52 protein-coding genes and 1 tRNA gene (2 of these 53 running past the window's edge) are annotated in these 56,967 nt (G+C 55.4%); 36 read left to right on the top strand and 17 right to left on the bottom strand.

Annotated elements, in window-relative coordinates:
* From ACP7IZ_RS01090 to ACP7IZ_RS01080, 3 genes are all read right to left on the bottom strand, one after another.
* Positions 1-966, bottom strand: partial view of a PhoH family protein gene (locus ACP7IZ_RS01090; RefSeq protein ID WP_426847514.1) — the 5' portion only. The gene continues 132 nt to the left of window position 1, outside the view; the window shows 966 of its 1,098 coding nt (coding positions 1-966); it begins with the start codon at positions 964-966; its stop codon lies beyond the left edge, outside the window.
* Positions 951-2,369: a tRNA (N6-isopentenyl adenosine(37)-C2)-methylthiotransferase MiaB gene (miaB, locus tag ACP7IZ_RS01085; RefSeq protein ID WP_426847513.1), complete on the bottom strand. Its 1,419-nt coding sequence runs from the start codon at positions 2,367-2,369 to the stop codon at positions 951-953. Before miaB ends, ACP7IZ_RS01090 begins: the two co-directional genes overlap by 16 nt.
* 171 nt (positions 2,370-2,540) lie before the next feature.
* Positions 2,541-3,632, bottom strand: a complete 1,092-nt coding sequence (locus ACP7IZ_RS01080; RefSeq protein ID WP_426847512.1) for a lysophospholipid acyltransferase family protein — start codon at positions 3,630-3,632, stop codon at positions 2,541-2,543.
* Between the two features lie 254 nt (positions 3,633-3,886).
* Here ACP7IZ_RS01080 and ACP7IZ_RS01075 point away from each other — a divergent pair, with 254 nt between their 5' ends.
* Positions 3,887-5,815 (top strand): autotransporter assembly complex protein TamA, encoded by a 1,929-nt coding sequence (locus tag ACP7IZ_RS01075; RefSeq protein WP_426847511.1) that lies wholly within the window; start codon positions 3,887-3,889, stop codon positions 5,813-5,815.
* Entirely contained in the window at positions 5,815-10,044 is a 4,230-nt protein-coding gene (locus ACP7IZ_RS01070; RefSeq protein ID WP_426847510.1) for a translocation/assembly module TamB domain-containing protein, read from the top strand. The genes ACP7IZ_RS01075 and ACP7IZ_RS01070 overlap by 1 nt, the downstream gene beginning before the upstream one ends.
* A gap of 54 nt (positions 10,045-10,098) precedes the next feature.
* Here ACP7IZ_RS01070 and ACP7IZ_RS01065 read toward each other — a convergent pair whose 3' ends face one another.
* A complete protein-coding gene (locus ACP7IZ_RS01065) occupies positions 10,099-10,911 on the bottom strand; it encodes an exodeoxyribonuclease III (protein WP_426847509.1) in 813 nt (270 codons plus the stop codon).
* Between the two features lie 105 nt (positions 10,912-11,016).
* On the opposite strand from ACP7IZ_RS01065, the gene ACP7IZ_RS01060 reads away from it, so the two are divergent.
* The 6 genes from ACP7IZ_RS01060 (at position 11,017) to ACP7IZ_RS01035 (ending at position 16,437) form a co-directional block, all read left to right on the top strand.
* Positions 11,017-12,078 (top strand): dipeptidase, encoded by a 1,062-nt coding sequence (locus ACP7IZ_RS01060; RefSeq protein WP_426847507.1) that lies wholly within the window; start codon positions 11,017-11,019, stop codon positions 12,076-12,078.
* Positions 12,079-12,335: 257 nt separating this feature from the next.
* Positions 12,336-14,249: an excinuclease ABC subunit UvrC gene (gene uvrC / locus ACP7IZ_RS01055; protein ID WP_426847506.1), complete on the top strand. Its 1,914-nt coding sequence runs from the start codon at positions 12,336-12,338 to the stop codon at positions 14,247-14,249.
* 102 nt (positions 14,250-14,351) lie between these two features.
* Complete coding sequence (gene pgsA / locus ACP7IZ_RS01050) at positions 14,352-14,921, top strand: CDP-diacylglycerol--glycerol-3-phosphate 3-phosphatidyltransferase (protein WP_003623001.1); 570 nt, start codon at positions 14,352-14,354, stop codon at positions 14,919-14,921.
* A gap of 185 nt (positions 14,922-15,106) precedes the next feature.
* Complete coding sequence (locus ACP7IZ_RS01045) at positions 15,107-15,634, top strand: hypothetical protein (protein WP_426847503.1); 528 nt, start codon at positions 15,107-15,109, stop codon at positions 15,632-15,634.
* A gap of 63 nt (positions 15,635-15,697) precedes the next feature.
* Complete coding sequence (gene moaD, locus ACP7IZ_RS01040; protein WP_426847502.1) at positions 15,698-15,961, top strand: molybdopterin converting factor subunit 1; 264 nt, start codon at positions 15,698-15,700, stop codon at positions 15,959-15,961.
* Between the two features lie 5 nt (positions 15,962-15,966).
* On the top strand, positions 15,967-16,437 hold the full coding sequence (locus ACP7IZ_RS01035; RefSeq protein ID WP_426847501.1) for a molybdenum cofactor biosynthesis protein MoaE: 471 nt from the start codon (positions 15,967-15,969) through the stop codon (positions 16,435-16,437).
* Positions 16,438-16,449: 12 nt separating this feature from the next.
* On the opposite strand, the gene ACP7IZ_RS01030 is transcribed toward ACP7IZ_RS01035, so the two are convergent.
* Positions 16,450-17,748: an adenosylmethionine--8-amino-7-oxononanoate transaminase gene (locus tag ACP7IZ_RS01030; protein ID WP_426847500.1), complete on the bottom strand. Its 1,299-nt coding sequence runs from the start codon at positions 17,746-17,748 to the stop codon at positions 16,450-16,452.
* Between the two features lie 42 nt (positions 17,749-17,790).
* Here ACP7IZ_RS01030 and ACP7IZ_RS01025 point away from each other — a divergent pair, with 42 nt between their 5' ends.
* From ACP7IZ_RS01025 to bioD, 3 genes are read left to right on the top strand one after another with little or no spacing between them, the layout of a single operon-like run.
* Entirely contained in the window at positions 17,791-18,972 is a 1,182-nt protein-coding gene (locus tag ACP7IZ_RS01025) for an aminotransferase class I/II-fold pyridoxal phosphate-dependent enzyme (RefSeq protein WP_426847499.1), read from the top strand.
* Entirely contained in the window at positions 18,972-19,664 is a 693-nt protein-coding gene (locus tag ACP7IZ_RS01020) for an alpha/beta fold hydrolase (RefSeq protein ID WP_426847498.1), read from the top strand. Before ACP7IZ_RS01025 ends, ACP7IZ_RS01020 begins: the two co-directional genes overlap by 1 nt.
* Complete coding sequence (gene bioD / locus ACP7IZ_RS01015) at positions 19,661-21,058, top strand: dethiobiotin synthase (RefSeq protein WP_426847497.1); 1,398 nt, start codon at positions 19,661-19,663, stop codon at positions 21,056-21,058. Before ACP7IZ_RS01020 ends, bioD begins: the two co-directional genes overlap by 4 nt.
* A gap of 48 nt (positions 21,059-21,106) precedes the next feature.
* On the opposite strand, the gene lexA is transcribed toward bioD, so the two are convergent.
* Both lexA and glp read right to left on the bottom strand, forming a co-directional pair.
* Positions 21,107-21,757 (bottom strand): transcriptional repressor LexA, encoded by a 651-nt coding sequence (gene lexA / locus ACP7IZ_RS01010; protein WP_426847496.1) that lies wholly within the window; start codon positions 21,755-21,757, stop codon positions 21,107-21,109.
* 85 nt (positions 21,758-21,842) lie between these two features.
* Positions 21,843-23,117, bottom strand: coding sequence for a gephyrin-like molybdotransferase Glp (glp, locus tag ACP7IZ_RS01005; RefSeq protein WP_426847495.1), 1,275 nt, complete (start codon positions 23,115-23,117; stop codon positions 21,843-21,845).
* Between the two features lie 69 nt (positions 23,118-23,186).
* Here glp and rpmG point away from each other — a divergent pair, with 69 nt between their 5' ends.
* On the top strand, positions 23,187-23,354 hold the full coding sequence (rpmG, locus tag ACP7IZ_RS01000) for a 50S ribosomal protein L33 (RefSeq protein WP_003623017.1): 168 nt from the start codon (positions 23,187-23,189) through the stop codon (positions 23,352-23,354).
* Between the two features lie 112 nt (positions 23,355-23,466).
* Here the strand turns inward: rpmG and ACP7IZ_RS00995 are convergent, their stop codons facing one another.
* Complete coding sequence (locus ACP7IZ_RS00995; RefSeq protein ID WP_006115173.1) at positions 23,467-23,796, bottom strand: FtsB family cell division protein; 330 nt, start codon at positions 23,794-23,796, stop codon at positions 23,467-23,469.
* A 170-nt stretch (positions 23,797-23,966) separates the two neighbouring features.
* Positions 23,967-25,247 carry a phosphopyruvate hydratase gene (gene eno, locus ACP7IZ_RS00990; RefSeq protein WP_426847494.1) on the bottom strand — a complete coding sequence of 427 codons (1,281 nt, stop codon included), beginning with the start codon at positions 25,245-25,247 and terminating at the stop codon, positions 23,967-23,969.
* Positions 25,248-25,430: 183 nt separating this feature from the next.
* Here eno and ACP7IZ_RS00985 point away from each other — a divergent pair, with 183 nt between their 5' ends.
* The 5 genes from ACP7IZ_RS00985 to ACP7IZ_RS00965 all read left to right on the top strand — a co-directional run bounded on the left by ACP7IZ_RS00985 (position 25,431) and on the right by ACP7IZ_RS00965 (position 28,574).
* The gene (locus ACP7IZ_RS00985; protein WP_426847493.1) at positions 25,431-25,907 is read left to right on the top strand and encodes a DUF3429 domain-containing protein; all 477 of its coding nucleotides are present in this window, start codon (positions 25,431-25,433) and stop codon (positions 25,905-25,907) included.
* 101 nt (positions 25,908-26,008) lie between these two features.
* Complete coding sequence (thiO, locus tag ACP7IZ_RS00980; protein WP_426847492.1) at positions 26,009-26,980, top strand: glycine oxidase ThiO; 972 nt, start codon at positions 26,009-26,011, stop codon at positions 26,978-26,980.
* 13 nt (positions 26,981-26,993) lie between these two features.
* On the top strand, positions 26,994-27,191 hold the full coding sequence (gene thiS, locus ACP7IZ_RS00975) for a sulfur carrier protein ThiS (protein ID WP_035351465.1): 198 nt from the start codon (positions 26,994-26,996) through the stop codon (positions 27,189-27,191).
* 4 nt (positions 27,192-27,195) lie between these two features.
* Positions 27,196-27,972 (top strand): thiazole synthase, encoded by a 777-nt coding sequence (locus ACP7IZ_RS00970; protein ID WP_426847491.1) that lies wholly within the window; start codon positions 27,196-27,198, stop codon positions 27,970-27,972.
* Entirely contained in the window at positions 27,969-28,574 is a 606-nt protein-coding gene (locus ACP7IZ_RS00965; RefSeq protein WP_426847490.1) for a thiamine phosphate synthase, read from the top strand. Before ACP7IZ_RS00970 ends, ACP7IZ_RS00965 begins: the two co-directional genes overlap by 4 nt.
* A 12-nt stretch (positions 28,575-28,586) precedes the next feature.
* Here the strand turns inward: ACP7IZ_RS00965 and recG are convergent, their stop codons facing one another.
* On the bottom strand, positions 28,587-30,734 hold the full coding sequence (recG, locus tag ACP7IZ_RS00960; RefSeq protein ID WP_426847488.1) for an ATP-dependent DNA helicase RecG: 2,148 nt from the start codon (positions 30,732-30,734) through the stop codon (positions 28,587-28,589).
* 69 nt (positions 30,735-30,803) lie between these two features.
* On the opposite strand from recG, the gene ACP7IZ_RS00955 reads away from it, so the two are divergent.
* The gene (locus ACP7IZ_RS00955) at positions 30,804-31,130 is read left to right on the top strand and encodes a succinate dehydrogenase assembly factor 2 (protein ID WP_063353941.1); all 327 of its coding nucleotides are present in this window, start codon (positions 30,804-30,806) and stop codon (positions 31,128-31,130) included.
* Positions 31,131-31,211: 81 nt separating this feature from the next.
* Entirely contained in the window at positions 31,212-34,688 is a 3,477-nt protein-coding gene (gene mfd, locus ACP7IZ_RS00950; RefSeq protein ID WP_426847486.1) for a transcription-repair coupling factor, read from the top strand.
* Positions 34,689-34,740: 52 nt separating this feature from the next.
* Here mfd and ACP7IZ_RS00945 read toward each other — a convergent pair whose 3' ends face one another.
* Positions 34,741-35,691 carry a DUF945 family protein gene (locus ACP7IZ_RS00945; RefSeq protein WP_063353943.1) on the bottom strand — a complete coding sequence of 317 codons (951 nt, stop codon included), beginning with the start codon at positions 35,689-35,691 and terminating at the stop codon, positions 34,741-34,743.
* 47 nt (positions 35,692-35,738) lie between these two features.
* On the opposite strand from ACP7IZ_RS00945, the gene ACP7IZ_RS00940 reads away from it, so the two are divergent.
* Both ACP7IZ_RS00940 and ACP7IZ_RS00935 read left to right on the top strand, forming a co-directional pair.
* The gene (locus ACP7IZ_RS00940; protein ID WP_426847485.1) at positions 35,739-36,734 is read left to right on the top strand and encodes a bile acid:sodium symporter family protein; all 996 of its coding nucleotides are present in this window, start codon (positions 35,739-35,741) and stop codon (positions 36,732-36,734) included.
* A 24-nt stretch (positions 36,735-36,758) separates the two neighbouring features.
* Positions 36,759-38,204, top strand: a complete 1,446-nt coding sequence (locus tag ACP7IZ_RS00935) for a pyridoxal phosphate-dependent decarboxylase family protein (RefSeq protein WP_426847648.1) — start codon at positions 36,759-36,761, stop codon at positions 38,202-38,204.
* A 30-nt stretch (positions 38,205-38,234) separates the two neighbouring features.
* Here ACP7IZ_RS00935 and cobT read toward each other — a convergent pair whose 3' ends face one another.
* From cobT to ACP7IZ_RS00920, 3 genes are all read right to left on the bottom strand, one after another.
* Positions 38,235-40,151 (bottom strand): cobaltochelatase subunit CobT, encoded by a 1,917-nt coding sequence (cobT, locus tag ACP7IZ_RS00930; RefSeq protein WP_426847484.1) that lies wholly within the window; start codon positions 40,149-40,151, stop codon positions 38,235-38,237.
* A gap of 13 nt (positions 40,152-40,164) precedes the next feature.
* The gene (gene cobS / locus ACP7IZ_RS00925; protein WP_063353944.1) at positions 40,165-41,172 is read right to left on the bottom strand and encodes a cobaltochelatase subunit CobS; all 1,008 of its coding nucleotides are present in this window, start codon (positions 41,170-41,172) and stop codon (positions 40,165-40,167) included.
* An 89-nt stretch (positions 41,173-41,261) separates the two neighbouring features.
* Positions 41,262-41,882 carry a J domain-containing protein gene (locus ACP7IZ_RS00920; RefSeq protein ID WP_006115188.1) on the bottom strand — a complete coding sequence of 207 codons (621 nt, stop codon included), beginning with the start codon at positions 41,880-41,882 and terminating at the stop codon, positions 41,262-41,264.
* Positions 41,883-41,933: 51 nt separating this feature from the next.
* Here ACP7IZ_RS00920 and ACP7IZ_RS00915 point away from each other — a divergent pair, with 51 nt between their 5' ends.
* Together ACP7IZ_RS00915 and ACP7IZ_RS00910 are read left to right on the top strand one after the other, a co-directional pair.
* Positions 41,934-42,272 (top strand): BolA family protein, encoded by a 339-nt coding sequence (locus tag ACP7IZ_RS00915; RefSeq protein WP_426847483.1) that lies wholly within the window; start codon positions 41,934-41,936, stop codon positions 42,270-42,272.
* Entirely contained in the window at positions 42,272-42,844 is a 573-nt protein-coding gene (locus ACP7IZ_RS00910; RefSeq protein WP_426847482.1) for a LolA family protein, read from the top strand. Before ACP7IZ_RS00915 ends, ACP7IZ_RS00910 begins: the two co-directional genes overlap by 1 nt.
* On the opposite strand, the gene lipB is transcribed toward ACP7IZ_RS00910, so the two are convergent.
* Entirely contained in the window at positions 42,825-43,526 is a 702-nt protein-coding gene (gene lipB / locus ACP7IZ_RS00905) for a lipoyl(octanoyl) transferase LipB (RefSeq protein WP_426847481.1), read from the bottom strand. The genes ACP7IZ_RS00910 and lipB overlap by 20 nt on opposite strands.
* Positions 43,527-43,598: 72 nt before the next feature.
* Here lipB and ACP7IZ_RS00900 point away from each other — a divergent pair.
* The 4 genes from ACP7IZ_RS00900 (at position 43,599) to moaA (ending at position 47,475) form a co-directional block, all read left to right on the top strand.
* A tRNA-Leu gene (locus tag ACP7IZ_RS00900) sits at positions 43,599-43,685 on the top strand.
* 335 nt (positions 43,686-44,020) lie between these two features.
* On the top strand, positions 44,021-44,911 hold the full coding sequence (gene galU, locus ACP7IZ_RS00895; RefSeq protein ID WP_006115192.1) for a UTP--glucose-1-phosphate uridylyltransferase GalU: 891 nt from the start codon (positions 44,021-44,023) through the stop codon (positions 44,909-44,911).
* Positions 44,911-46,320, top strand: a complete 1,410-nt coding sequence (gene pgmG, locus ACP7IZ_RS00890; protein ID WP_426847480.1) for a phosphoglucomutase/phosphomannomutase PgmG — start codon at positions 44,911-44,913, stop codon at positions 46,318-46,320. Before galU ends, pgmG begins: the two co-directional genes overlap by 1 nt.
* Positions 46,321-46,458: 138 nt before the next feature.
* Positions 46,459-47,475, top strand: a complete 1,017-nt coding sequence (moaA, locus tag ACP7IZ_RS00885) for a GTP 3',8-cyclase MoaA (protein ID WP_426847479.1) — start codon at positions 46,459-46,461, stop codon at positions 47,473-47,475.
* 12 nt (positions 47,476-47,487) lie between these two features.
* Here moaA and ACP7IZ_RS00880 read toward each other — a convergent pair whose 3' ends face one another.
* Positions 47,488-48,363, bottom strand: coding sequence for a methyltransferase domain-containing protein (locus ACP7IZ_RS00880; protein ID WP_426847478.1), 876 nt, complete (start codon positions 48,361-48,363; stop codon positions 47,488-47,490).
* A gap of 72 nt (positions 48,364-48,435) precedes the next feature.
* On the opposite strand from ACP7IZ_RS00880, the gene ACP7IZ_RS00875 reads away from it, so the two are divergent.
* From ACP7IZ_RS00875 to ACP7IZ_RS00855, 5 genes are all read left to right on the top strand, one after another.
* Positions 48,436-49,203, top strand: a complete 768-nt coding sequence (locus ACP7IZ_RS00875) for a double zinc ribbon domain-containing protein (RefSeq protein WP_426847477.1) — start codon at positions 48,436-48,438, stop codon at positions 49,201-49,203.
* A 49-nt stretch (positions 49,204-49,252) separates the two neighbouring features.
* Complete coding sequence (grxC, locus tag ACP7IZ_RS00870) at positions 49,253-49,519, top strand: glutaredoxin 3 (protein WP_426847476.1); 267 nt, start codon at positions 49,253-49,255, stop codon at positions 49,517-49,519.
* Between the two features lie 20 nt (positions 49,520-49,539).
* The gene (locus ACP7IZ_RS00865) at positions 49,540-50,025 is read left to right on the top strand and encodes a DUF1178 family protein (RefSeq protein ID WP_426847475.1); all 486 of its coding nucleotides are present in this window, start codon (positions 49,540-49,542) and stop codon (positions 50,023-50,025) included.
* Positions 50,026-50,156: 131 nt separating this feature from the next.
* The gene (locus ACP7IZ_RS00860) at positions 50,157-50,669 is read left to right on the top strand and encodes a DUF2147 domain-containing protein (RefSeq protein WP_426847474.1); all 513 of its coding nucleotides are present in this window, start codon (positions 50,157-50,159) and stop codon (positions 50,667-50,669) included.
* Positions 50,670-50,700: 31 nt separating this feature from the next.
* Complete coding sequence (locus ACP7IZ_RS00855) at positions 50,701-51,963, top strand: lactonase family protein (protein ID WP_426847473.1); 1,263 nt, start codon at positions 50,701-50,703, stop codon at positions 51,961-51,963.
* Positions 51,964-52,017: 54 nt separating this feature from the next.
* On the opposite strand, the gene ubiG is transcribed toward ACP7IZ_RS00855, so the two are convergent.
* Positions 52,018-52,758: a bifunctional 2-polyprenyl-6-hydroxyphenol methylase/3-demethylubiquinol 3-O-methyltransferase UbiG gene (gene ubiG, locus ACP7IZ_RS00850; protein WP_426847472.1), complete on the bottom strand. Its 741-nt coding sequence runs from the start codon at positions 52,756-52,758 to the stop codon at positions 52,018-52,020.
* 172 nt (positions 52,759-52,930) lie between these two features.
* Here ubiG and ACP7IZ_RS00845 point away from each other — a divergent pair, with 172 nt between their 5' ends.
* The 4 genes from ACP7IZ_RS00845 to ispG form a co-directional block, all read left to right on the top strand.
* Complete coding sequence (locus ACP7IZ_RS00845) at positions 52,931-54,184, top strand: aspartate kinase (protein WP_426847471.1); 1,254 nt, start codon at positions 52,931-52,933, stop codon at positions 54,182-54,184.
* Entirely contained in the window at positions 54,177-55,259 is a 1,083-nt protein-coding gene (locus ACP7IZ_RS00840; protein ID WP_170315280.1) for an NAD(P)H-dependent flavin oxidoreductase, read from the top strand. Before ACP7IZ_RS00845 ends, ACP7IZ_RS00840 begins: the two co-directional genes overlap by 8 nt.
* Positions 55,252-56,526: a RodZ domain-containing protein gene (locus ACP7IZ_RS00835; protein ID WP_426847470.1), complete on the top strand. Its 1,275-nt coding sequence runs from the start codon at positions 55,252-55,254 to the stop codon at positions 56,524-56,526. The genes ACP7IZ_RS00840 and ACP7IZ_RS00835 overlap by 8 nt, the downstream gene beginning before the upstream one ends.
* 136 nt (positions 56,527-56,662) lie before the next feature.
* Positions 56,663-56,967, top strand: partial view of a flavodoxin-dependent (E)-4-hydroxy-3-methylbut-2-enyl-diphosphate synthase gene (ispG, locus tag ACP7IZ_RS00830; protein ID WP_003623480.1) — the beginning only. The gene runs 856 nt beyond the window's last position; 305 of the gene's 1,161 nt are visible here — the first part of the coding sequence; its start codon is at positions 56,663-56,665; its stop codon lies off the right edge, out of view.

Here is a 56,967-nt window from a genome sequence, read left to right as displayed (position 1 = left end):
GCGGGAAATAGTAATTCCTTTTACGTTTTCAAGCGTTTCCACGGCATCACGTAGGCCGGAGGTGGTGCCTGCTGGCAGATCAATCTGCGTAAGATCGCCCGTAACCACCATGCGAGAGCCGGGGCCAAGGCGTGTAAGAAACATCTTCATCTGTGCGATGGTGGTGTTCTGGGCTTCGTCCAGAATAACAAAGGCATGTGAAAGCGTACGCCCGCGCATAAAGGCCAGCGGAGCCACCTCAATATCCCCCGAAGCCATACGGCGCACGACCTGATCCCCTGGCAGCATATCGTAAAGGGCATCATACAGCGGGCGCAGGTAGGGGTCGATTTTGTCTTTCATATCTCCGGGCAGAAAACCCAGCCGCTCACCAGCTTCCACAGCCGGGCGGGAAAGAATGATCCGATCAATGGAACCAGCCTGCAACATGGCCACCGCCTGCGCCACGGCCAGATAGGTTTTGCCCGTGCCTGCTGGGCCAATGCCAAACACCAGTTCCTTTTTGGCCAGCGCTTTCATATATGCGGCCTGACCGGGGGAGCGGGGTTCAATATTGCCATGCCGCATACGGATAAGGGGCAGATCCCCTTCCAATTCCGGGGCGGTCTGTGGCGCGTTGGGGAGAATGCTGGTGGTATTTTGGGGCGGGCGGGACATGCGTATGGCGGCCTCTATGCTGCTGATATCCACGTTTTCGCCTGCTGCCAGTTTTTGGTACAGCACGCCAAGCACCGCACGCGTGCGGGCTGTTTGTTCGGGCACACCTTGAATGGAAATGCGGTTGCCACGCCGGGCAACCTCCACTTCCAAACCTTCTTCCAAGCAGCGCAGGTGTTTATCGTGGTCTCCCACAAGGCGCGCCAGAAGGGTGTTATCTTCAAACTGTAGGGTAGCAGAGGCATGGGGCATTTCTGCTGCCATGCGGGGTGAGGCGGAAATACGCGTGCTACTCAAGCGGACACACACTCCTCTTCTAAAACGCCGGACAGGGAGTTGGTCAGGCGTTCAACAATACGCACGGGCAGTTCCTTGCCAATCAGATGCTTGGGCCCAGAAACATGCACAGGCTGCAACCACGGAGAACGTCCGGCTATCTGGCCCGGTTTCCGTCCTTCTGAGGTAAACAGAACAGGAATGGTTTTGCCCACAAGTGTTGCATTAAAGGCATCCTGCTGTTCACGCAGCAGGGCCTGCAAAGCTTGCAAGCGGGCATCCTTCACATCCTCTGGCACCTGCATGCCAGCGCCTGCGGCAGGGGTGCCGGGGCGTGGGGAGTATTTGAAGGAATAAGCCAGCGCAAAGCCAACATCACGCACAAGCTGCATGGTGGCTTCAAAATCCTCATCCGTTTCACCGGGATGGCCCACAATGAAATCGGATGAAAGAGCCAGATCGGGCCGTGCTTCACGCAGGCGGCGCACGATATCCCGATACTCATCTGCCGTGTGGCCACGGTTCATGGCACGCAGAATACGGTCAGACCCAGCCTGAACCGGCAGATGCAGGAATGGCATCAACTCCGGCAGATCACGGTGGGCGGCTATCAGCGCATCATCCATGTCTCGCGGGTGGGATGTCATGTAACGGATGCGGGAAAGGCCGGGCAGCTTGGCCAGTTCATATGCCAGTTGCGGCAAGCCCCATGTAGAGCCATCCGGGCCTTCACCATGATAGGCATTTACGTTCTGCCCTAGCAGGCAGATATCCTTCACGCCGCTTTCCACCATACGGCGCGCTTCTGCCAGCACGGAAAGCACGGAGCGGCTGCTTTCTGCCCCGCGTGTGTAAGGCACCACACAGAAGGAGCAGAATTTATCGCATCCTTCCTGAATGGTAAGGAAAGCCGTGTAATTGCCTGCGGTCTGCGGGGCTTCGGCTTCTGGCAGAAAATCGAATTTCTGCTCTGCGGGAAAATCCGTTTCAATAACCGCGCCACCGGCACGGGCCGCACGGGCCACCATTTCTGGTAGGCGGTGATAGGTTTGCGGGCCCAGAACAATATCTACATACGGCGCGCGGGCCAGAATTTCCTGCCCCTCTGCCTGCGCTACGCATCCGGCTACGGCAATAATGGTCTGCTGCCCGGCGGTTTCCCGCGCTTCCTTGATCTTGCGCAGGCGACCGAGTTCTGAAAACACTTTTTCTGCCGCTCTATCTCGAATGTGGCAGGTGTTCAGGATAATCATGTCCGCTGCATCTGGCGTGGCAACAGGCTGATAGCCAAGTGGCCGCAGAACATCCCCCATACGTGCACTATCATACACATTCATCTGGCAACCCCACGTAATAACGTGCAGGCCACGAGCAGGGGATGTGTTGGCTGGGGTTCCGGTCATGATGGCAGGCGCTCCGCTATGCCGCAGGCCCATTCCATGCGGCAGGTGGAGGAAATCGGGCCAGAGCGCGTGCAGGTCAAGCCTCTTTTCTCACCAAGGCGAGAATAGTGGAAAGGTAAGAACGGCCAAAAAGTATTCTGGCGGTTAACAGACCGAATGTTCCTTATGGGTTTGGTGGCTTGCAACAGCCACCTAGTTTGCTGCCTAAAGTCTTATACGTATTGAAGCAAAAAAGCAGGCGGTTCTGTCAAGTATCCTTTTGGCTTTCTTGACAGAAGGCGGCAGAAAATTGGCAGGCAGAGTGGCTGGGTTAAACCGGCCTTTGATAACCGTAGGTTTACGGTTCTGGCGCAGTTCTGCCGCCCCCATGGATACGGCTTTCCATGCTGCCTGTGCCAAAGCCTTGCGGCTGGGGAACATATCTGGGTCCAGCGGTTCGTGCAGCAACACGGTTGCGCGGGAACGCTTCCATTTCAGCAAGGCCCATACATGGGGGCCAAGGTCCATATCCCCGTACCATGAAAACACGGGGCGGCGGAGGCGGGAAATGGGCAGGTCTTCCAGCCGGTCATATACAAGGGATACGGGCTGGATAAGGGGTGTCATGCCTGGTTCAAACGTTATGGGCAGCAGGCTTTTATCCATGCCTTCCTTCAGGCGTGGCAATTTTGCGATGGCAAAAAAGGCGGACATAAACGGCAACACGCGGGAGCCATCGGATGATGTGCCTTCAGGGAACAATACCAGATTATCCCCCTCCACCATGCGGCGGATCATTTCATCACGCTCACGGCCTGTGGTGCTGCGCTGGCGGCTGACAAAAATGGTGCGCCCGATTTGTGAGACCAACCCCATGATGGGCCATTTTTCAATATCGCCCTTGGCCACAAATACGGAGGGAAGGATGGTGCCCAGCACAGGCACATCCAACCAAGACATGTGGTTGCAAATATAGATAACGGGGCGTTCCCCCCGCTGGCGGGCTTTTAGGCCACCCACTGTGCCCACACGTTGCCCCACAACATGGATCTGCAACCCGATAATACGGCACAGCACGCCCCAGATAACCCGCGTCCAGCGGATTTTTGGCGTGCCGGGCACAAGCAGCAGGCACGCTTCAAAACCAACAGATAGCGGCACCCACACAACCAGCGCACCAAGGCGCAGGGCTGCCCTTAAATCTGCCGTGCGGCGGAAATAAGCTTCCACCCATGCAGGTAAGGGGGAAAGGCCATCGGGCTTCTTTTTGGGGGAAGCATAAGGGGGATGGGTTTGATCAGACGGGCGTGGTGTCATCGTTTCATTTCTGCCAGACACAGCTCTGTCGGACAAACGCGCCCGGCAGCGGCGCAGATGGAATGAAAAAGCATGCGCTCTCTTACCGCGATTTTAGCCGGCGGGACAATCCATCTCCCAATTTATGCGCAACAGAAGCTGTTTTCGGCTTCGGCACCGTATTTTTGTCATGGTATGTGCATAAAAGGGTTTGTAAGCAGAACTTCCGCAAATAGGTGGCAGGCAGATTATTGGTGAGGACACGCAAGAATAACATGCTGAACAGGCTTGCTCTCACCGCGAATCGTGTTTTGGCTGGCGCCGCCCTGTGGGGGGCATCATCCTGCCTGTCTTGGTCTTGGGCGGCAGATCCACAGCCGTACACCACCAAACTGGTGCCTACCGGAGAGGCGGATTTGGATACGGCTATTAAAAGTTCATCCGATCTGCAGTCTCTCCAGTCCACACATGCGGTGGGGCCATTTGCGTTGGCCGGGCGTGTGCGGAATGAATATGACCGCCTACGCACGGCGCTAGAAAGCTGTGGTTATTACGCTGGCACAGTGCATATCACCCTCAGCCGGAATGGCGGCAAGGATTCCGTGAAGATGGATGGGATGTCTCCCGCCCTTTCTCAATGGATCGAATCCGTGCCGACGGGTGAAAAAATTCAGGCTGAGGTGAAGGTAGATAAAGGCCCACTGTTTCATCTGGGTACCGTTACGCTGGTGGATGATAAAACCGGCAAGCCACCTGTTTTAACAGATGCCCAGAAAAAAGCCTTTGGCCTTGCATCGGGCCAGCCAGCCGTTGCCAAAAGCGTGCTGGATGGCGGCAGCAACCTGATGGATGCCCTGCGGGAAGATGGGCACGCACTGGCAACAGTGGAAAAGCCTAAGGCTTTTCTGGAGCCCACTACGCACACACTGAATATTACCTACCCGGTAACGCCGGGCCCGGTGCTGAATATTGGCAAGATAGACACAACCGGCCTGAAACAGGTGCACGAAAAATTCGTGCGCCGCCGTATGACAGTGCAGGAAGGCCAGCTTTATCAGCCTTCTAAAATTGAAAACGCACGGCAGGACCTGGCCTCCGTTGGGGTGTTTTCGAACGTAACAGTGCAGGATGCCTCCACCTATGCAGTAGATGGCACCATGCCGCTGGACTTCAGCTTTAAGGAAGCCAAGCGCCATTCCGTGGGGGCAGAGGGCGGATATTCCACAGATTTGGGTGCGCGTGCTGGTGGATCATGGACACATTATAACCTGCTGGGCAATGCAGAGCGTTTGCGGCTGACAGCGCTTATTACCGGGCTTGGTGGCTCGGCCCAGCAAGGCTTGGGGTATGATGTGTATGCAGATTTCTTCAAGCCCGATTTTCTGGAACGCAATCAGAATCTAAGCGCGCGTATTGAAGGGCTGCGGCAGTTGTTCTGGTCTTACCGGCAGACGGCGTTTTTGATCCGTGGCGGCATTACACGCCCGTTGGCTAAAAACTGGAACGGTAGCTTTGGGTTGATGGCAGAGCAGGAAAAGATCGAGCAGTTTGATGTCACGCGGGATTACACCATTATTTCTGCGCCGCTTTCCGTCATGTTTGACAACACAGGCGTTGGAAACCCCATCGAGCCCGCAACACACGGCGTACGCGCCAGCATGAGCATTACGCCATCCGTTTCCTTGGGGAATAAGGGCAGTGGCACCTCGTTTTTTGCCATCCTGAACGGCACGGCTTCTACATACTTTGATCTGCACCATCTGGGCATCAGCAAGCCCGGCAATAGTGTTCTGGCGTTTCGTGGCATGGTTGGCAGTATTCAGGGCGCCAGCACGTGGGATATTCCGCCAGATCAACGCCTGTATGCAGGGGGTAGTTCTACTGTAAGAGGCTTCCGCTGGCAGGGTGTGGGGCCGCAGTATAAAAATACGCGCTATGCTATTGGCGGAACCTCGCTAGATGCGGGAAGTGCAGAATTCCGCCAAAGAATTATCGGCAATGTAGGCATGGCTGGTTTTATAGATGCCGGTCAGGTTGGTAGCAGCAGTTTGCCCTTTACGGGCAAGCTGCGCGTGGGTGCTGGTGGGGGTGTGCGTTATTATACGCCTATTGGCCCCATCCGGCTGGATGTTGCCGTACCTCTTAACCGCGCCCCACGTGGTGATAAGTGGGATCTGTATATCGGCCTTGGGGAGACATTCTAATGGCCGATATGCCAGAACCCATTTTGCCACGCACACCAGATAAACCTGCACGCCCACTGTGGCGGCGTGTAGGGCGTGTTGCCCTTATAACCGGTGGCTCTCTACTTGGCATAACGGGCCTTGCCGTAGCTGTTTTGCTGGTGGGAGCCAATACCGGGCCGGGCCGCAAAATGCTTATGCACCAGACATCCTCCCTTACGGGCGGGATGATCGGGCTTTCGGGCATGTCTGGGCGCTTCCCCGATAACTTCCGGCTGGATACGCTGGAAATTCATGATAAGCAGGGTGCTTGGCTTACGCTGCATAACGTGGCGCTTAACTGGTCACCTCTGGCAATAATTGGGCGCACAGCGCGTATTTACGCCGTTACGGCAGATGAGCTGGATATTCCGCGCCTGCCTGTGTCTGATCCGGCCAAGCCAGCCACGCCTTCCAAAAGTTCGCCTTCTGCGCTCCACCTGGGGGTGGATATCCGCAAACTTGCAGTGGGGCGTATTAACGTGGGGGCTGCGCTTGCGGGTTCTCCGGCCAGTTTTTCCTTGGCTGGGCGCGGTCAGTTATCCAATATTGATCCGGTTATCAACGGGTTAAGCCTGCCTTCTTTGCCGGGTGCGGATATTGCGCTGCATCTGAAAAGGCTGGATGCCGCCGGGCAGATTGATCTGGCAACCACCACCAGCAAAGGTAAGCTGGGCCTGCATCTGGATGCCAGCGAGGGCACAGATGGCTTTGCCGCTACGCGCCTTAAAATGTCGCAACTGGTGCCGCTGGCGCTTAAGCTGGATATCAATGGTCCGCCTTCGGCCGCTGTGCTTGGCTTTGCTGCTTCTGCTGGGAATATAAAAGCCCATGCAGATGGCGTGCTGGATTTGCTGGCTGAAAAGCTTGGTAACCTGAATGCCGGAGTAGATGCCCCCGCTATGTCTCTCTCGCCCGATCTGGCGTGGGGGGGCATCCATTTAGGGGCGCAGTTGCATGGCAAAATGGCAGCACCGCTGGGCACAGCGCAGGTGCAGGTTGATCAGCTTGCCGCATCCGGCGCGGGTGTGGGCACGCTGAAAGTTCAGTTCTCGGGCGAAAATGGCAGTGCCGATATGGCCAATCTGTTGCATGTGGTGGCCACAGCAGATGGTGTGCGCCTGCCGGGCAAAGCGCCAACATTGCTGGCATCTGCGCCGTTGCAGCTTGATGCGCAGTTAGAGCCACAAAAGCCCGGCAAGCCGCTGGCTTTTACGCTCTCTCATCCTTTGCTGAATCTCTCTGGCAATGTGCAGTCTGCTGCGCCACAGCGTGGCACGGTGGCGTTAAAGCTGCCCGATTTGCTGCCGTTTGGTGAAATGGCTGGCACGCCTTTGCGCGGTAATGCGGGCATGAACGCACAGTTTGACCTTCCCGCAAAGCCGGAGGGAGATACGCACCTTACAGCAGATGGCACGCTGGCTATTACAGGGGGGCAGCCTCAGGCAGCCGGGCTGATCGGGCCGGACGGCAAGTTTGCCCTTACAGCCACCATGCGGCCCTTGCCTGCGCAGGATAAGCTACCAGCGGCTAAACAGATTGACCTGCAAAACTTTAGTGTGGATGGCCGCGCCCTTAATCTTAAAGGAGGCGGGCAGGTCAACACGGGCCGCGATATGGATCTGGCGTTTGATCTGGGGCTGACAGATCTGGCGCGGGCGTTACCCTCCCTGCGTGGGGCGCTCACGCTGGCCTTGCAGGCCAAAGGCCCGATGCAGGATTTTACAGCCACCCTGCATGCGAAGGGAGACCCCGGTACCGCCACCATGCCACGCGGCCCCATAGCGCTGGATGCCAATGTGCAGCACTTGCCAACTGCGCCAGAAGGCACGGTGCAGGCAAATGGCACGCTTAACCGCGCCCCATTGGTGCTGGATGTGGCTTTGGCGCAAAGCGCGCAGGGTGACAGGCAGGTTGATATTCGCAAACTGTCATGGAACAGCGTGGCCGGGCAGGGGCAGCTTTCTCTTCCTACAGGTGAGGTGGTGCCTCTGGGCACGCTGGATCTGAAGGTGGGGCGCTTGGCAGATTTTCGTCCGCTTATTGGGCAGGCTATCTCTGGCGCGCTGGCAGCTTCTGTTAAAACCACGCAGGTGGCGGATAAACCTCAGGTTGCCCTTAAGCTGGATGGCAACGTGGCTATGCCCAGCGTAAAAATTGGCTCTCTGGCTTTAGCTGGCACGGTAAAAGATCCGGCGGCTCACCCCAATGCTGATCTTACGCTTAAACTGGGGGGGCTTTCTGCTTCTGGCGTAACCGGGCAGGCGCGATTGAGTGCCAAAGGGCCGGATAATGCTATGGCGTTAACCGCTCAGGTGGGGCCAGCAAGCTGGTCTGGAAGCCCCTTGATGCTGGATACCGCAGCTATGCTGAACCTGCCAGCCAAGCAAGTAAAAGTGCAGCGCCTGAATGCCACGGCCAAGCAGGAAACATTGCGCCTTTTAGCGCCTGCCTTGGTCTCGTTTGGGGAGACTATGGGGGTTGAGCGGCTGCGGGCCACGTTGGTAACGGCAGGCAGCCAACCCGCCACCATTGATGTTGCGGGCAAGATCAAGCCTTCTTTGGCCGTTACGGCGGATATTCGTAATCTTACGCCTGCGCTGGCGCATCCGTTTGCGCCAGATTTCAAGGCATCTGGCACGGTTTCCGTTCAGGCCAAGGTGGCGGGCACGTTAAATGCACCACAAGGGCAGGTTAAGCTTACCGGACGTGATTTGCGTATGGCTGGCAGTTCTGCCGCGGCTTCCATTCCGCCATTGCATCTAGATGCCGCAGCCAATCTAGCTGGTAGTTCTGCCAAGGTGCAGGTGGCGGCAGGTGCGGGGCCCAAGCTGAACATGAATGTGGCTGGCACGGCCCCGCTGAACAAAACCGGGCCAATGAACCTGCGCGTAAATGGCAATCTGGATTTAAGCATTGCCAACGGCATTCTGGGTGCGCAGGCGCGGCAGGCCATGGGGCAAGCCCAAATGGCGCTGCTGGTTGCGGGCACCGTGTCCTCCCCCCGTGTAACAGGCACGGTGGATCTGCGCGATGCCGATGTGCAGGATTTTGCCCAAGGCTTCCATTTGGCCAATATCAATGGCCGTGTGGTGGGCGAGAACGACAAGATCGTTATTCAGAACCTTACGGCCAAGGCTGGTGATGGCAATTTGGGCGTAACCGGCTTTGTGGGCATTGGCTCCCCCGGCATGCCGCTGGATATTCGTTTGCAGGCCCATGATGCCCGGCCCATTTCCAGTGATCTGCTAACAGCGGTGATGAACGCGGATATTGCCGTAAAAGGGCAGGTGCAAACCCGCATGGATGTTGATGGCACGGTGGATTTGCGGCGTGTGGAAATTAACATTCCCAATTCCTTGCCCTCATCCGTAGCGCGGCTTGATGTTGTGCGCCCCGGTGATGAGCAAAAGCAGGCGGAAGCCGCCAAAGTAGAAAGCACCAAGGCCGCGGTGATCGGGCTGAACCTGAACGTGACATCTCCGGGCAAGTTCTTTGTGCGTGGGCATGGCTTAGACGCAGAAATGGCTGGCAAGTTGAAAGTTGGCGGCACAACACAGGCTCCGCAGGTTAGCGGAGGGTTTGATCTCAAGCGCGGTAACTTTGATCTGGCCGGTATTTCACTCAACTTCACCAAGGGGCGGGTGGCTTTTAATGGCTCTGGCGTTGGCCATAAAATGGACCCCACGTTGGATTTTGAGGCCGACCGTGCCGTGCAGGGCCAAACGGCTATGCTGAAGGTGGGCGGGTATGCCAGCGCGCCCAAGATTACGTTTGAATCCATGCCGCCGCTGCCGCAGGATCAGGTATTGGCCATGCTGCTGTTTGGCACGGATGCACACTCTCTTTCCTCCACACAGATGGTGGAATTGGGCACGGCACTTGCCACCCTTACAGGGCTTACGCCGTTTGACCCAATGGGCACTATTCGCAAAACCTTGCATCTGGACCGTTTGGCTATTGGCGGCGGTTCTGGCGTGGGGAATGGTGGCACCAGTGTTGAGGCCGGTAAATACGTGATGAAAGGCGTTTACGTAGGCGCCAAGCAGGCCACTTCTGGCTCTGGCACACAGGCACAGGTGCAGGTTGACCTGACAAAACATCTCAAGCTGAACACAACCGTGGGCACAGGCGGCACCGTTACAGGCTTTACCACCCCGGAAAACGATCCGGGCAGTAGTGTTGGGCTGCTGTGGCAGTATCGTTACTAAGCATTCAGGCGCATATTTGAGGCGCTTTTTCTTACAAGCGCCTCAAATCAGGCTTTAGTCCGAAAGGCTGAAATCCACCACAACAGGCACATGGTCGGAAGGGCCTTCCCAATCTCGCGCTTCACGCACAACCGTCATGCCATGCAGGTTGGGTAGGAGGTCAGGCGTCATCCATACGTGGTCCAAACGGCGGCCGCGGTTAGATTTTTTCCAGTCCCGGTTGCGGTAAGACCACCACGTATAAAGTTTTTCTTCCGGCGGCACAAAGTGGCGCATGGCATCCACAAAGCCGGTTTGTAGCCAGCGGTTAAGGCGTTCTGTTTCCGGCGGGGTGTGGCTGACAATTTTAAGAAGCTGCTTGTGGCTCCATACATCATGCTCAAGCGGCGCAATGTTGAAGTCTCCCACCAATACCGTGCGGTTGAGGGGGCGGGACTGAAACCACTCCGTCACTTCTTCTACAAAAGCCAGTTTGTGGGCGAATTTTGGGTTGGTTTCTGGGTCTGGCTCATCCCCACCTGCGGGAATGTAAAAGTCGTGCAATTCCACTTCGCCTTCTGGCGCGCATACGGTTGCGGCCACGTGGCGGCAATCTTCCTTGCCGTACCATATCGGGGTTTGCGTGACAGGCTTTAACGGGTGGCGAGAAAGAATGGCAACGCCGTTATAGCCTTTCATGCCCCGGTAATGCAGGTGCTCAAAACCCAGAGCCTTCACGCCGTCTTCGGGAAACAGAGGGTCTGGCACCTTGGTTTCCTGTAGGCACACAACATCAGGGGCGAGGTGCCGCACCAGCTTTTCAAGCAGAGGCAGGCGCAGGCGGAGGGAATTGATGTTCCATGTTACTAATCGCATGTGCCGTGGCATGACGGATTGCCGTTTGCAGGGCAAGCAAAAACAGGCGCATAACTGGGGCAGATGGAACCCGGCTGTTCCCTTGTAATTTCATGTAACAGGGCCATTTTCTAGATTATGACAACCCAATCTTCTTCCGTTTCTCCGGATGCAGTTGCGCTGCATCGCGCCTTGTTCACTCTGGATAGCCATATTGATATTCCGTGGCCCGATCGGAATGATGCGTTTGAGGATACGGCAGATAGGCGGGTGGATCTGCCTAAAATGCAAAAGGGCGGCATGTCTGCCGGATGCTTTGTGGCGTACATTGCCCAAGCCGCCATAGACCGCGAAGGGCACGCACAGGCGCAGGCGCAGTGCCTGGCTATGCTGGATGCCATAGGCCGCATGCAGGGCACCCATAATGGCATAAGCGCACGTGTATGCTCCGCTGTGGCAGATATGCGCGCCGCGTTTGATGAAGGCATTTTGGTTGTTGTTCCGGCTGTAGAAAATGGCTACGGCATGGGGGATGACCCCGCATTGCTCAAGCAGTTTCGGGCCAAGGGGGCGCGTTACGTTACGCTTACCCATAACGGGCATAACGCGCTGGCAGATGCGGCCATTCATCGCCCCAGCCTTGGGGATGCACCACAGCGCCACAATGGCCTTTCCGCCCTTGGGCGTGAAGCAATTGCGGAAATGAACCGCCTTGGCATTGTGGTGGATGTTTCTCATTCCTCCAAGCAAACCATGCTTCAGGCGGTGCAGGTTTCAACCACGCCTATTGTGGCAAGTCATTCCTGCGTGCGCACGCTGTGTGATCATCCACGCAATCTGGATGATGAGCAGTTGGATGCGCTTAAGGAAAGTGGTGGCGTTATCCAGATTACGGCCATGCCCGCGTTTTTGAAGCCCAAACCGGAGGAAGGTAAACGGCAAGGTTTTGTGGCTGATCTGGTGGACCATATTGATTACGTTGTGCGCAGGCTTGGGCCAGAATACGTCGGTATTTCCTCAGATTTCGATGGCGGTGGCGCGCTGGAAGACTGGCAGAACGCCACACAGGGCGTGAACATAACGGCCGAGTTGATGCGCCGTGGTTATGACAAAAGTGAAATTGCGGCTTTCTGGGGTGAAAACTTCCTGCGCGTGTTGGAAAAGGCAGAACAGGTGGCAGAACAAAGCAGGATTGTATGAGAACAAAAAACTGCAAAAATTGTCCACTTCCTGTCTTGACATCGCGTATTTTCAACAAAAAGTTCAAAAATCACAGGGTGTCAAAAAACCGCAACACATTAAATCTTTTGAAATCAGTGAGTTGGCGGGAATGACCAAAAACTGTGCAATCTGTTGAAAGGTCTGACTTTCTGCGGTTTATGATGAGTCAGCCCCAGCTGTTCCACAGAGTTATCCACAAAAACGGTGGATGAAATTTCCCTTTCGACCAAGAGCGTATGATGACAGCTGATTCTTCCCCTTCAGATACCCTGCCTGTGGCGCAGGAACAGGCAGCCCCTGCTGTAAAGGGGGTAGAGGCCATTCGGCATGCGCTTAAAACCATGCCGCTTTCACCCGGCGTGTATCGTATGCTCGGGGCTAAGGGGGAAGTGTTGTACGTTGGCAAGGCGTTGGCGCTTAAAAAGCGGGTAACGTCTTACACCCACATTAACCGCTTGCCCGAACGGCTACGGCGCATGGTTTCCGAAACGGTAGCAATGGAAATTGTTACCACCCATACGGAAGCCGAAGCACTGTTGCTGGAGGCCAACTACATCAAGCGCATGAAGCCGCGCTTCAACATCCTGCTGCGGGATGACAAAAGCTATCCGTGGTTGATGCTGACAGATGCGCATGCGTTTCCGCAAATTGCCAAACACCGTGGCAAGGCCATTAAAGGGGCCAGCCTATGGGGGCCGTTTGCTTCGGCTTGGGCGGTTAATCAGACCCTCAACCTGATCCAGCGCGTTTTTCTGCTACGCTCCTGCACGGATGCGGTTTTTAACGCACGCACCCGGCCATGCCTGCTTTATCAAATCAAACGTTGCTCTGGCCCGTGTGTGGATCGGATAGATCAGGAAGCTTACGGCAAATTGGTGGAACAGGCGCGGGAGTTCCTTTCTGGCAAGGATACGGCGCTGCGTGAAACCTTGGGACAGGAAATGAATGCGGCAGCAGAAGCGTTGGATTTTGAGCGCGCTGCTATATTGCGCGATCGTATTCGTGCGCTGGCGCAAATGCAGGAATCCAGCGTAATCAACCCGGCATCTCTTCAGGATACAGATGTGCTGGCCCTGTGGCAGGAGGCCGGACACGCCTGTATTCAGGTCTTTTTCATTCGCGGTGGGCGTAATAATGGCAGTCGCTCATTCTTTCCCGCCCATACGCAGGATGCCTCACCCGCAGATGTGCTTTCTGCCTTTATCGCGCAGTTTTACGATGACAAACCCTGCCCAGCACAGATTTTGGTCAATTATGAGCTTCCGGAATCTTTGCTGCTGACAGAGGCACTCTCTCTTCGGCGGGGGCGCAAGGTGGAAATTCTTGCGCCGCAAAGGGGTGAGAAAAAGCAGGTGCTTGACCATGCCGTGAGCAACGCGCGGGATGCACTAAGCCGCAAGCTGGCGGAAACCGCAGGGCAGGCCAAATTGCTGCAAGGCGTGGCAGATGTTCTGGGGCTGGATGCGCCGCCAGAACGCATAGAAGTGTACGATAACAGCCATATTCAGGGCTCGCACGCCTATGGTGTTATGATTGTGGGCGGGCCGGAGGGCTTTAACCGCAAGGCGTATCGCAAGTTCAAAATCAAAGGTCCCGTTACGCCGGGGGATGATTTTGGCATGATGCGCGAAGTGCTGGAACGCCGCTTTGGCCGCGCTTTGAAAGAGGCAGAAGAGGGCGATACCTCCAACTGGCCAGATGTCCTGCTGATTGATGGTGGGGCAGGGCAATATTCTGCCGTGCGCAGTGTGCTGGATGATCTGGGCGTAACGGGCGTAAAACTTGTTGGCATTGCCAAAGGGCCGGACCGCGATGCCGGGAAGGAGTGGTTCTATACGGAGGACAAGGAACCCTTCCAGCTCGATCTGAGAGACCCCGTACTGTACTATCTGCAACGGCTGCGCGATGAGGCCCACCGTTTTGCCATTACCACCCATAGGTCTGGCAGATCCAAAACACTGGTGAAGTCCGAACTGGATGATGTGCCCGGCATTGGGCCTGCACGTAAAAAGCTGTTGTTGAACACATTTGGTTCAGCCCGCGCCATCAAGCAGGCCGGTTTGGCAGAACTGGAAGCCGCTCATGGTATCAGCCGGGAAACAGCGCGGGCCATTTACGGCCATTTTCATCCGGATTGGACGCCGGGATGAATATGGGCATATGAGCATTGCAGAAGAATTCTGGGTATCTGACACCTTTGCGATGGCATAAGCCATTCCAGCAGTGCAGGAAATAGGTTACTATATCCCGCAATGCTGACAGATCTGCCGAATGTCCTGACAATCTCGCGTATTGTAGCCATACCCATTGTGGTCACTCTGGCTGCATGGGGGAGCCCGCGTACAGATGCCTTGGCGTGTCTGCTGTTTATTCTAGCGGGAATAACCGATTATTTTGATGGCAAGCTGGCCCGTTCACGCCATCAGATGTCAGATTTCGGGCGCATGTTTGATTCCATTGCAGATAAGCTTCTGGTTGGGGCTTGTCTGATGGTTCTGGCTGGTTTTGCGCGCCTGCCTTATCAGGGGTTATGGCCTGCCATTATTATTCTGTGCCGTGAAATTCTGGTGTCCGGCATGCGGGAATATCTGGCAGAACGCCGCGCACGCTTGCCTGTAACCCGTTTGGCAAAATGGAAAACCGGCTTCCAGATGACAGCCATTGGTTTTTTGCTGGCGGGGGATGGCACAGGCGCTTTATTGGGTATGCCGTGGCTGCCAGTTGCGCTTATTGGTGCTGTATTACTTTGGATTTCTGCGGTGCTTACATTGATAACCGGCTGGGATTATTTAACAACCGGCCTACGTCATGTTGAAATGTAAAAAACTTTGTTACTATTTTAGTAATACGTTGCATCTATTCCAGAAAAATAACTTCATTTTGCTGCATCGCCTTGTGTCTGGTGGATAAACCGTTATTTAGCATGAGGTGCGGTTCTAAAAGGCCGCAATCGCAGGCAGGGAATGATTCGCCTGCTGTTGAAAGATGATGATTGCGGAGTCAGGGCATGCGGAAAGCCGCTCTTCTAGGTTTATGTATGATCGTGAGCGGATGTGCAGGCTTTGACAAGTTTGTCTCGGATACAGCAACGCTTCCGGGTGAAAACCCCAATGCAGCCACTGGGGATGATTTAAACATGCGGCGGATCAGGGGGCAGTCTGCTGTAGATGTTCCTATCCTGCCAGAAGGCGGTAATATGTGGCCCGGCCCGCCAACGCCGCTACCTACGCTGGAAGATGTTGAAAAAGACCGTGCTGGCACCGTGTTGGGTGGAGACTCTGCCACAGGCCCGCAGCTTCCTGATGGCGAGGAAATGAGTATTGGCGAAAAAGAAGATATTCGCCACGGTGTTATCGGGGGGGGCACGGCAGGTAAACTGCCAGATGCAGAACCAGATGTTTCCAGCAAATACGGGGCGCATCGTGGTAATGGGGCCCCCATTGAAATCCCAAATGATGATGGTACCATTACCTTGATCCAGCCAGATGGATCCGTTAGCACCATCAAAGATAACCGTTCTACCGTACATCATTAACCGCTACGCTGTTGAAGCGTGGCAGATGAAACGGCTGAAAACTCAAACCGCAGTAGGCAGGCCATGACAGGCTCCGTAAATATTCTTTATTTTGCCGCCCTGCGTGAGCAACTGGGGCGCGAAGGCCAGCAGGTTACTCTGCCATCCAATAGCATGCCTGTAGCGGCTTTGGTGCAGGAACTGCGCCAGCACGATGCTAAGCTGGATGAGGTGTTTGCAGCTACGCCTCGCATCCGTGTGGCCATCAACCAAAAGCTGGGCGGGTTTGATACCTGCGTGCAGCCGGGTGATGAGCTGGCGTTTTTCCCCCCCATGACGGGCGGCTGATACTCATGTCTGTCCGTGTTCTGGTGCAGCAGGCAGCTTTTGACACAGGGGCTGAAACCTTGCGCCTTTCCAACCTTTCCGAACACATTGGCGGTATGGGTCTGTTTGTAGGGCAGGTGCGTGGTGGAGATGGCTTGCTGAGCCTGACACTGGAACATTATCCGGGCATGACGGAAACCATTCTCAACCAACTTGCGCAGGATGCCATGCAGCGCTTTAGCCTGCTTGGGTGCACACTCATACACAGGGTTGGCCGGTTAGAAGTGGGCGAACCCATTGTGCTGGTTGGGGCTGCTGCGGCCCATCGGGGGGCCGCGCTTTCAGCCACATCGTTCTTGATTGATCGGCTTAAAACCGGCGCGCCGTTTTGGAAAAAAGAAGAATTTGCCAATGGCCATACCGCGTGGGTGGATGCGCGGGAAGAAGATGAACACGCTGCGGCGGCATGGACGCGCACAGCGCCTTCATCTTCCTGACCTTACGGCTTTTCAGGACAATACTTTATAAATAGCATGGGTGAGTTTGCGTAAATCCTGTTTTTCAATAGTAAAGGCAGGTGTTAGGTAAACAATATTGCGGAAAGGGCGTATCCACACGCCTTCGGCAATAAAACGTTGGCGCAATGCATCCGGGTTACTGATTTTTTCTAGTTCTACAACACCAATAGCCCCAAGTGTGCGCACATCCTTTACGCCGGGCAGTGTGCGGCAGGGTTCTAGCGCCTCAGTTAGAAACGCGTTGATAGCTTGGACTTGCTGAAGGCGTGGCTCGGTTTCAAAAAGATCAAGCGACGCATTGGCGCAGGCGCAAGCCAGTGGGTTGGCCATAAAGGTGGGGCCGTGCATTAACGCATGTTCGGGGTTATCAGAAAGAAAAGCCTCAAACACATGCTGGCGCGCTACTGTGGCGGCAAGGGCCATGGTGCCCCCGGTAAGCGCTTTTGAAAGCGTGATAATATCGGGCACAATACCAGCCTGTTCGCAGGCAAACATGGTGCCTGTTCGGCCAAAGCCGGTGAAGATTTCATCTAAAATCAGCAGAACATCATGGTCATCCGCAGCTTTGCGCAAGGTGCGCAGTGTTTGCGGAGAATGAAACAACATGCCGCCAGCCCCCTGCACCAAAGGTTCGGTGATAATGGCGGCCAGTTCGTGCGCATGTTTTGCCAACAGATTCAGAAAAACGGCCGTGCTGGCCTCATCTACTGGCAGCGGGGAGATGACGTGCTCCATCAGGGCAGAGCCATAGAGATGGTGCATGCCCTCTTCCGGATCGCAAACAGACATGGTGGCCAGTGTGTCTCCATGATAGCCGCCACGGAACGCCAGCATTTTGGTGCGTTTGGTCTGTCCTTTGTTCAAGCGGTACTGAATGGCCATTTTCATGGCGACTTCTACAGAAACCGAACCTGAATCCGTAAAGAACACCCGCTCCAGATCTCCGGGCAGCATGGCGCATAATCTGCTCGCCAGGCGTAGGGCGGGTTCATGCACCATGCCGCCAAACATTACATGTGGCATGGTTTCCATTTGCTGGCAGACGGCTTGGCGAATATGCGGGTGATTATAGCCGTGGCAGGCTGTCCACCATGCCGCTACGCCATCCACCAGTTCCCGGCCGTCTGTTAGGGTAATGCGCGTGTTGTGCGTGCTTGCGGCGGCAAGTGGCGCGGGGGCTGTTTTCATCTGGCTATAAGGCAGCCAGATATGGGGCAGGCCCTGCGTGTACCATTCCGGCATGGAAGATAAAGATGAGCCGGAAGCTTCTGTCATGGAATGTTTCCCCATAGATGATTGACCCGCCCTTCAGGCTGCGGCACCACATGTTACATGACGCGGTTTGATAATCTTTTCCAGAAGGGGCTGGCGGATCTGTCTGCTCAGGGGCGTTTGCGCACCTGTCAGCAATGGCAATATGCGGGTGGTGCGCTGCTCAAACGTTCAGATGGCGTTGTGGTCACAGATTTTTCGTCCAACGATTATCTGGGCCTGCGCATGCACCCTTTGTTGCATGAGCGCGCATCCGCTTGGGCACAGGCAGAAGGCAGCGGTAGCGGTGCTTCCCGGTTGGTAACGGGTACATCCCCCCAGGCTTGTGCGCTGGAAAAGCGCGTGGCGCGGCTAAAGCATATGCAGGCGGCACGTTTGTTTTCTTCCGGCTGGCAGGCCAATGCCTCGCTGGTGCCAGCTTTGGCGCGGCTTTCTGCGCAGGTATGTGGTGCTCCCGCCGTTATTCTGGCGGATAAGCTTATTCATGCCAGCCTGTATCATGGTTGTGCGGCAGCAGGTGTCCGTCCGATTCGGTTCCGCCATAATGATGTGGCGCACCTTGAAAGCCAGCTTCAGAAAATCGAAGGTGCGGGCCTACGCATTGTGCTGACAGAAAGCGTGTTCAGCATGGATGGTGATGTGGCGGATATTGCCGCATTGCATGAGGTTGCCCAAAGATACGATGCGTTACTGTGTGTAGATGAAGCCCACGCAACCGGCATACTGGGGCCAGAAGGTGCCGGGCTGGCAAACGGGCTGGCAGATGTGGTGATTGGCACATTCAGCAAGGCCTTAGGCAGTATGGGCGCGTTTATTGCAGCATCTGAGGGCCTATGCAGATGGTTGGATAACGCAGCTTCCGGTTTTATTTATTCCACCGCGCCGTCTCCTTTGGTGTTGGGGGCCGTTGATGCAGCGCTTGATCTGCTGCCGCAAATGGATACCCAACGCGCTCATGTTGGCGCACTTGCCGCCAGCTTTCGCCAGAAAATGCACGATGCCGGGCAGGATACCGGGCCATCAAGCACCCAGATTGTACCCATTCTGGTCGGGCAGGAGGCACAAGCACGCGCTCTGGCCCAGAAAATGACAGAGGCGGGTTTTCTTGCTGTGGCTATTCGCCCGCCCACTGTGCCACCGGGGGGCTGCCGTTTGCGGGTGGTTTTTCATGCCAACCATACATGGGCGCAAATGGAGGCTTTGGCTGAGACATTTATCTGCGCCAGCAAAGGCATGGCGTAATGGCGCGGCTTTTACCCGTATTTGTGCATGGCTGGGGGTTTGGTCCGGAATTCTGGCAACCCGTGCTTATGCAACTGAATTGGCCAGATGCCGTAACGCTGGATCTGGGTTTTTTGAAACCACAAACCACTGGTGCAGAAAAAACGGTTACGTTGGATGATCTGCGCCAAAGCCAGCACCCCATATTGGGGATTGGCCATTCCCTTGGGTTTATGTGGTTGATGTTGCAACGCAGGCAGGGCGTTTGGCCAGCCGAAAGCAGGTTTGCAGGTATCAACACGTTTGCCTGTTTTGCCAGCCGAGAAGATTTTCCTGAAGGTGTGGCTCCGCGTATTGTGCAACGCATGATACGTGGCTTGGGGCGTGAACCTGCTGCGGTGGTGAATGACTTTCGCCAGCGTTGTGGGGCATCTTCCATTTTGGCGGAACGCTGCCAGCCAGAAGAACTGGCATATGGGCTGGATATTCTGCGCGCGGAAGATGCACGGGCAGATTTACCATTAGGCCCATTAGATGTGTTGGCGGGGCGGCAGGATGAAATTGCTTCACCCCGTATGACCGAGGCCTCTTTTCCCGCTTCGGCCCACATAGAGTGGGTAGAAAATGGTGGCCATTTGCTTCCTCAAACGCACCCGGTTGAATGTGCCCGGTTTTTGGAAACGCTGCGCAACAGGATGGAGCAACAACCATGAAAACACCCACCCGCGCCGCGCGTATTTGCAAAAGTTTTGATGCTGCCGAAAAGTATGATCAAGCTGCCACGGTTCAGCGTGTGGCGGCGCGTGAATTGTTCCAGCGCATACAAACCAGCATGGCGGGCAAAAATCCCCCGCGCATTTTGGAAATTGGCTGTGGCACAGGATTACTGACAGAATATCTGCACGCTTGCTGGCCAGAAGCAGAAATTCTGGCAACAGATTTTGCCCCGAATATGCTGGCACGGGCTAAAATGCGGCTAGGAGAAGCTGTTTCCTACCATCAGATGGACGCTGCCGCGCCGGATGTTTCTGGCCCGTTTGATGTGATTTGTGGCAATCTGATTATGCAATGGCTGCCTGAACCAGCAAAGGTTTTGCGCAATCTTGCAGGGCTTTTGGCTCCGGATGGTGTGTTTGCGGTTTCAACATTACTGGACGGTACATTTGCTGAATGGCAGCAGGCTTGCCAGCAGGAAGGGCAGCAGGCGGCAACCCCGGTTTATCCAGAATTGGCCGATGCACAAAGTTGGCGACCGCCCGCGTTTTCTGGTGGTTGGGCTGAACAGGATATTGTGCAGGCTTTTGCAGATGGGATGGATTTTGTAAGGCATCTGAAAGCAACAGGTGCATCTACCCCGCGTGAAGGGGCCGTACCATTATCTGCAGTTCAGTTGCGCCGTGTTGCCGTGCGGTTTCAGCAGGCAGGATGCGCCGTTACGTGGCGGGTTGGGTATGCCTGTTTTCGCAAACCGCCACGTAAGGGTGTGTTTGTAACGGGCACAGATACCGGCATAGGCAAAACCCTTGTGTCTGCTTGCTTGGTGCGGCGCTGGCAGGGCGCTTACTGGAAGCCCCTGCAAAGCGGTTTGGCGGATGAAGAAGGGGATACCCCTACGGTTAAGCATCTTGCGGGGGATGCACCTTGCTTCAAACCCGCAGGGGCTTTTCTTGCATCGCTTTCCCCCGATGCTGCTGCGCGTGCGGAAGGCGTGCAGATTGATCAGGCCCAACTGGTGCTACCCCAAGGTGAAGCAGACAAACCATTGGTTGTAGAAGGCGCAGGCGGCCTGATGGTGCCCGCAACGCCAGAGCTGATGATGATTGATCTGGCACAGCGTTGGGGCTTGCCCGTCGTGCTGGTGGCACGTAGCGGGCTAGGCACGCTCAATCATACTTTGTTGAGTTTGGAAGCCCTACGCACGCGGCAGATTGCCGTGGCCGGTGTGGTGTTAAGCGGCCCGCTTAATGCAGAAAACCGTGAGACCATAGCGCAAAAAGGCAAGGTGCGTATTTTGGCAGAAGTGCCATTTTGTGCGGAAATTACGCCTGCTGTGGTTTCCGAACTGGCAAAGCTTTTTCCGCAATGGGATGATATTTGCCCGGAATAGAAAAACAGATGCCTGCGGGGGAGGTTTTTTGCCACGCAGGCATTTTGCTTAATACTGCCTGATAAGCCCAGCCAAGCAGCCCTGAATACGCAGCTTTTCAGCCGGAACAATACGGGTTTCGTAACTGGAATTGGCAGGTTCCAGCGCAATCATGTTGCCCTTGCGGCGCAGGCGTTTGAGCGTCACTTCATGCTCATCAATCAACGCCACTACAATCTGCCCGTTTTCGGCTTGATCCGTGCGGCGGATAATCACGTTGTCACCATCCAGAATGCCGGCATCCACCATGGAATCTCCAGCTACTTCCAACGCGTAATAATCTCCCGTACCCAGCATTTCTGTTGGAACAGTGAGAACGTGGGAGGCATCTGGCACGGCTTCTATGGGCAGGCCTGCTGCAATGCGCCCATAAAGCGGAATTCTTACGGTTTCAGCCTTGGGCCGGGTAAAGCTGGCACGCACCACATTGGGTGGCAATTCTTGCATTTCTGGCAGTTGAATAACTTCCAAAGCCCGTGCCCGATGATGGTGGCGGCGCAAAAAACCGCGTTCTTCCAGCCCGGAAATCAGCCGATGAATGCCAGATTTGGAGCGCAGGCCCATGGCTTCACGCATTTCATCAAAGGAAGGCGAAAAACCTGTCTGTTTGAGGTGCGAATCAATAAAAAGCAGAAGTTTGTGCTGTTTGCGCGTTAGCATATCGCACCTCAAAAGCGGCTGTCGTAATGAAAAGAAAATCTTGGCCTTGTTCTATATAAGTTCTCTTTTTGTGTCAAGGGAGAGATCAGGGCAGGCGGATAATCTGGCAGGGCATGCCTGCTTTTTGTGCTGGCGCAAAGGGAGCACGAATGACCAGAGCCTGGCTTTGCCTGAGAATATTCAGCTGGGCTGAATCCTGCCGGGAAAAAGGTGTGGCCACAGGTACAGTGCCTTGTGGGGAGGGCGCAAGTGTTGCGCGTAAAAAATCCTGCCTGGTATCGTTTTCTTTTACATCACAGCCCAGAATGGCGGGTTCTGTTTGCAGTTCGGTGCCAACGGGTAGGCCCATAAGGGCGTGCAGGGCAGGGGTTACAAATACGATGGAACATACCATGGCAGCCACCGGGTTACCGGGCAGGCCAATAATGGGTGTGTTTCCAAGCTGGCCAAACATCAACGGTTTGCCCGGGCGCATGGCAATTTTCCAGAAATCCTGCTGCAACCCAATTTCAGCCAGCGCAGGGCGGACAAGATCGTAATCTCCCACACTTGCGCCACCAATGCTTACCAGCATGTCCAGCGTGGCCGCTTGGCGGAACTGGGTTGTCAGGCTTTCCATGTTATCTCGTGCAATGGGGAGCATAATTGTTTCTGCGCCCTGTTGCTGGAGAAGCGCTGCCACCATGAAGGAGGCGGAATTAAAAATGCCATCCGCAGGGGCTGGGTCTCCGGGCAGGATAATTTCATCACCCGTGGCCAAAATACCCACGCGCGGGCGGCGCGAAACCGTAAGCCAGACATGCCCACCCGCAGCCGCCAACCCGATATCACGCGGGCCGAGTCTGCGCCCTGCTGGCAATAACGTGTCGTTTTTCTGAAAATCCTGCCCCTGGTGGCGAATATACTGCCCTTGGCGCGCCGGAGCAGTCAGCTTGGCGTGGTCACCTTCACGCTGCACGTTTTCTTGAATGATAACGGTATCTGCGCCAGCGGGAATTTGCGCGCCGGTAAACAAGCGCACACATTCCCCTTTCTGCACGGTAACGGCGGAAGGGTGGCCAGCGGGCACTTCGTCCACAATGCGCAAAACTGCGCCTTCCAGCGCATCTTCCGCTTTGGCTGCGTATCCATCCATTGCGGAAACAGAAACCGGTGGATTGGCCGTGCGGGCATGAACCGGCTGGGCCAGCACCCGGCCACAGGCGTGTGAAAGCGGCACAATTTCCTGCCCGCATGTTTTTAGGTTTTCAAGAATTCGGGCGCGCGCAACAGCCACATCCAGCATAAAAATTCCTCCTTTTTGGGCCTGTTGCACCGCTTTGATGCAAGAATACTTGACCTTTTGCACTTGTATGCGCATTTTGCCGGCACTTGAACACCGTCGGTGCCGTTTATGCGGCTCCGTACATCATGCTCTGCTGAGGAAGTCATGGCCAAGACCAACGTTATCAAGATCCGTCTCGTCTCCACGGCGGACACCGGTTACTTCTACGTGACCAAGAAAAATGCTCGTGCACATACCGGCAAAATGGAACTCAAGAAGTACGATCCGGTTGCGCGCAAGCACGTCGTGTTCCGCGAAGCTAAGATCAAATAATCTGCATTCTTCGGAATGTGGATACGAAAAACGGCGCTCTCGGGCGCCGTTTTTTTATGCCTGATTGTGCCAGAAAAATGCGTTATCCAGCACAGATCTTAAGGGAAGGCGCTTAAAATAGCGGGTCTCGCCTATCGTAAGGCACAACAATATCGTTACGGTCTGCCATGTTCAGCATGGCGCGGGCGCGTTCATCCAGAATATCTGTATCCAGAGATTGCTCACGCAAGCCATTTACGCGGCGGTGCCATGCGGCCTGCTCAGCAATAGCATCCTGTTTGGATTGCTTGGCCTGTTCCAGCAGACCTAATTGCTGCTTATAGGCCTGAATACCATGATCGCCCTGCGTTGCGTTCCAGCCAAAATAGCCCGCAATGCCAAGAAAAACCAAAGGGGGCACAACCGCCCGCACTGTGCGACGAATGAAACGACCGATCTGCACTCTGGCGCTGCCTTTTTTCTGGTTCTGTGCAGCTTAGCCTGCACCTCTGGGTCTTCCTTTCTGTCTAAACCATGAAGTGTGGCAGCGCCAAGGCATGAGGGCATGAAAAAAGCCACCTCCGGGTGGGGAGGCAGCTTTTTTGCAATCTGTTGCGCCAAAAGCGCTGTAGCTTACGCGTTTTTCAAAATGGTGCGGCCTGCATAGCGTGCAGCGGTTGCCAGTTCCTGCTCAATACGAATGAGCTGGTTGTATTTGGCTGTCCGATCAGAACGGGAGAGAGAGCCGGTTTTGATCTGTCCGCAATTTGTAGCCACAGCCAGATCCGCAATGGTGGAATCTTCCGTTTCACCAGAACGATGGCTCATAACCGCAGTGTAACCAGCACGCTGGGCCATTTGCACGGCTTCAAGTGTTTCCGTAAGCGTACCAATCTGGTTAACCTTCACCAGTAGGGAATTGGCAACACCAGCCTGAATGCCACGGCGTAGGCGTTCTGGGTTGGTTACAAACAGATCATCCCCAACCAGTTGGACTTTTTTGCCCAGTTCCTGCGTGAGCAGGGCCCAGCCTTCCCAGTCATCTTCGGCCATGCCGTCTTCAATGGAAACAATCGGGTAACGGCTCACAAGGTCAGACAGGTAGGATACCATACCAGCGGAATCGAATTCCTTGCCTTCGCCTTTCAGGTTGTATTTGCCGTCTTTAAAAAATTCGGTGCTGGCGCAGTCCAGCGCAAAGGTTACGTCCTCACCAGGGCGGTAGCCTGCAGCTTCTACGGCGCGGGTGATAAAGCCCAGTGCTTCATCGGCAGATTTAAGGGCAGGGGCAAAGCCGCCTTCATCCCCAACATTGGTGTTGTAACCAGCAGCGCTCAGGGCTTTTTTGAGCTGGGCAAAAATTTCCGAACCCCAGCGGATGGCATCGGCCACAGTAGGCGCACCCACCGGCTGCACCATGAACTCCTGAATATCAATGGGGTTATCTGCATGCTCCCCACCGTTAACAATGTTCATCATCGGCACGGGCAGAACATGGGCAAACACGCCGCCAATGTAGCGGTACAGCGGAACATGCAGTTCGGCTGCCGTGGCTTTGGCAATGGCAAGAGAGACACCCAGAATGGCGTTCGCACCCATACGGCTTTTGTTGGGTGTGCCATCCAGATCGATCATGGCGTTGTCGATATCAAGCTGATCTGCCGATTCGGCACCCTGTAGCGTGGGCAGGATTTCGTTTTCAATGTTCTCAACAGCCTTGAGAACACCCTTGCCGCCAAACCGCTTGGGGTCACCATCACGCAGTTCTACGGCTTCATGCGCACCGGTTGAGGCCCCAGAAGGAACAGCCGCACGCCCTCTGGCGCCGGATGCCAGCTCCACATCTACTTCAACCGTTGGGTTGCCGCGGCTGTCCAGAATTTCACGTGCGATAATGTCAACAATGGCACTCATTGGTGTTTCCGTTCCTTTATTGTCTGGCCTCTGGCGGGCAGAAGCCGGTGTTCTTCTTTTTGGTTCCGGGCGGAACACGGTGGGCAGGGTAAACCTGCCTACGGTTGCTAGTGGCCGCTTGTTGGGCTTTTCTGTCAACCATATTGGGTATGAAATTATCAGGTAAAGGCCTGCTGCACGTTCATGAAAAAACTTCCATTTCTGGCTGTCGTGCTCATGGCGGCAGGGCTTTTGCCCTTTGTTGCTTGCACATGCGGCATTGTATTTTTCGATTCCGGCGTGCCAGTGCCCAATCTGTTAATGGCGTTGGTCATTTACGGGGCGGTGTGCCTGTCCTTTATTGGAGCCGTGCATTGGGGGCTGGCGCTGGAGCTTGATCGCGCCATTTTAACAAGCGGGGCAGACAGGGCAGATAATTTGCGCCTGGTCTTGGGGGTTGTGCCTGCCTTTGCCGGATGGATTGCTGCTTATCTGGCGTATGCATGGGTACCGCTTGCCGGGGTGATAATTTTGGCTGTGCTTTTCCCGCTGGTGGCATTGGCGGAGCGTGGGGCATGGCAACGTGGATGGTTGCCGCCCGGTTACATGGGCATGCGCTGGATTGCCACGGCGGTAACGGAATGTTGCCTGTTGATGGTGCTTCTTGTGCGCGCATTCTGAACATTAAAGCGGCATAAGCCCTTGCAGAAGCAGGGTTTGAGGCGTGTTATAACGCCAAGTTGCAGCAGCACATCGCCAGTAACGGAGGCAAGGTAGAGAGTATGAACGGCAAACCGCGCATTCTGGTAAAAGGGGCCGGTGTGGCGGGTATGACAGCCGCCGTAGCTCTGGCAGAACGGGGTGGAGATGTTACCCTGTATGACAGCGGAGGCCGCGTGGGGGCCGGGGCCTCATGGATGGCAGGCGGTATGCTTGCCCCATGGTGCGAGGCCGAATCTGCGCCAGAGGACGTAACAGCCCAATCTATCGATTCGGTAGATTGGTGGGCGGAGCACGTGCCTGATGTTACGCGTGAGGGCAGCCTTGTGTTGGCGCCTGCGCGGGATGTGGGGGAAATTGCCCGCTTTGGCCGCCGCACATCACATTTTCAGACTGTAGGCACGGTAGAAATTACCCAGCTTGAGCCAGATCTGGCAGGCCGTTTCCATAAAGGGCTGTTTTTTCCCGATGAAGGGCATGTAGATCCGCGTAAGGCCTTAAAGGCCCTTCTGGCGCGGCTGGAGCAATTGGGTGGCCGTGCCGAGTTTGGCGAAATAAGCCCGGATGAAGCCGCGTTTGACTGGGTGGTGGATTGCACCGGCTTGGCGGCGCGCAACAAGCTGGAGGGCCTGCGGGGCGTGCGGGGTGAAATGCTGCTGTTGCGTTGCCCGGATGTAACGCTGCATCGCCCTGTGCGCATGTTGCACCCACGCATACCTGTTTACATTGTGCCAAGGGCTGACCATGTGTTCATGGTAGGTGCCACCATGATTGAAAGCGAAAATGCCGGCAGCATGACGGTACGTTCCATGATGGAACTGCTGAACGCGGCATGGACCCTCCACCCAGGCTTTGCCGAGGCAGAAATTCTGGAAATGGGCACAGGTTTACGGCCATCTTACCCAGATAACATGCCGCGCGTGGTGCAGGATGGAAAACGCATTTATATCAACGGTATGTACCGGCATGGTTTTCTGCTTTCTCCCGCTCGGGCGCGAGAGGCGGCAGATTTGATATTTGGCGCACAAGCCTAAGGAGCAACGCCCGATGAAAGTTGTGGTTAACGATACAGCGCACGAGGTATCCGCCAAAACACTGGCGGCCCTGATAGATGAACTTGGCTATAGCGGCGCACGCATTGCCACGGCGCTGAATGGTCGGTTTGTGCCCAAGGCCACGCGAGAGGGAACACAGCTGCAAGAGGGTGCGCAAATTGAAATTGTTGCCCCTATGCAAGGGGGCTAAGGGCATGGCTGTTTCATTTTACGGGCAGGATGTTGTCTCGCCACTTATGCTGGGTACGGCGCAGTATCCATCTCCTGAAATTTTGCGCGATGCTGTGCTGGCGGCACAGCCGGGCGTTGTGACTGTTTCCCTCCGCCGCGAATCTGCGGGGGAGCGGGCTGGGCAGGCATTCTGGTCTCTTATTCAGGAACTCAAGGTGCCTGTGCTGCCAAACACGGCGGGCTGCCATACGGTTAAAGAAGCCGTCACTACTGCGCACATGGCGCGGGAAGTGTTCGGCACGGATTGGATCAAGCTGGAAGTGATTGGAGAGCTGGATACGCTCCAGCCAGATGTGTTCGGGCTTGTAGAGGCCGCCCGTATTCTTACGGAAGATGGCTTCAAGGTATTCCCCTACACCACGGAAGATTTGGTGGTGGCAGAAAAGCTGCTGGCCGTAGGGTGTGAGGTGCTGATGCCGTGGGGCGCTCCTATTGGTTCTGGCAAAGGCTTGAACAACGTGTTTGGTCTGCGGGCCATGCGGGCGCATTTTCCCGGCGTGCCGTTGGTGGTGGATGCTGGCATTGGCGTGCCCTCACACGCCGCGCAGGCGCTGGAGCTTGGTTATGATGCCGTGCTGATAAATACTGCCGTGGCCAAGGCGGGAGATCCCGTTCATATGGCCCGTGCGTTTCGTCTGGCAGTAGAGGCCGGGGAACTGGCCCGTATTGCAGACCCGATGGAAGAGCGCGATATGGCTGTTCCTTCTACTCCCGTTGCAGGAAAGGCCATGCTGGCATGACAGCTCTGCCCCAAAAGATTTATCCCGTTGTTGATAGCGCCACATGGGTGGACAGGCTGGGTGGTGCAGGTGCACGCTTTATTCAGCTTCGCCTGAAAGACATGGATGAAGATGCGCTAAGGGCAGAAATTCGCCAAGGCCATGCTTACGCCAAGCAGCACGGCGTTTGCCTTGTGCTGAACGATTATTGGCAGATCGCGCTGGATGAAGGCATAGATTACATTCATCTGGGGCAGGAAGATCTGGATACGGCAGATCTGGCCGCCATTCGTAAAGGCGGTATTCGCCTTGGCATCAGCACCCATTGCCACGAAGAGCTAGACCGCGCTCTAGGTTGCAACCCGGATTACGTGGCCCTTGGCCCTATTTGGGAAACCAAGCTGAAAAAAATGGCGTTCGGCCCCCAAGGCCCGTTGAAGCTGACAGAATGGCGAAAGCTGATTGGCAACCTGCCACTGGTTGCCATAGGTGGTATTACGCTGGAGCGTGCTTGGGCATGTATTGAAGCCGGAGCCGATAGCGTTTCTGCCGTATCGGCCTTTATTCGCCAGCCAGACCCAGAAGGGCAGGTTAAGGCGTGGCTGGCTGCCGTAGAGGGTTAAAGAAGCCCCCGTTTAGCCGCCGCTAAAAATGCGCGCGGCATCGGTTTTATTAAACAACGCCAGCAAAACACGAGCTGCTACCGGCAAGTTTTTTTCTGGTGTGCTGGTGGGTGGTGCATCTGGCAGAATCTCCGTGGCTTCATCATGCGCGGTGTCTAACAGCATATCCACCAGCATTTCCGGTGCCATACGGTAATCGGGCAGGCCGGATTGGCGGCGGCCTGTTGCCTCTCCTCCGCCGCGCAGGCGGAAATCCTCATCTGCAATAAGAAAGCCGTCTTCCGTTTCCTTCAGGCAGGAAAGCCGACGGCGCGCCGTAAGGCCCAAGCCTTCATCATGCAGCATAAGGCAGAAGGAAGCATCCGCCCCACGCCCCACGCGGCCACGGAGCTGGTGTAACTGCGCCAGGCCAAAGCGTTCTGCATGTTCGATCACCATAATGGTGGCGGAAGGCACATCCACACCGACTTCAATGACGGTGGTGGCCACGAGCATGCGGGTTTCACCATTGGAAAAGGCTTGCAGCACTTCTTCACGCACGTTGGCATCCTGCTGCCCATGTGCCAGCCCAATTTTATCTCCAAACCGTTCAACCAAAGCTGCATGGCGGGCCTCGGCAGCGGCCAGATCCATGGCTTCGCTTTCAGAAACCAGTGGGCACACCCAAAAAATCTGTGCGCCTTTATCTAGCGCGCGGCCAATGCCTGCCAGCACATCTTCAAAATTACCAAGGCTGTGCAGGGATGTGCGCACAGGCTTGCGGCCAGCGGGCTTGCCTTCCAACCGGCTGATCTGCATTTCCCCAAACCGGGTAAGCAACAGCGTGCGGGGGATAGGGGTTGCTGTCATTACCAGCATATCGGCCTCATGGCCTTTTTCTACCAAGGCCAGACGTTGATCGACCCCAAAGCGGTGCTGCTCATCAATAACGGCCAGACCCAGATCAGCAAATTTTACACCGTCCTGCACAAGCGCGTGGGTGCCGACCACCAGCTTGGCAGTGCCATCGGCTATATCCTGCAAGGTTTGTTTGCGTGCCTTGCCTTTGACAGAACTGGATAAAAACGCCACCGGCACAGGGGAAAGGCGGCGAAATGTAGCCGCATGTTGGCGGGCCAAAATTTCCGTAGGGGCCATAAGCGCGGCTTGAGTGCCAGATTCTACTGCACGCAGCATAGCCATAAGAGCCACAAGCGTTTTGCCCGCACCCACATCACCCTGCAAAAGGCGGCTCATACAGTGCGGGGTAGCCATATCGGCTTCAATCTCGCGCAGAACGTGTTTTTGGCCGTAAGTAAGCTCATGCCCAAAGCTGGCGAGTGCCTGTTTTTGTAAGGTGCCATCACCATTCAGGCTCCGGCCGGGCCGGGCGCGGGATGCCTGCTGGGCAATGCGCATGGCTAATTGGTCTGCCAGCAGCTCATCACACGCTAGGCGTGCCTGCGCACGCGTGCGGCTGCCGTGCCATGCATCACCTTGTGCGCTATCGGGAATGGTGTCTGGAAAGTGCATCCAGCTTAGGGCTTTGGCAAAATCCGGCCAGTTTTTTTGCTTGATAAGTGCTTTATCGTGCCATTCAGGCAGGGTGGGCGGCAAAAGGCGCAGAGCGGCGGCCATAGCCATGCGCACCTGGCCGGTAAACAACCCAGCCGTAAGGGGCCAAACGGGGTCTAGCAGCGGAATGCGCTCTATCTGGTTTGCAGGCACCAGATAATCGGGGGACGTGATGGTGAGCTTATCACCAAAGCGTTCCACCTTGCCGGAAAGGGCAATACTTTCTCCCTTTACAACCTGCTTGGCCTGCCAGGGGGAAAAGAAGGCAATTTCCAGTACACTGGTGGCATCATCAATCATCACGCGCCACGGTTGGCGGGTGCGTGGGGCGGGGCTGCGAATATCCTGCACCACGCCGGTAACGGTTGCGATTGTATCGGGCCTGAGTTGCGCCAATGTGGGGCGCAGCCTGCGGTCTGTAATGCTTTCGGGCAGGCAGAACAGCAGGTCCATCACCCTGCGCCCGCCCGCAATGCGGCCCAGCAGCTTGGCACGTGCGGTGCTAATGCCGGGTAGGCTTTCAAGCGGGGCCAGTAATGGGGCTAGGGCAGAATTGCCATCTTGCCCTGTAACCGAAGAGGATGTGAAGGAAAGGGGACTGGACACAAGCGATACACAAGCCTCTGTTTGGCAGGCTGACAGACAGGTTTAGCAACGGTATAGGATACCAGCGCCATGCAAGACAATTTTACAGTTTCTCCCTCATCTTCCTCCAGCGCATCTGGCGTGGCGGAAGATAATCTGGCTGCCCGCAGGCGGCGGCTGAAGTTCCGTGCCAACCATCGGGGCACGTTTGAAACAGATATTCTGATTGGCGGCTTTGTAGAAGCCAATGCAGATACCATGACAGCAGAAGAACTGACGGACATGGAAAACATTCTGGAAATGCCAGATCCGGAACTGACAGACTGGCTGTTTGGCCGCCTGCCATTGCCGGAAGAGAAAGCCACCCCCATGTTACGCCGTATGGTGGAAGATAGCCGTATCAGGCGCGGCGGTTAATAAAAACCCTTCAGGCTCCGGCACGGGCATGCTGGCGGCTTGCGGGGTTTGCGTATTTAAGCAGAACAGGCGGATACCGGGATGACAGCACAAACAGGCGCACAAAAGCGGATAGCAACCGTATGGGGCGTGCCAGAAGGGTATGATGCCCTTTTGCTGGCCCGCCGTGCGCGGGATCATAAAGGCCCCGTGCTGCATATTGCGCGTAATGATGCCGCTATGGCCCGCCTGAATGATATGCTGGCCTTTGTAGCGCCTGATGTGGAAGTGCTGCGTTTTCCCGCATGGGATTGCCTGCCGTATGACAGGGTTTCTCCCAACCCTGCCATTGTGGCCGAGCGTGTTTCCACCCTTACGCGCTTGCTGGAACCCGCAAAAGGTCGCCCACGGCTTGTGCTGGCTACGGTGAACGCCGTTGTGCAACGTGTTGCCCCACGTAAAACGTTTGAGGGGCAATCTCTTTCCATCCGCACAGGGGAAAGTCTGGATCAGGGCTTTCTGATCGAGTTGCTGATCGCCAATGGCTACACCCGCACGGATACCGTGATGGAAGCCGGGGAGTTTGCAACCCGTGGCGGTATTTTTGATTTGTATCCCGCCGGGGCGGGTGAACCCCTGCGGCTTGATCTGTTTGGCGATGAGGTTGAGAACATCCGCGCGTTTGATCCCGGTTCCCAGCGTTCTACCGCCAAGCGCGATGGGCTGACACTTTGCCCCGTTTCCGAATTCTCACTGGATAAGGAAAGCATTTCACGCTTCCGCACCGGCTGGCGTGATGCCTTTGGCCCTGCCGCAACGTCTGACCCACTTTATGAACATATTTCAGACGGGCGCAGGCATCCGGGTATCGAGCACTGGCTGCCTTTGTTCCATGATCACTTAGAAACGCTATTTGATTATCTGCCCGATGTGGCTGTTTCGCTCGAACATCAGGCTGAGGATGTGCTTAAAGCCCGGTTGGAAATGATAGAAGATCACTATCAGGCCCGCCGCCAGCCTGTGCGGGAAGGGGAAATACCCTACCGTCCGCTGCCTCCGCATTTGCTCTATCTGGATGAAAAAGGGTGGGATGCCAGCTTGGCCCGTGTGCCTGTGGTGGCATTTAGCCCCTATGCACAACCCGAGGGCGCCGGCGGTGTAGATGTAGGCGGCCGTCCGGGTAAGATGTTCTCCAAAATTGTGCCCGGTGCCCAGCGTGAGCAGGTGTTTACGCTCTTGGGGGATCAGGTAAAGGAATGGGCGCAGGTTAAGCGCCGCGCTTTTGTGGCCGCATGGACCAAAGGCTCGCGCGAGCGCATTGCCACATTACTGCGAGAGCACGGCGTACCCACCCAAACATATGAGACATGGGAGCAAGCCCACAAAGCCAAACCCGGCCCGGTTGGTTTGCTGACCCTTGGTTTGGAACGCGGCTTTGTTGCGGATGATCTGGCGTTTGTTTCTGAACAGGATCTGTTGGGTGAACGTATTGGTCGTCCACCGCGCCGCCGCCGCCGTGCTGATGAACTGATTGCCGAAGCCAGCGAACTTTCAGCCGGTGATCTGGTGGTGCATCAGGATTACGGAATAGGCCGTTACGATGGGCTGGAAACAGTAAGTGTAGGCGTAGCCCCGCATGATTGCTTGCGCCTGCTGTATGATGGCGGACAGAAACTCTATCTGCCTGTAGAGAACATTGAACTGCTTAGCCGCTTTGGATCAGACCAAGCTGGTGTTGCGCTGGATAAGCTGGGCGGCACGGCATGGCAGAACCGTAAATCGCAAATGAAAAAGCGCATCCGCGATATGGCGGGTGAGCTTATCAGAACCGCCGCCATGCGGGCGTTGAAGGAAGCGCCAGAACTGGTTCCGCCGGAGGGGCAGTGGGATGAGTTCTGTGCCCGCTTCCCATTTGTAGAAACGGATGATCAGGCACGCGCTATTGCTGATGTGCTGGAAGATATGTCCTCCGGCCGACCAATGGATCGGCTGGTGTGTGGTGATGTCGGCTTTGGTAAAACCGAGGTAGCATTGCGCGCGGCGTTTGTGGCGGCCATGTCTGGCGGGCAGGTGGCTGTTGTGGTGCCTACCACTTTGTTGGCGCGGCAGCATTATCGCACCTTTGCCGCACGGTTTGAGGGCTTTCCCATCAAGGTGGCGCAACTTTCCCGCATGGTAACGGGTAAGGAAGCAACAGCAGTGCGTAAGGGCATTGCAGATGGAAGCGTGAACATTGTTATCGGTACGCATGCACTGCTGGCCAAAACGGTTCAGTTTGCCTCGCTCGAACTGCTGATTATTGATGAAGAACAGCACTTTGGCGTGTCTCATAAGGAAAAGCTGAAAGCCCTGCGCGAAGATGTGCATGTGCTTACACTTTCCGCCACACCATTGCCGCGTACGCTCCAACTCTCGCTTTCCGGCGTGAGGGAAATGAGCCTGATTGCCACCCCACCAACAGACAGGCTGGCGGTGCGTACTTTCATCATGCCGTTTGATAGCGTGGTGATCAGGGAGGCCATCCAGCGCGAACGCTTCCGTGGTGGGCAGATTTTCTGCGTGGCCCCGCGTATTGAGGATCTGGACAGGCTGGCCGAACGGCTTACGGCCATTGTGCCTGATGCCCGGCTGATACAGGCACATGGCCGCCTTTCCGCCACCGAACTGGAACGGGTGATGACCGAGTTTTCAGACGGCAAATACGATATTCTGCTCTCCACCAATATTGTGGAAAGTGGGCTGGATATGCCCGCGGTGAATACACTGATTATCCATAGGGCAGATATGTTTGGCCTTGGGCAGCTTTATCAGCTGCGCGGGCGTGTGGGGCGTGGCAAGCAACGAGGTTATGCTTACCTCACATGGCCACAAACACATGTGCTTTCAGCTTCTGCGGAAAAGCGGCTGGAAGTAATGCAAACGCTGGATACGCTGGGTGCTGGCTTTACGCTGGCCTCGCACGATCTGGATTTGCGTGGCGCGGGTAATTTGCTGGGCGATCAACAATCCGGCCATGTGCGTGAAGTGGGGATCGAACTGTACCAGCAGATGCTGGAAGACGCTGTGGCCGACCTGCGCTCAGATAAAAATCGCCGTGCCGCAGAAGATCGGGATTGGACCCCCAACATTGTCATGGGTCTGCCCGTATTGATCCCGGATGAATATGTAACAGATTTGCCCGTCCGGCTTGGGCTTTACCGTCGTATCAGCGCGCTGGCATCCGATGCGGAACTGGAAGCCATGGAAGCCGAGCTGATAGATCGCTTTGGTTCTCTGCCGCCGGAGGTAAAAAACCTTCTGGATATTGTAGAGCTTAAGCGCCTGTGCCGTCAGGCCGGGGTGGAGCGTGTAGAGGCTGGCCCTAAAGGCATGGTGCTGCAATTCCGTAACAACACCTTCCGCAACCCGGCAGGGTTGGTGCAGTGGATGGGGAAATGGAAGGATGGCACAGTCCGCCTACGCCCAGACCATAAAATGGCGGTTGTGCGCGAACTGACGAACGTGCAGCGCATAGATCTGGCCCGGCGTGTTTTGAAAGACCTGGCCGGTATGTGCGAAAAAGTAATGGAAATGGCCTAACAAGGCCCAGAGAGCCGGAGGGGCTTAAAAGCATCCCCTCCGGCGCGTTTGTTTATTTAAGCGGAATGGGGAAGCCATTTACGGTGAGTACGCCGCTTTCCCATTTTGTATCCCACGTATTCTGTTCACCATGTTTGTGGCTGACCAAACGGGCCACAACCATGCCTGCGGCCAGCTTCATCTGTTTGGCGGTGCGGGCCTTATCAATAAGTGTTTCCAGATTGGTAATTTCCAGATGCCCAGAGGCTGATGTGTTGTTCACATTGCCTGTCAGCGTTGCCACACCATTGCCGTGCAAAGAAGCCTCACCCTGCGTGGCATCAAAGCTGGAAATGGTGGCATGCACAGCCGGAGCGCTGGCACTGCGGCCACCAATGGCGCTCATAAGGGCGGGCACTTCCGCAGCGGGAAGCGAGAACGTGGCATGGGCTGCTGTGGGCAGCAGATCCTGATTGGCAACGTTATGGAAGCTTACCCCATCCATCCCCAATGATGCCGAAGCCGTCGCACTGCCGCCCTGCATCTGATAGCGCGCGGTATTGACTGTTACCTGTGCAGCCCCGTGCGCCAGCGTGGCGTTTTGCCATGTTAGATCATAGCTTTTACCGGCCTGAAGGCCCGCCAGCACGCGTTTGCCCTGTGTGTTCAGCCAATCTGTGCACGCGGCATTGTGATGCCCCGTCATGGCGGACATCAGGAGCAGAGAGGCCGCATCTGCCAGATCATGCGTGGCTTCGGGCGTTTCGCCAGAACCATGCAGGGTTAGGTGGCCAGCCTTAAAGGTTGTGCCGCCATCTGGCGTGCGTAACACCAGATTCTGGTAGGTAACGCCTTGCGCCGTTTCCTGCCCAGAAGCGCGGGAAACCACCGCGCAGCCAGAAGGAGGAGCCGCAAAAGCCGGAGCCGCAGTAACTGTGGCATAAATGCTCACAGCACCGAGAACGGAGAGGGACAGGAAAGTATACTGCTTCATTTCAACCAAAGGGTGCCGTAAGTAAAACAGGCAGGCAACCAGAAAGAAGCCAGAAAGAAAAACGAAAGGGCAGGCGCGTGCGGTTTTTGAAAATGGACCCTTTTTTAATGGGGTTGGTCAGCGCTGTGCTGCTGGCAACGTTCTTTCCCTGTCATGGGGCAGCTGTTCCGGTTTTTAGGTGGCTTTCCATTAGCCTGATTGCCCTGATGTTTTTTTTGCAAGGAGCAAGGCTTTCTCGCAAGGCTGTGGTGGATGGCTTGGTAGCGTGGAAGCTGCACCTGCTTATTTTGTGCTGCACCTTTGTGTTGTTCCCTCTGTTGGGGCTATTGGGCCACGCACTGCTGCCCAACCTGATGCAGCCTGAAATCTGGATGGGCGTGCTGTTTTTGTGCTGCCTGCCTTCTACGGTACAGTCTTCCATTGCCTTTACATCCATTGGCGGGGGCAATGTGCCTGCGGCGGTGTGTGCGGCCACGGCCTCCAATGTTCTGGGTATTTTTATTACGCCCGTTTTGGTGGGGCTGATTCTGAGCAAGCATGGGGGCGCGGCCGGTAACCCGCTGGATATTGTTTACCAGCTTTTGCTGCCGTTTATTTTGGGACAGGTGTTGCAACCGTGGCTTGGTCCGTGGGCGCACCGCAATAAAAAACTGCTGTCTTTTTCAGACCGAGGCTCTGTGCTGGTGGTGGTGTATGCAGCGTTCAGTGATGCCGTTATGCAAGGGCTGTGGCACAAGCTACCGGTAACAGAAATGGGCGTGATTGCGCTGGTGGATGCCGTGTTGCTGTTTGTTGTGCTGGGCATCACCATTGTTGCTGGCCGCGCTTTTGGCCTGCCACTTAAAGATGAAATTGCCGTGGTGTTCTGTGGCTCCAAAAAAACGCTGGCATCCGGGGTGCCTATGGCCAACGTGCTGTTTCCGCCTGCATCGGTGGGGATGATTGTTCTGCCACTTATGATGTATCACCAGATCCAGCTTTTTGTGTGCGCTGTTCTGGCCCGCCGTTTTGCCCGTATGACACAGAAGGCAGAACAGCATGAGCAAAAGCCAGAGATACGTCACGCATCCTGAATACGGATATTGGAGAAAACAGAAGTGGCCGGGTTAGATCCAGAAAACTGGGAAGAATTGCGCACACTAGGCCACCGCATGTTGGATGACATGCTTGAGTCCATAAAAAACGTGGCAAAAGGCCCCGTGTGGCAGCCTATGCCAGATACATTGCGGCAGAACTTTAAGCAGGCTCCTTTACCCCAAAGCGCACAGGCGCTTGAAGGGCTGTATGAGCAGTTTGCCAATACAGTCCAGCCTTATGCTGTCGGCAATCGGCACCCGCGTTTTATGGGGTGGGTGCATGGCGGCGGCACGGCACAGGGCATGCTGGCAGAAATGTTGGCTGCGGGCCTAAACGCCAATCTGGGTGGGCGCAACCACGCGCCGGTAGAAGTGGAACGCATGGTTATCCGCTGGGCAGCGGAAATGTTCGGCTTTCCGAATACTACCAGCGGTGTGTTGGTAACCGGTTCTTCCATGGCCAATTTTATTGCTATTCTTACGGCTAGCCGCGCAGTGCCAGATGGTGCGGATTTGCGCGAGCAAGGCGTGGCAGGCCGTAAGCTGGTAGGATACGCCGCACAAACGGCACATGGTTGTGTAGCCCGGGCATTTGATATGGCCGGATTGGGCATGAAGGCCCTGCGCCGCGTGCCAGTAGATGCCGCATTCCGTATGGATATGCAGGCTCTACGCCGCATGGTGGCGCAGGATAGGGCAGATGGATACGAGCCTTTTCTGGTTGTCGGCACGGCAGGCACTGTAGATACCGGGAGTGTGGACCCGCTGGATGATCTGGCAGATTACGCAAAGGCCGAAAAGCTCTGGTTCCATGTAGATGGAGCATTTGGGGCGTTGGCACAGTTGGCGCCAGACTATGCCCCATTACTCAAGGGGCTGGAGCGAGCCGATAGCCTTGCCTTCGATTTTCATAAATGGGCGCAGGTGCCTTACGATGCAGGCTGCGTGCTGGTGCGTGAACAGGGGCGGCAAGCGGCAACCTTTGCGCAGTCCTTAGCCTATCTCTCGCGCGAGGATCGTGGGTTGGCGGCGGATGCCCCATGGTTTTGTGATTTGGGGCCAGATCTTTCACGCGGTTTTCGTGCGCTTAAGGTATGGTTCACGCTGGCGGGGTTTGGCACCCAAGGGCTGGGCCATGTGGTGGCGCAATCCTGCACGGTGGCGCAGTATCTGGCATCCCGCGTGGCGGATACACCCGGCCTTACGCTGCTGGCTCCGGTAACGCTGAATATTGTGTGTTTTCGGGTGGATGTGCCTGATGTGGATGATCTGGATACGCTTAATGCGGAACTGGTGAAGGATCTTCAGGAAAGCGGCATTGCCGCGCCATCTACCACGCGCATTTACGGCAAGTTGGCTATTCGTGCGGCTATTGTAAACCACCGCACAACCAAGGAAGATGCAGATATCATGCTGGCTGGCTTGGCAGATCTGGCTCAAGCCCGTTTGGGCCGCCCGCTGGCCTAAACAAAAGCCGGGCGGGCGGCGTGTTTTTCCTTAACGTGCGCGTTTGCGCGGCCGGCGTTTTTCTTCAAACAGAGCGGAAAGGGACTGGAGCATAGTTCCCCCCAGTTCCTCCGCATCTGTAATGGTAACGGCTTTTTGGTAATAGCGGGTAACATCGTGCCCGATACCAATGGCAGTAAGTTCCACCGGGCTACGGTTCTCAATCATATCGATAACAGCGCGCAGGTGGTCTTCCAAATAGGACGCCGGATTGACGGAAAGTGTGCTGTCATCCACCGGTGCGCCATCTGAAATCACCATCAAAATCTTGCGGGCTTCCTGCCGGTTTTTAATGCGGTTCCATGCCCAAAGCAGGGCTTCACCATCTATGTTTTCTTTCAGCAGGCCTTCACGCAGCATCAGGCCCAGATTGGTGCGCGCACGCCGCCACGGCATATCTGCTGATTTATAGATAATGTGGCGCAAATCATTCAGGCGGCCCGGTTCAGGCGGCTTGCCGTTTTGCAACCAGAGTTCCCGGCTTTGGCCACCTTTCCATGCGCGAGTGGTAAAGCCCAGAATTTCCACTTTTACGCCGCAGCGTTCCAGCGTGCGGGCCAGAATATCCCCGCACGATGCGGCAACAGAAATAGGCCGTCCGCGCATGGAGCCGGAATTATCAATCAGCAGTGTTACAACCGTATCGCGGAATTCCGTATCCTTTTCCTGCTTATAGGATAGGGAAAGCATGGGGTTGACCACAATGCGGGATAGGCGGCCTGCATCCAGAATGCCTTCTTCCAGATCGAAAGACCAAGAGCGGGTTTGCTGCGCCATCAAACGGCGCTGGAGCCGGTTGGCAAGCCGAGACACCACACCATGCAAGGTGGCTAATTGCAGATCAAGCTGATGCCGCAGGCGAGAGAGTTCTTCTGGGTCACACAGTTCTTCTGCGCGAATTTCTTCATCAAACTGGGTGGTGTAGGGGTGGTAGCCTCTGGCTGTCAGGCCGGGTTCATTTTCCGGCTGGCGGCCGGGGCCTGCGGCTTCCCCCGTACCTTCCCCCATGCTGGCATCACGTTCGTCTTCTGCAAATTCTGAAGAAGATTCGCTGCTGCCGGCCATCAGTTGAGGTTGAGAGATTTCCTCTTCCTGCTCCTCCTGTTGAGGAGATGTATTTTCTTCCTGATCTGGGGGCGGTGGGTTTGAATCATCTTGCGAATCTGCAGCTTCGGAAGAATCGTTGTTGGCATCCATGTCTTCAGATGCCGTGTCATCTTCTGTCAGGGCGCAGGCAGCCATAAGTTGGCGGCTGGCGCGTGCATATGCAGCCTGGTCCGCCTGATGCTTTGCCATTTCATCCAAGGCGCTTAACGCGTTGGGTGGCAGCGTCTGCTTCCATTTTTCTAAAATGGCCTGCGCAGGTTCAGGAACTGGTTGGCCTGTTAGTTTTTCACGCGCCAGCAGTTCCAGCCCCACCACGGGGGAAAGCTGAGAGGCCTCTGTCATCCGGTCTAGCCCGGATGCACGTATATCTTGTTCAAGCCGATGCCGCAGGTTGGCCGCCACGCCTTTCATGTGGCGCGCGCCTACAGATTCGATTCGGGCTTGCTCCAGTGCATCATACACATCACGCGCCTGTGTTTCGGCAGGTTGGCGGGCGGCGTGCAGGGCAAAGTCATGGTGTTTCAGGCGCAGCGCCTGTGCATCTGCTGCCCCACGAATGCGCTGCCTTTCTTCCTCACTCAGATTGAGAGAGGGAGATTGGAGCCGCACTTTTTCCCCAAGGCTGATCGGGGCCAGCGGCATGTTGCCACTGTGGAAGGAAACATCTGCCTCTTTTTGTCCGCCTATGGCGCGTAAAGCGGCAGATGTGGCCTGTTTGAAAGTGTCTGCCCGTTTTTCCGCCTGCTCCCGAGAGAGAGACGGTGTGTTGGGAGCAGGCGGGCCTTTGGTGCGATCAGCCATGAAGAAATCCGATTCAGGCAGTGCGGCCGGGCAGCGGGCTGGCATTGAAGCAGCGCTGATAATACTCTGCTACCATGCCGCGTTCGGCTTCATCACACTTGTTCAGGAAGGTGACGCGGAAGGCAAAGGCTACATCTTTGAAGATGCGGTCATTTTCCGCCCAGGCAATAACCCCACGTGGAGACATAACGGTGGAGAGGTCTCCCGCCATAAAGCCGGAGCGGGTGAGGGCCGCTAGCGCCACCATGTTATCAATTTTATCACGCGTGGCTTTGTCATCTTCTGCAATGCCCAGACGCGCGCATACAATGCCCACTTCTTGCTGGTGCGGCAGATAGTTCAGGGAAGTGACAATATTCCACCTATCCATCTGGGCTTGGTTGATCTGCTGCGTGCCGTGATACAGCCCGGTTGTATCACCCAGCCCAACGGTGTTGGCCGTGGCAAACAGGCGGAAGAACGGGTTGGGGGAGATCACGCGGTTTTGGTCTAGAAGGGTCAGTTTGCCTTCCACTTCCAGCACGCGCTGGATCACAAACATCACATCAGCGCGGCCTGCATCGTATTCATCAAACACCAATGCGCAGGGGCGCTGAAGGCACCACGGCAGCAGGCCTTCCTGAAATTCGGTAATCTGCTGGCCGTCTTTCACCACAATGGCGTCCTTGCCAATCAGATCAATGCGCGAAATGTGGCTGTCCAGATTGATGCGAATGCACGGCCAGTTCAGGCGTGCGGCAATCTGTTCAATGTGGGAAGATTTGCCGGTGCCATGGAAGCCCTGTACCATCACGCGGCGGTTGAAGGCAAAGCCTGCCAGAATGGCCAGCGTGGTATCGTGGTCGAACAGATAAGCCTTATCCACTTCTGGCACATGTTCTGTGCGAATGGAAAAGGCAGGCACCTTCATGTCAGAATCAAGGCCGAACACATCACGCACACTTACTTCCATATCTGGTACGGAAATGGCTGAAATGGGCGGGAGTTCGGAAGCGTTGGACTGGCTGGAAATATCCGTCATGGCTATATGTCTGCGCTCTTTGTCTGACAGGAAAGAAAAAAGGCAAAGCAACCGAAAATATATGATGCCTTAAAATGCAGCATACATCATTACAGCGCTTTTTCGAGGCTTTCGGTTAAGAGATGGGTCTTCACAATCGTGAAGGCAACATTGATTTTTTTAAGCCGTTCTTCGGCATTCCGGTCTCCGTTATTGGTGTCCGGATGGTGTTTGCGCGCCAATGCCCGGTAATGGCTTTTGGCTTCTTCCATACTAACAGGCCAAGAAAGCCCCAGAATGGCCAAAGGTTCCCGCAATGCCGCAGGGGCGGATGTGCGCTCCTGATAAGCCTGCGCACGTGCGCGCTCAGCACGGGAGCGGCGGTTCTGGCCCAGAATATCCAGCGGGTCCAGAATATCCTCTTCATTGGGTGTGGCGCGCTTTGCACCTTTGGCGCTTTGGCCAAAAGCCCATGTTGGCCGGTCCCACCCGATATCTGCGCGCAGATGCGCTTCAATCTGGCCAGGGCTCATGCCTTTATAATAATCCCACCGCGCATTATATTCCCGAACATGGTTGAGGCAGAACCAGTAATACTGGTTCAGCGCATCGCGCGAGCGGGGGGCACGGTAACCAGCCTGTTCCTGACAGCTCGGCATGTCACAGCAACGTGCTGGTGCATCAGGATCAGGATCGAACGCGCGGGGGCGGGTGTTCCTACGTTTAATCATTTAGCGTTATGTGCGGTGCAAAAGCATCTGTAGCAAGAGGTAAACAGGGATATGACCAGTCTTTCAGATTCTTCGGCTCTTTCCAAGGCAGAAGGTGTGCGTATGCAGCGGGTTCGTAATGTTCTGGAAAAAACATTCAACCCCACTGTGTTGGAAATTGAGGATGAAAGCCACCGCCACGCACATCATAAAGCCATGGTGCGCGGTCCAGAGGCAGGTGCCACGGAAACGCATTTTCGGGTGCTTATGGTTTCTGCTGCTTTTGAAGGCGTTAACCGCGTGAATCGCTCCCGCATGGTGCATGAAGCTTTAGCCCCGGAATTTTCCAGCGGTTTGCATGCGCTGGCTCTTACCCTGCGCACACCGCAGGAAGCCGAGAAGGTGGCATAATGCGCAAAGGCTTAAAATTAAACCGGCGCGCATTTGCCTTGCTGGCCCCTCTGGCGTTGGCAGCCTGTGCCGGGCAGGCCATGCAGGGCCCCTCTGGCGTAAAAAATGCCGATGTTGCGCGCGTAGAAAATTATTTCCGTACTGTGGATCTGGAAAACGCCCCGTTTCTTCAAACATGGGCCAATGGCAGCCGTGGGGGTGGGTTAATTACCTACAAGCCCGGATCATTATACATGCACTATACGGCACCGCATGAAATGGAGCTTCGGGCTTCTGGCCATCATGCTGTGTTTACCGATGCCCAGCAGGGCTCTCAAACCCGTATTGGTCTGGCCCATAACCCGCTGGGGTTGCTTATGGGCAACCCTGTTGTGTTGTCTGGTGAGGTGACTGTTACCAACGTGCAAAAACAACCCGGCGTGTTGCAGCTTTCGCTCACACGCACGGATAATCCTTCACAGGGGTTGGTCACGCTGGTTTTTCATGATGTGGCAAACAGGCTTGCGCTTTCTTCCATTCAGATTGTGGATGAACGCAGGCATGTTATTTCCATCAGTCTGGAACCTGTGTAACGGCCACTTCCCGCAAGGCGGAAGGCACGCTGCCAAATGTGTTGGCCCAGGATTGGGCCAGCGCGTGGTCCAGCTCCTGCATGGTGGTGGAAAGCCCCAACTTGCGAAAGCTGGTTACGCCAAATTCTCTGATCCCACAGGGCACAATGCCCTCAAAATCCGTCATGTTGGGGTCTAGGTTAATGGCAACGCCATGCCAGCTTACCCAGCGGGAAACACGTACCCCAATAGCGGCAATTTTTTCCTCATTCCCGGTTTTGGGGTCTGTTACCCATACACCCACGCGGCCTTCGCGCACTTCACCATGAATGCCAAAATGGGCCAATGCACCAATCACCCACGATTCCAGTGCATGTACATAAGCCCGCAGGTCTCTTCCCGGCACGGGGCCGTGGGGGCGTTGTAGGTCCAGCATCACATAAGCAGTTCTTTGCCCGGGGCCATGATATGTCCATTGCCCGCCGCGGCCTGCGTGATACGTGGGGTAGTTTGCGGGGTTAAAAAGGTCTTCTGCTTTGGCGGATGTGCCTGAAGTATAAAGTGGTGGATGTTCCAGCAACCACACGCGTTCTGCGGTTTCTCCCGCACGTATGCTACGGGCCATGCTTTCCATGCGGCTGAGTGCCTGAGGGTACGGAACCAGTTTTTTGCTGATTTCCCATAAAATCTGTTCTTTTGTCATTGCCGCACGTTCCTGCTTCGGCTATAGGGCTGTTCACCAACGGTATCGCTCTTCTGGTGCCGATTGTCACGTGCGGCCGTGGCGGAATGGTAGACGCGCAAGCTTGAGGTGCTTGTGGGGGAATACCCCGTGGAAGTTCGAGTCTTCTCGGCCGCACCACATTTCTTCAAAAACAAAATTAAATCAGAGCAATAAAATACAGCAGAGCTCTCTGCCTGTTGGGTGCATAGCTGTTCTGCTAGAGTATAATTCTGCATTTTTGTGCATGAATTGTCATATTCACGCCTCTCTTTTCCGGTTTTTAGAATAGGCGCATGGTTTTAGATGTGTAAAATAAAAGCCATGTAGAGTGTGGCCTAAAACACGCACACGCGTTTTTGCGCGTTGGGTGGGTTTTTCTGCATTCTTCAGAGCCGTGTTGTTGGCAGGGGGTCTCTGCGGGCAGGGTGGTTCTAGTGGTTGAGGTTTAACCCGTTTTTTAAGGTGTTGTATTCGTGTCCAAACCCAAGCCTTTACGTAAAGCAGTCCTGCCTGTTGCGGGATTGGGAACGCGCTTTCTGCCCGCAACCAAGGCCATGCCAAAGGAAATGCTGCCTGTTGTTGACAGGCCGCTGATCCAGTATGCGATTGATGAAGCGCGTGAAGCCGGGATTGAAGAGTTCTGCCTGATTACGGGCCGCGGTAAGGACTCTCTTATTGATTACTTCGATATTGCTTATGAGCTGGAAGATACGCTTAGAGAGCGCCATAAGCTTGACTGCCTGAAAGCATTGGAGCCCAGCTCTATTGAGGCAGGCTCTCTTATTGCCGTGCGTCAGCAAGAACCGCTGGGCCTTGGGCATGCTATCTGGTGTGCACGCTCCTTTATTGGGGATGACCCGTTTGCTATCCTGCTGCCAGATGATGTTGTGCAGGCCGCACCCGGTAAAGGCTGCCTGAAGCAGTTGGCCGATGCGTATAATGAAACAGGCGGTAGCGTTGTGGCGGTTACAGAAGTGCCGCGTGAACAAACAAACCGTTACGGTATTCTGGATACCGGCAAGGATGATGGCCACCTTGTGGAAGTAAAAGGCTTGGTTGAAAAACCAAAGCCAGAAGATGCGCCTTCCAACCTGTCCATCATTGGCCGCTATGTGCTGACCCCAGAAGTTATGCCGTACCTTGCCAAGCTGGAAAAAGGCGCTGGCGGTGAAGTGCAGCTGACAGATGCCATGGCAAAAACCATTGGGCAGGTGCCTTTTCACGGCCTGCGGTATGAAGGCACCCGCTTTGATTGCGGTAATAAACTTGGCTTCCTTGAAGCGCAGGTCGCCTTTGCTCTGGAACGGCCGGATCTTGCTGATGGCGTAAAGGCGTTTCTGAAAAAATACACAGATAGAGCCTAATGTCTTTTACACATAGGTTTGAAGCTACCAGCCTGCGTGAATACGATATTCGCGGAATTGTCGGTAAAACCCTTTCAACCGATGATGCGTTTGCCATTGGCCGCACTTTTGGCAGTGTTGTGCGCCGCAGTGGCGGCAAAACACTGGTTGTGGGCTATGATGGCCGCCTGTCTTCTCCTTCATTGGAAGAAGCGCTGGTGCGCGGTGCCGTAGCATGCGGGCTGGATGTGGTGCGTGTGGGGCGTGGCCCCACACCCATGCTGTATTACGGGTCTGTTATTCTTAAGGCCGATGGCGCCATTATGGTAACAGGCAGCCATAATCCGCCTGATCACAACGGCTTTAAAATAACTTTGGCTGGCAAGCCATTCTTCGGTGCTCAGATACGGGAACTGGGTGATCTGTCGGCCAAAGGCGATGTGGTGCCAGAAGAAAAAGGCACCGTGCGCGATGTAGATATTCGTGAAGAATATGTGGAGCGCCTTGTAAAAGATTACGTTGGCGGCCCGCGCAAGCTGAAAGTTGTCTGGGATAACGGCAACAGCTCCGCCGGTGAAGTTCTGGAAATGCTGGTGAAAAAGCTGCCGGGCGAGCACATTGTGCTAAACGCTAAAATTGACGGCACTTTTCCCGTACATCATCCTGATCCAACGGTTGTTAAAAATCTGGAACAGCTTATTGCCGCTGTGCGCGAAAATAAGGCTGATCTGGGTATCGCATTTGATGGTGATGCAGACCGCATTGGCGTGGTGGACAACACAGGCGGAATTCTGTGGGGTGATCAACTGCTTATTCTGCTGGCGCGTGATGTGCTGAAGGCTCATTCAGGGGGCACCATTATTGCCGATGTTAAGGCCAGCCAGGTGCTGTTTGATGAAGTGGCAAGTGCAGGTGGCAAGCCACTGATGTGGCGTACCGGCCATTCTCTTATCAAATCCAAAATGGCGGAAACGGGCTCACCTCTGGCCGGTGAAATGTCTGGCCATATTTTCTTTGCAGATAAATGGTACGGCTTTGATGATGCCCTGTACGCCGGTGTGCGCGTGCTGGATATTGTTGCCCGTATGGATGAACCACTTTCTGCGTTCCGTGAATCCCTACCCAAAACCACATCCACCCCGGAAGTGCGTTTTGAGTGTGATGACCATCGCAAGTTCAAGGTGGTTGAGGAAGTTGCTGCACGCCTGCGTAAGCAAGGTGCGGATATTTCCGAAATTGATGGTGTGCGCGTGAATACCCCAGATGGCTGGTGGCTGCTGCGAGCATCCAACACGCAGGCTGTTCTGGTTGCGCGTGCAGAAGGCCGGACAGAAGCGTGTCTGGAGCGCCTGAAGGAAGCCGTGGTGAAGCAACTTGAGCTTTCTGCTCTGCCGCGCCCAGATTTTTCAGGCAACAGTTCTGGCCACTAGGTTTTTAGCGTAGGGTGTTATGTAAAGCGGGCAGTTCTTTCAGGGCTGCCCGCTTTGCTATCAGAAGCAATGTGTTTTTCCTTGACCAACCTTCAAACTGTCGTTTTATGTGGGGTTGGTTTCTGATATAGAGAACCAATGTTGTCCTCTTTAACGGACCCTGCCGGGCGGCGGATTTCTTACCTGCGTGTATCGGTAACAGACCGGTGCGACATGCGGTGCACATACTGCATGGCCGAACGCATGACCTTTCTGCCGCGCTCAGATGTTCTGGATTACGATGAACTGTTGCGCCTATGCCGTGTGTTTGTGCAGCACGGTGTGCGCCGCCTGCGTATAACAGGCGGAGAGCCTTTGGTACGCCGTGATATTGGCCCGTTTTTTCAGGAACTGGGCACATGGCTCAAGCATTCGGATAATCGGGGCCAGTTGGAAGAGCTCACTCTTACAACCAATGGCAGCCACTTGGCCCAGTATGCGCAAACCTTGTTTGATGCAGGTGTGCGGCGTGTGAATGTAAGCTTGGACACGTTGGATGAAGCCCGGTTTGCGCAAATAACCCGCCGGGGCAAACTGGCGGCTACGCTAGAAGGCATACGCGCAGCGCGAGATGTCGGGCTGGCGCTGCGTATCAACACCGTTGCTATGGCCGGTGTGAATGATGATGAATTTGATACGCTGCTGGCATGGTGTGGGGAAATCGGCGCAGATTTGTGCCTGATTGAAACCATGCCAATGGGAGACACGGGGGAAGATCGCACATCCCGCTATCTGCCGTTGCTGGATGTAAAAGCTGATTTATCGAGGCGTTGGACGCTTACGCCCATTCCGGATGTTACCGGCGGCCCGGCCCGTTACTTGCGGGTGGGAGAAACCGGCAGAAGGTTGGGGCTGATTACCCCGATGAGCCATAATTTTTGTGCAACATGCAACCGGGTGCGGTTGTCCTGCACGGGGCGGCTTTATACCTGCTTGGGGCAGGAGGATGGCGCAGATTTGCGCAGTCTGATGCGGGCTGGCGCCAATGATGCCGCGCTGGAAAAAGCTATTCAGGATGCTATCGCCCGCAAACCTAAAGGGCATGATTTCCTGCTTGGCGCATCGGAAGCTGATGTTTCTGGCCCCCAACGGCATATGAGCGTTACAGGCGGGTAAAAACCTGTTTGCTTATGGTTTGGTTAAAGGATGCGGCTGCTGTTGCAGCACATCATGCAGCGAATGTGTAAATTGCCCCGGTGTAAGCGGTTGCGGCTGATTGCCAGAGGGAGACCACGCAGCAAGTATTGCCATATGCAATGGCATGCAAAAGCTCTCTGCTTGTTCATCCTCTAGTTCATGCGCGGCGGCAGGAAACAGCAAGCGTGGCGGAATGGCGCGAGAGCGCAGGGCAAGCGCATTGGTTTCTCCCGCCGCGCGTAAATCTGCCATCAATGCCCGTAAGGAGCGGTAACGCAGCTCCAGTGTTTCTGTATCCACCACCGGCAACGCAAACCCGGCACGCTGAAGTAACGAGACACAGCTTTGTTGCGTAGGCAGAGGTGATACGCGGGGTGAAACACCATCGCTTAATGCCAGTTCAGCCATTTCCAACGCCTGCCGCAAAGGCCGCAACGTAGGTAAAATGGGAATACTGGCTAAAAAAAGCCCATCAGGCCGCAGAATAGAGCGGATTTGGTGGAATAGGCCCGGTAGATCATTCACCCAATGTAGGGAAAGGCTGGCAATCACCAGATCAAAACTGCCGGGGGCAAAGGGTAGGCGTTCTTCATCAGCGCAAAGGCTTGGGGTGGATGCGCAACGTGCCTGTGCTTCTGAAAGATCGCAGGTAATGGTTGGAATATTTCTACGTTTCAGCCCTTGGCAGATAATGCCTCGGCCCCCAATATCCAGCGCGCTGGAAAATGAACGCATGACATCATCCAGCCGATCCAGCAGAATATCTGCTGCCGCTTCCAGTATGGGGGCAGTGGCGTGCTGGGTGCGGGCTGCACGTTCACGGTGCAGCCTTACAGCTTTGCGATCAAAAATTACGGGCACATCCATTTTAGAACATGTGCGTGCTTCCCTGTGGTTTGCCAAGGATAGAGGCCGGGAAATTTTGTGTGAACCCCTGAAATGCAACTAAAAATACGCAAATTAGGCACGGTTTTGATGGATGTTTTGTATCCGCCAAGTTGCGTATTGTGTGGGGCAGACGTGGCGCAGCATGGGGCAACCTGCGTTTCCTGCTTTGGTCGCCTACAATCAATTAGCCGCCCATTTTGTGATGCTTGTGCAGCGCCTCAGCCCTCGCAGGAAAGTTTGGGGCATACGGGTTTGTGCGCTGCGTGTGAGCAGCATCATCCTGCATGGCAACATGCGCGGGCGGCTTTTGTTTATACGGCGGCCGCCAGAGATCTTATTTTACAGCTAAAATATGCAGATAGAACAGAAAACGCACGTTTTCTGGCGCAACGTATGGTGCAGATAGGGCAAGATATTCTGCAGCCAGATGTGTTGCTGGTGCCTGTGCCTGTGCATAGGTGGCGGTTGCTCCGGCGCCGTTACAATCAGGCAGCACTGCTGGCGGCTGAAGTGGCACGTGTAAAGCATTTACAGGTGCTGCCTGATGCCCTTATGCGTACGCGCGCCACAACAAAATTAGCTGGGTTTTCTCGCAAGGAACGGCAGCAGGAAATGCAAAGCGCCATTACATTTAGGCCAAAATGGCAGCAAAAACTGCACGGACGTTCTGTTGTGTTGGTGGATGACATGCTCACAACAGGTGCTACAGCTACGGCCTGCGTGCAGGCATTAAGGCAGGCCGGGGTGCTGGATGTCAGTCTTTTAGTGGCGGGGCTGGTGCCTGCGCGGCCAGAAGTTGATATAAACCTTCCAGAATAGATGTGCGGTGTAAAAGCCGGACTTACCAAAACACAGAAGGAAAATGTTTATGCCTGAAATCGAAATTTACACGCAGCCGGGATGCCCTTTTTGCATACGGGCCGTTACATTGCTGGAACGCAAAAAAGTGCCGTTCAAGGAAATTAACGCCCCGCGTGGCACGCAGGAACGTGAAGATGCCATCCGCCGTTCTGGTGGCAGCACAACTGTACCGCAGGTTTTTGTAGGAGATCGGTGCTTGGGCGGATGTGATGATCTGATGTCACTAGAGCGCCAAGGCAAGCTGGATGCAGCTCTGGGCTTGGGTGAAAACTGAAAGGCAGGAGGTAAAAGCGGATGATCTGTTATCAGCTCTGTTGTGCAAATGGGCATACGTTTGAAGGCTGGTATCGGGATAGCACCGCTTTTGCACGCCTGAAGCAGGAAAACCTGCTGAGCTGCGCCATTTGTGGCACGGCTAAGGTAGAGCAGGCCCTTATGGCACCCGCCATTGTAAAGGGCCGCTCGCACCCGAAACAAACGGAACCTTCCAAACCCGAAACAACGCCACAACAGCAACCCGAAGCACCACCTGCACCGCAACAGGCAGAACCTGTAGCGCCAGATAATCTGATAAGCGCTTTGCGCCAGATCAGAGCCGCGGTGGAAGAAAACTGCGAAAACGTGGGTTCCAATTTTGCGGATGAAGCCCTGCGTATTCATCATGGAGAAGCGCCAGAACGCAGTATCTATGGAGATATGACGGCATCAGAGCGCGAAATGCTGGAAGATGAAGGGGTTGATGTGCTGCCGCTTCCGTGGGTACGCAAGACCGACAGCTAATTTTTCGGGGTTGTCGGAACAGTGTTGGGGGTGGCAGGCAGGGGTTACGGTGCCCAAATTAACAGGGCAAACCAGCCGGTTACGTAAAAATTATATGTTGGAAACAGGGCTGGGCGAAGGAGAAAGAGAGCATGAAAAACTTCATGGCGCGCGGCGCTCGAACCGGAATTAGGGCTTTTTTTCTTTCGTCTGTATTAGGCATATCTGCCGCGCTGCTTCCTGCTATCTCTCAGCCTGCAATGGCAGATTCTGTTGCCTTGGGGGATGAAGACAGCCTGATGGGCTACTGGCTGAGCCAAGACCATGACGGCGTTTTTAAGATTGAAAAATGTGGGGAAACCGTTTGCGGCCGATTGATTGGCCTGCGCTACGATGGCACGGATGTTCCCAAGGGGCATGATGGAAAAACCGAGTGTAACCTCTTGATGCTAACGGATTTTCGTCCGCTGAAAGATGAAAAAAACAAGTGGGAAGGGAATATTCTGGATCCCGATAGTGGCCATAAGTATGACGCCCGGATCTGGTCTCCCCAATCTGGTGTGCTGAAACTGCGCGGTTATCTGGGCCTGCCCATTTTTGGTGAAACACAGACATGGACACGGTATTCCGGCCCGCCAATGGGGCCTGTCTGCAAGATGCCCTGAGCATACGCGAATTAAGGAGAAAAACAGGATTATGAGCGGCTCGTTTTCGCGTCGTGCTTTCGGGCTGGGTGGTCTGGCGTGTGGTTTTTTGGGAAGCACCTATGTGCGGGCAGACGATAACACGCCTGCGCCCGATACACAGGATGCCGCAACCCCACCGCCGCCAGAGCGTATTTTATGTTATGTAGGCGGCTATACGCAGCACGGGCCGCCGGGCGGCAATGGGGATGGCATTACGGTTTTTGAAATGGACCGTAAAACGGGTTCTCTCAACCATCTGAATACATTTACAGATGTTGCCAGCCCTTCTTTTATCGCATTTTCTCCGGATAAGCGTTTTCTTTACGCCGTTAACGAAATCAATGATTTTGAAGGAAAAAATACCGGGGCCGTCACGGCTTTTTCGGTAGATCATGGCACGGGCGCGTTAACAAAGCTGAATACCGTTTCTTCTGGTGGGGCAGATCCGGCGCATCTGAGCGTCCATCCCTCTGGTAAATACGTTATGGTGGCCAATTATACGGGTGGGAACTTTGCACTGTTGCGCGTGCAAAAAGATGGTTCCTTGGGGCCGATAACAACCCTCATCCACAATACTGGCCCACGTATGCCTGATCGGGCTTCGGATAATCCGCCGGGTAACTTTGCAATAAGTGACCACTCAGGCTCTCACCCACATATGATCCATGCAGACCCATCCGGCCGCTTTGTGGCGGTGGCAGATGCCGGGTTGGATAGAATGTATGTGTATGGGATCAACCTGGATACGGGGCGTCTGTTCCCGGCCAAAAAGCCGTTTACCACCATGACAGCGGGGTCCGCCCCGCGGCATTTTCAGTTTTCTGCGGATGGCTTGCGGCTGTACATTCTGTGCGAACAGGATTCCAAAGTGGTGGTGGCAAATTTTAATGCCAAAACAGGAGATATTGCACCGCAACAGGCCGTAAGTAGCTTAACCGCACATTTTCGGGGGAGCACGCTGGCTGCGGGTATTCTGTTCTCACCCGATGAGCATTTTCTTTACGTGTCTAACCGCTTGGGCGATTCTCTAGCTGTGTTTCAGGTGGCGCAGGATGGTGGCCTAACATTGGTGGATGAAATCTGGACACATGCCGATTACGGGCGGGCGCTCAAATTTGATCCTACTGGCAGCTATTTATACGTGGCCAACCAGCGGAGTGATTCCATCACATCTTTCCGGGTAGATAAAACCACCGGCAAGATTGGCTTTACGTGGGATTTTACACCCATTGGCAGCCCAACCTGCTTTGAGTTTCTGACGCTTCCTGCTTAACATGTTCGGTAAGAAAGCGTCAGAAACACACTGATATTAAAAGTAAATTCTATATCAGTCTTTTTTGAAGGCAGCGATGTAGTTAATGCCCAAGTCCCGCGTTTCTTTCCAGCTGCCAATGCCGGGGGCCATGCCAGAAATGGCAACCATCCGCAGGCCAGCGGCGCGGGCATAGCGCCCCAGTTCGGAAGGCTGGATAAACTTGCGCCATTCGTGCGTGCCAACAGGCAGCAGGCGCAACAAATATTCCGCCCCAATCTTGCCGACAGCCAAGGAACGCAGGGTGCGGTTCATGGTAGAAACAATGATCGTGCCATTGGCATCTACAAGCTGAGCCAGCATAATCATAAATGCTTCAGGATCAGTCACATGCTCTATAATTTCTAAAGCCATCACGGCATCAAACTTGGCGTGTTCGGCCACCAGTTCTTCCGCACTGCCTTGGCGATAATGGAGCGTGCCAGAACCGGCAGGAAGCGGGTTGGCTTCCAGATGTGCCTGTGCAGCGGCAATACCATTGGCCGATGCATCCAGCCCTAATACGTTATATCCGGCTTTTGCCAGGGCCTCACTGGCCAGCCCAGCGCCGCAGCCAATATCCAGCACATGCGGCTTGCGTGATTTGCGGCCACGCATGGGCAGGTGGCGGCTGGCCCATTCAATCCGCAGGCCGTTCATGGCATGCAGGGGGCGCATGGGGCCTGTTGGATCCCACCACTTGTCTGCCAGAGCGCTAAAGCGGGCAATTTCCTCGGAAGAAACAGAGGAAGGCGCTTCCTCTCGGGTGGCGTGCATACAACAAATTCCTTTCCTGCTGGTCTCCCCGCTGGACGAAAGGGGGCCGGGAGAGGTATGTGACGCGGCTTGTGAAGCAGCGCAACCGTTCCCATGCGTCTTTTCCGCTATGCAGGTGGCGGGAAGGGCTGGTGCAATGCGTTTTACGGCCTGTTTGGTGGAGAATAAAGCTATGTCCGGTTCCGCACCCCGGATCGTCATGAAATTCGGCGGGACATCCGTGGGGGATCTTGACCGTATCAGAGCCGTGGCCGAGCGCGTCAAAAAACAGAAAGACGCAGGCTGCGATGTGCTGGTGGTTGTTTCAGCCATGGCAGGAGAAACCAACCGGCTGGTTGGGTTCTGTCAGTCTCTTTCTCCTTTGTATGATGCGCGCGAATACGATGCCGTTGTGGCAACGGGTGAGCAGGTAACCAGTGGTTTGCTGGCTATTGCCTTGCAAAAGCTTGGCGTGCCTTCGCGCTCCTTTGCCGGGTGGCAGGTGCCTATTCTTACGGATTCCCTGCACGGTAAGGCCAGCCTCGATTCGATAGATGGCGCGCGTCTGCTGGGCAGCATGGCCGAAGGTATGGTGCCGGTTGTGGCAGGCTTTCAGGGTGTTGGGCCAGATGGCCGCGTAACCACGCTGGGGCGCGGGGGCTCGGATACATCTGCCGTGGCGCTTGCCGCTGCCATTAAGGCGGATCGGTGCGATATCTACACGGATGTGGACGGTATTTACACCACAGACCCCAGAATCGTGCCCAAGGCGCGTAAGCTGGACAAAATTACGTATGAAGAAATGCTGGAGCTGGCATCTGTTGGCGCCAAGGTGCTGCAAACACGCAGTGTAGGCCTTGCCATGCGCGAGCGCGTGCGTGTGCAGGTGCTTTCCAGCTTTGAAGATGGCCCCGCAGTTACGGAAGGTCACCTTCCCGGCTCTATGGTGGTGGATGAGGACGAAATCGTGGAAAAGAAACTGGTCACCGGCATTGCCTACTCCCGTGATGAAGCCAAACTGTCGGTTCGGCGTATTCCTGACCGTCCGGGCATTGCGGCGGCAATTTTTGGCCCATTGAGCGAAGCCAATGTGAATGTGGACATGATCGTGCAGAGCACCGGCGCAGATGGCACCACAAACATGACCTTCACCACCAGCAAGACCGATCTGCCACGCGCTATCAGCATTCTGGAAAGCGTGCGCGGCGCTGTGCAGTATGAAGAACTGCAAACAGACCCGGATATCGTAAAGGTGAGTGTGGTGGGCAGCGGCATGCGCTCCCATGCAGGTGTTGCCAGCACCATGTTCCGCACGCTGTCTGAACGCTCCATCAACATTCAGGCCATCTCCACCAGCGAAATCAAGGTTTCCGTGCTGGTAGCCGCAGAATATGCCGAACTGGCAGTACGTGCGCTGCATACGGCCTATGGTCTTGATGATGTCTGATATTGCAAGCAGCCTGAATCCCGCTCCTACGTCTGAAGAGTGGCAGCGCGCCCGCACGCGGTTGGATAAGTTGTGGCAGAGGGGGACGGATTTTCTGGGAACGCCTTACGCCATTTTGGCTGGGGCAATGTCTTGGGTGAGTGAACGCCACCTTGTATCCGCCATTTCCAACGCAGGTGGATTTGGTGTGATTGCCTGTGGCGCTATGGAACCAGCCCGTCTGGCTGAGGAAATTGCCGCTACCCGTGCGCTGACAGATCGTCCTTTTGGCGTAAACCTGATTACCATGCACCCTCAGTTGGATGAGCTAGTGCAGGTGTGTCTGGATGCCAAGGTGGGCCATATTGTGCTGGCAGGCGGTATTCCGCCCAGCGCCGCCATTAAGGCCGCCAAGGATGGTGGCGCCAAGGTTATAGGCTTTGCCCCTGCATTGGTATTGGCCAAGCGGCTGATCAAGATGGGTGTGGATGCGCTGGTCATTGAAGGTGCAGAAGCAGGTGGCCATATCGGCCCTGTTTCGCTAACTGTGCTGGCGCAGGAAATTCTGCCGCATATCCAGAACGTGCCGGTTTTTGTGGCTGGCGGCCTTGGCCGTGGTGATGCGCTTGTTTCCTATCTGGAGCAGGGCGCGGCTGGTGGCCAGTTTGGCACACGTTTTGCTGCGGCAGAGGAAAGCATTGCCCACGAAAACTTTAAAAAAGCTTTTGTGCGGGCCAATGCGCGTGATGCTACGACCTCGGTTCAGCTTGATGAACGCTTTCCGGTTATTCCGGTGCGGGCCATCAGCAATGAGGGTGGGCGTAAATTTGTAGCGCATCAGGCCGATGTTATCCGCCGCTTTCAGGCTGGTGACCTCACGCGTGAGGATGCGCAGCTGGAAATCGAACATTTCTGGGCGGGTGCCTTGCGGCGCGCGGTTATTGATGGAGATGTAGAAGAAGGCTCTGTTATGGCCGGGCAATCTGTTGGCATGGTGAAATCTGTGCAGCCGGTGGCCCAGATTATTGCTGACCTGATAGATCAGGCCGTGATAGCGCTGATCCGTCAACAACGCCGCATGGATGCTGATGGCTGAAAACGCCCCAAGTTCTGAACAGGAGCAGCCGGCTGCTCTGCCTCCGCTCCCCGATATTGGTACATACGGGGTAGGGGGCGCGCTGCGCAAACGCCGCGAACAGCTTGGCTGGTCCTTGGATGATGTTGCCGCGTATCTGCGCATCCGAGATGCATATCTGGATGCGCTGGAAACCGGAAAAGCGGATGTGCTTCCGGCGGAAGTATATACGCTTGGGTTTTTACGGGCCTATGCGCAGGCTTTGGGGTTTGATCCAAACCCTATGGTGGAGCGCTACAGGCAGGAAACGCGTAACGCCATTCGGCAGCCAGAACTTGTGTTTCCAGATCCGCCGCCAGATCGGCGTATTCCGCCGGCTGTGTCCATTTCTCTTGGGCTTGCGGTCATTCTGGCCAGCTATGTGGGCTGGTATTACTTTACAGGGCACACGCCACCTGCTCCGGAGCGTGTGCCGCCAGTGGCAAGCCTTCTGCCTGGTGAGCAGACGCATAATGCGCCTTCTCCGCAGGTGGCTTCCATTTTGCCGGACAAAAGTGCCGTTCCAGCACCTTTGCCACCCTCTGCGCAGCCTAAGCCATCAGGTTCTGAACCGGCATCGAACGCACAAGGTGCGGGAAGTGCTTCGCCTGAAGGCGCCGTAGCACCGGAAGCAACGCAGCCAGTTGGTGATATTGGCGCAACATCTGCACAAACTCCCCAACAACCCAACACGCAAACGCTACCTGCTGCAACGCCAGCGGCTCCTTCTGAGGCAGTTGCTGATAATCAGATCGTGCTGAAGGCGCTTGCTGCCAGTTGGGTGCAGGTGAAGGATGCCAACGGCAAGGTTGTTTACGATCACATTTTACAACCTGATGAGGAATGGAATGTGCCGGTAGAAGGTGGCCCCTATAGCCTGACCGTAGGCAATGCGGGTGGCATTGTTTTGCGTATGGGGGATGTGCTGACAGCGCCTTTAGGGCGCAACGGTGCTGTACGCCGCAAAATGGTGCTAACACCGCAGAGCGTGCGTGATGGTACATTGGCCGCACCTGCCGCGCAAAATAACGTTGCCACACCGCCGATGCATGCAGATGTTGCAGCCCCTGCGCCCAATGCGGTATCAGGGATACCAACAGATGCGCAGACAGATCTGGCAGCCTCGGAACAGGCGCTTAAGCCCAAGGAAACTGCACCCCGCACACGCCGTCGGGCCGCGCCTGTGCAAGCCGAACCAAGCGCTGATGATTTGAATGCGCGCCAGCTTCAGGGCATGGGTTCACACTAGAATGGCACCTTCGCGCGTATTATGTGTAGCCAAATGGCCCTGATTTTGGCAGGAAAACACCAAACGCAATGGAGAACGCCGTGTGGCCGAACACGGCAGCTTCCCTCAACTGTCGTTTTCGACAAAAGGATGTAAAATGAGCGGCTACCGGCCTTACCAGCATATCGAGCGTCGGAAATCTCGGCAGATCCATGTCGGCAAGGTAGCCGTCGGTGGTGATGCGCCGATTTCCGTCCAGACCATGACCAACACCCTCACGACTGATGCACAGGCAACAATCGAGCAGATTCGCCGTGCAGAAATGGCGGGTGTGGATATTGTGCGTGTGTCCTGCCCCGATGAGGAAAGCACCAAGGCGCTGGAAGAAATTGTAAAGGAAGTGAACGTGCCTATCGTGGCCGATATTCACTTCCACTACAAACGCGCTATTGAAGCCGCAAA

It is taken from the genome of Acetobacter sp. AAB5 (assembly GCF_050106715.1).
GTDB lineage: Bacteria > Pseudomonadota > Alphaproteobacteria > Acetobacterales > Acetobacteraceae > Acetobacter > Acetobacter oryzifermentans.
Note: the sequence above shows the minus strand (reverse complement) of the source record. Positions and strands in the feature narration are given on the sequence as shown.

Coding starts and splice junctions, on each gene's coding strand:
- miaB (WP_426847513.1), bottom strand. CDS start 2,369: ATGGGCCTGCGGCATAGCGGAGCGCCTGCCATCATGACCGGAACCCCA.
- ACP7IZ_RS01080 (WP_426847512.1), bottom strand. CDS start 3,632: ATGACACCACGCCCGTCTGATCAAACCCATCCCCCTTATGCTTCCCCC.
- ACP7IZ_RS01075 (WP_426847511.1), top strand. CDS start 3,887: ATGCTGAACAGGCTTGCTCTCACCGCGAATCGTGTTTTGGCTGGCGCC.
- ACP7IZ_RS01070 (WP_426847510.1), top strand. CDS start 5,815: ATGGCCGATATGCCAGAACCCATTTTGCCACGCACACCAGATAAACCT.
- ACP7IZ_RS01065 (WP_426847509.1), bottom strand. CDS start 10,911: ATGCCACGGCACATGCGATTAGTAACATGGAACATCAATTCCCTCCGC.
- ACP7IZ_RS01060 (WP_426847507.1), top strand. CDS start 11,017: ATGACAACCCAATCTTCTTCCGTTTCTCCGGATGCAGTTGCGCTGCAT.
- uvrC (WP_426847506.1), top strand. CDS start 12,336: ATGATGACAGCTGATTCTTCCCCTTCAGATACCCTGCCTGTGGCGCAG.
- pgsA (WP_003623001.1), top strand. CDS start 14,352: ATGCTGACAGATCTGCCGAATGTCCTGACAATCTCGCGTATTGTAGCC.
- ACP7IZ_RS01045 (WP_426847503.1), top strand. CDS start 15,107: ATGCGGAAAGCCGCTCTTCTAGGTTTATGTATGATCGTGAGCGGATGT.
- moaD (WP_426847502.1), top strand. CDS start 15,698: ATGACAGGCTCCGTAAATATTCTTTATTTTGCCGCCCTGCGTGAGCAA.
- ACP7IZ_RS01035 (WP_426847501.1), top strand. CDS start 15,967: ATGTCTGTCCGTGTTCTGGTGCAGCAGGCAGCTTTTGACACAGGGGCT.
- ACP7IZ_RS01030 (WP_426847500.1), bottom strand. CDS start 17,748: ATGGGGAAACATTCCATGACAGAAGCTTCCGGCTCATCTTTATCTTCC.
- ACP7IZ_RS01025 (WP_426847499.1), top strand. CDS start 17,791: ATGACGCGGTTTGATAATCTTTTCCAGAAGGGGCTGGCGGATCTGTCT.
- ACP7IZ_RS01020 (WP_426847498.1), top strand. CDS start 18,972: ATGGCGCGGCTTTTACCCGTATTTGTGCATGGCTGGGGGTTTGGTCCG.
- bioD (WP_426847497.1), top strand. CDS start 19,661: ATGAAAACACCCACCCGCGCCGCGCGTATTTGCAAAAGTTTTGATGCT.
- lexA (WP_426847496.1), bottom strand. CDS start 21,757: ATGCTAACGCGCAAACAGCACAAACTTCTGCTTTTTATTGATTCGCAC.
- glp (WP_426847495.1), bottom strand. CDS start 23,117: ATGCGCATACAAGTGCAAAAGGTCAAGTATTCTTGCATCAAAGCGGTG.
- rpmG (WP_003623017.1), top strand. CDS start 23,187: ATGGCCAAGACCAACGTTATCAAGATCCGTCTCGTCTCCACGGCGGAC.
- eno (WP_426847494.1), bottom strand. CDS start 25,247: ATGAGTGCCATTGTTGACATTATCGCACGTGAAATTCTGGACAGCCGC.
- ACP7IZ_RS00985 (WP_426847493.1), top strand. CDS start 25,431: ATGAAAAAACTTCCATTTCTGGCTGTCGTGCTCATGGCGGCAGGGCTT.
- thiO (WP_426847492.1), top strand. CDS start 26,009: ATGAACGGCAAACCGCGCATTCTGGTAAAAGGGGCCGGTGTGGCGGGT.
- thiS (WP_035351465.1), top strand. CDS start 26,994: ATGAAAGTTGTGGTTAACGATACAGCGCACGAGGTATCCGCCAAAACA.
- ACP7IZ_RS00970 (WP_426847491.1), top strand. CDS start 27,196: ATGGCTGTTTCATTTTACGGGCAGGATGTTGTCTCGCCACTTATGCTG.
- ACP7IZ_RS00965 (WP_426847490.1), top strand. CDS start 27,969: ATGACAGCTCTGCCCCAAAAGATTTATCCCGTTGTTGATAGCGCCACA.
- ACP7IZ_RS00955 (WP_063353941.1), top strand. CDS start 30,804: ATGCAAGACAATTTTACAGTTTCTCCCTCATCTTCCTCCAGCGCATCT.
- mfd (WP_426847486.1), top strand. CDS start 31,212: ATGACAGCACAAACAGGCGCACAAAAGCGGATAGCAACCGTATGGGGC.
- cobT (WP_426847484.1), bottom strand. CDS start 40,151: ATGGCTGATCGCACCAAAGGCCCGCCTGCTCCCAACACACCGTCTCTC.
- cobS (WP_063353944.1), bottom strand. CDS start 41,172: ATGACGGATATTTCCAGCCAGTCCAACGCTTCCGAACTCCCGCCCATT.
- ACP7IZ_RS00920 (WP_006115188.1), bottom strand. CDS start 41,882: ATGATTAAACGTAGGAACACCCGCCCCCGCGCGTTCGATCCTGATCCT.
- ACP7IZ_RS00915 (WP_426847483.1), top strand. CDS start 41,934: ATGACCAGTCTTTCAGATTCTTCGGCTCTTTCCAAGGCAGAAGGTGTG.
- ACP7IZ_RS00910 (WP_426847482.1), top strand. CDS start 42,272: ATGCGCAAAGGCTTAAAATTAAACCGGCGCGCATTTGCCTTGCTGGCC.
- lipB (WP_426847481.1), bottom strand. CDS start 43,526: ATGACAAAAGAACAGATTTTATGGGAAATCAGCAAAAAACTGGTTCCG.
- pgmG (WP_426847480.1), top strand. CDS start 44,911: ATGTCTTTTACACATAGGTTTGAAGCTACCAGCCTGCGTGAATACGAT.
- moaA (WP_426847479.1), top strand. CDS start 46,459: ATGTTGTCCTCTTTAACGGACCCTGCCGGGCGGCGGATTTCTTACCTG.
- ACP7IZ_RS00880 (WP_426847478.1), bottom strand. CDS start 48,363: ATGGATGTGCCCGTAATTTTTGATCGCAAAGCTGTAAGGCTGCACCGT.
- ACP7IZ_RS00875 (WP_426847477.1), top strand. CDS start 48,436: ATGCAACTAAAAATACGCAAATTAGGCACGGTTTTGATGGATGTTTTG.
- grxC (WP_426847476.1), top strand. CDS start 49,253: ATGCCTGAAATCGAAATTTACACGCAGCCGGGATGCCCTTTTTGCATA.
- ACP7IZ_RS00865 (WP_426847475.1), top strand. CDS start 49,540: ATGATCTGTTATCAGCTCTGTTGTGCAAATGGGCATACGTTTGAAGGC.
- ACP7IZ_RS00860 (WP_426847474.1), top strand. CDS start 50,157: ATGAAAAACTTCATGGCGCGCGGCGCTCGAACCGGAATTAGGGCTTTT.
- ACP7IZ_RS00855 (WP_426847473.1), top strand. CDS start 50,701: ATGAGCGGCTCGTTTTCGCGTCGTGCTTTCGGGCTGGGTGGTCTGGCG.
- ubiG (WP_426847472.1), bottom strand. CDS start 52,758: ATGCACGCCACCCGAGAGGAAGCGCCTTCCTCTGTTTCTTCCGAGGAA.
- ACP7IZ_RS00845 (WP_426847471.1), top strand. CDS start 52,931: ATGTCCGGTTCCGCACCCCGGATCGTCATGAAATTCGGCGGGACATCC.
- ACP7IZ_RS00840 (WP_170315280.1), top strand. CDS start 54,177: ATGTCTGATATTGCAAGCAGCCTGAATCCCGCTCCTACGTCTGAAGAG.
- ACP7IZ_RS00835 (WP_426847470.1), top strand. CDS start 55,252: ATGGCTGAAAACGCCCCAAGTTCTGAACAGGAGCAGCCGGCTGCTCTG.